Source organism: Knoellia subterranea KCTC 19937, assembly GCF_000768685.1.
GTDB lineage: Bacteria > Actinomycetota > Actinomycetes > Actinomycetales > Dermatophilaceae > Knoellia > Knoellia subterranea.
Genome location: NZ_AVPK01000008.1, coordinates 110,109 through 156,775 on the forward strand (window position 1 = coordinate 110,109; position 46,667 = coordinate 156,775).

At 70.2% G+C, this 46,667-nt stretch carries 43 protein-coding genes and 2 riboswitches (1 of these 45 only partly in view); of the genes, 24 read left to right on the forward strand and 19 right to left on the reverse strand.

Features of this window, described 5'->3' with window-relative positions; genetic code table 11:
- The 3 genes from ispG to N803_RS13680 form a co-directional block, all read left to right on the forward strand.
- Positions 1–1,073, forward strand: partial view of a flavodoxin-dependent (E)-4-hydroxy-3-methylbut-2-enyl-diphosphate synthase gene (gene ispG / locus N803_RS13670; protein WP_035906199.1) — the 3' portion only. The gene continues 88 nt to the left of window position 1, outside the view; the window shows 1,073 of its 1,161 coding nt (coding positions 89–1,161); the start codon falls outside the window, past its left edge; the stop codon is at positions 1,071–1,073.
- An 89-nt stretch (positions 1,074–1,162) separates the two neighbouring features.
- The gene (locus N803_RS13675; protein WP_035906201.1) at positions 1,163–2,008 is read left to right on the forward strand and encodes a GNAT family N-acetyltransferase; all 846 of its coding nucleotides are present in this window, start codon (positions 1,163–1,165) and stop codon (positions 2,006–2,008) included.
- Between the two features lie 94 nt (positions 2,009–2,102).
- Entirely contained in the window at positions 2,103–2,456 is a 354-nt protein-coding gene (locus N803_RS13680) for a YciI family protein (protein WP_035906202.1), read from the forward strand.
- A gap of 79 nt (positions 2,457–2,535) precedes the next feature.
- On the opposite strand, the gene N803_RS13685 is transcribed toward N803_RS13680, so the two are convergent.
- Positions 2,536–3,042, reverse strand: a complete 507-nt coding sequence (locus N803_RS13685) for a hypothetical protein (RefSeq protein WP_035906203.1) — start codon at positions 3,040–3,042, stop codon at positions 2,536–2,538.
- 142 nt (positions 3,043–3,184) lie between these two features.
- Here N803_RS13685 and N803_RS13690 point away from each other — a divergent pair, with 142 nt between their 5' ends.
- Positions 3,185–3,607: a DoxX family protein gene (locus N803_RS13690; RefSeq protein WP_035906204.1), complete on the forward strand. Its 423-nt coding sequence runs from the start codon at positions 3,185–3,187 to the stop codon at positions 3,605–3,607.
- 21 nt (positions 3,608–3,628) lie between these two features.
- Here N803_RS13690 and N803_RS13695 read toward each other — a convergent pair whose 3' ends face one another.
- The gene (locus N803_RS13695) at positions 3,629–4,282 is read right to left on the reverse strand and encodes a pyridoxamine 5'-phosphate oxidase family protein (protein ID WP_245617272.1); all 654 of its coding nucleotides are present in this window, start codon (positions 4,280–4,282) and stop codon (positions 3,629–3,631) included.
- Positions 4,279–4,809: an MGMT family protein gene (locus N803_RS19120; protein WP_084764523.1), complete on the reverse strand. Its 531-nt coding sequence runs from the start codon at positions 4,807–4,809 to the stop codon at positions 4,279–4,281. Before N803_RS19120 ends, N803_RS13695 begins: the two co-directional genes overlap by 4 nt.
- A gap of 35 nt (positions 4,810–4,844) precedes the next feature.
- Between N803_RS19120 and N803_RS13705 the strand changes: the two genes are divergently transcribed.
- From N803_RS13705 to N803_RS13735, 7 genes are all read left to right on the forward strand, one after another.
- Positions 4,845–6,125, forward strand: a complete 1,281-nt coding sequence (locus tag N803_RS13705; protein ID WP_052112294.1) for an MFS transporter — start codon at positions 4,845–4,847, stop codon at positions 6,123–6,125.
- A gap of 170 nt (positions 6,126–6,295) precedes the next feature.
- Positions 6,296–7,222, forward strand: coding sequence for a peptidoglycan-binding protein (locus N803_RS13710; protein WP_035906205.1), 927 nt, complete (start codon positions 6,296–6,298; stop codon positions 7,220–7,222).
- Between the two features lie 111 nt (positions 7,223–7,333).
- Positions 7,334–9,115, forward strand: a complete 1,782-nt coding sequence (locus N803_RS13715) for a proline--tRNA ligase (RefSeq protein ID WP_084764533.1) — start codon at positions 7,334–7,336, stop codon at positions 9,113–9,115.
- Entirely contained in the window at positions 9,112–9,897 is a 786-nt protein-coding gene (locus N803_RS13720; protein WP_245617273.1) for an HAD family hydrolase, read from the forward strand. Before N803_RS13715 ends, N803_RS13720 begins: the two co-directional genes overlap by 4 nt.
- Before the next feature lie 13 nt (positions 9,898–9,910).
- Positions 9,911–10,690 carry a sulfite exporter TauE/SafE family protein gene (locus N803_RS13725; RefSeq protein WP_035906209.1) on the forward strand — a complete coding sequence of 260 codons (780 nt, stop codon included), beginning with the start codon at positions 9,911–9,913 and terminating at the stop codon, positions 10,688–10,690.
- Positions 10,677–11,363 carry a nucleoside/nucleotide kinase family protein gene (locus N803_RS13730; RefSeq protein ID WP_084764525.1) on the forward strand — a complete coding sequence of 229 codons (687 nt, stop codon included), beginning with the start codon at positions 10,677–10,679 and terminating at the stop codon, positions 11,361–11,363. The genes N803_RS13725 and N803_RS13730 overlap by 14 nt, the downstream gene beginning before the upstream one ends.
- Positions 11,360–12,130, forward strand: coding sequence for a cobalt-precorrin-6A reductase (locus N803_RS13735; RefSeq protein WP_052112295.1), 771 nt, complete (start codon positions 11,360–11,362; stop codon positions 12,128–12,130). The genes N803_RS13730 and N803_RS13735 overlap by 4 nt, the downstream gene beginning before the upstream one ends.
- On the opposite strand, the gene cbiB is transcribed toward N803_RS13735, so the two are convergent.
- From cbiB to N803_RS13770, 7 genes are read right to left on the reverse strand one after another with little or no spacing between them, the layout of a single operon-like run.
- On the reverse strand, positions 12,078–13,094 hold the full coding sequence (gene cbiB, locus N803_RS13740) for an adenosylcobinamide-phosphate synthase CbiB (RefSeq protein ID WP_425402415.1): 1,017 nt from the start codon (positions 13,092–13,094) through the stop codon (positions 12,078–12,080). The two genes, N803_RS13735 and cbiB, sit on opposite strands and share 53 nt — an antisense overlap.
- Positions 13,094–13,633 carry a bifunctional adenosylcobinamide kinase/adenosylcobinamide-phosphate guanylyltransferase gene (gene cobU, locus N803_RS13745; protein WP_342666694.1) on the reverse strand — a complete coding sequence of 180 codons (540 nt, stop codon included), beginning with the start codon at positions 13,631–13,633 and terminating at the stop codon, positions 13,094–13,096. The genes cbiB and cobU overlap by 1 nt, the downstream gene beginning before the upstream one ends.
- Positions 13,634–13,635: 2 nt before the next feature.
- A complete protein-coding gene (locus N803_RS13750) occupies positions 13,636–14,403 on the reverse strand; it encodes an adenosylcobinamide-GDP ribazoletransferase (RefSeq protein ID WP_035906213.1) in 768 nt (255 codons plus the stop codon).
- Between the two features lie 15 nt (positions 14,404–14,418).
- Positions 14,419–15,426 carry a uroporphyrinogen-III C-methyltransferase gene (cobA, locus tag N803_RS13755; protein WP_035906217.1) on the reverse strand — a complete coding sequence of 336 codons (1,008 nt, stop codon included), beginning with the start codon at positions 15,424–15,426 and terminating at the stop codon, positions 14,419–14,421.
- Complete coding sequence (cobBC, locus tag N803_RS13760) at positions 15,423–17,915, reverse strand: bifunctional hydrogenobyrinic acid a,c-diamide synthase/histidinol phosphate aminotransferase CobBC (protein WP_035906220.1); 2,493 nt, start codon at positions 17,913–17,915, stop codon at positions 15,423–15,425. Before cobBC ends, cobA begins: the two co-directional genes overlap by 4 nt.
- Complete coding sequence (gene cobO, locus N803_RS13765) at positions 17,912–18,526, reverse strand: cob(I)yrinic acid a,c-diamide adenosyltransferase (protein ID WP_035906221.1); 615 nt, start codon at positions 18,524–18,526, stop codon at positions 17,912–17,914. Before cobO ends, cobBC begins: the two co-directional genes overlap by 4 nt.
- Positions 18,526–20,631, reverse strand: a complete 2,106-nt coding sequence (locus N803_RS13770; RefSeq protein WP_035906223.1) for a magnesium chelatase subunit D family protein — start codon at positions 20,629–20,631, stop codon at positions 18,526–18,528. Before N803_RS13770 ends, cobO begins: the two co-directional genes overlap by 1 nt.
- Before the next feature lie 85 nt (positions 20,632–20,716).
- Positions 20,717–20,783, reverse strand: a riboswitch (cobalamin riboswitch).
- A 68-nt stretch (positions 20,784–20,851) separates the two neighbouring features.
- Here N803_RS13770 and N803_RS13775 point away from each other — a divergent pair.
- From N803_RS13775 to N803_RS19050, 3 genes are all read left to right on the forward strand, one after another.
- Positions 20,852–22,105, forward strand: a complete 1,254-nt coding sequence (locus N803_RS13775) for a bifunctional cobalt-precorrin-7 (C(5))-methyltransferase/cobalt-precorrin-6B (C(15))-methyltransferase (protein ID WP_052112297.1) — start codon at positions 20,852–20,854, stop codon at positions 22,103–22,105.
- The gene (locus N803_RS13780) at positions 22,102–22,848 is read left to right on the forward strand and encodes a cobalt-precorrin-4/precorrin-4 C(11)-methyltransferase (protein WP_035906225.1); all 747 of its coding nucleotides are present in this window, start codon (positions 22,102–22,104) and stop codon (positions 22,846–22,848) included. Before N803_RS13775 ends, N803_RS13780 begins: the two co-directional genes overlap by 4 nt.
- 159 nt (positions 22,849–23,007) lie before the next feature.
- On the forward strand, positions 23,008–23,139 hold the full coding sequence (locus N803_RS19050; protein ID WP_281175013.1) for a hypothetical protein: 132 nt from the start codon (positions 23,008–23,010) through the stop codon (positions 23,137–23,139).
- Positions 23,140–23,157: 18 nt separating this feature from the next.
- Here N803_RS19050 and N803_RS13785 read toward each other — a convergent pair whose 3' ends face one another.
- Genes N803_RS13785 through N803_RS13795 form a run of 3 tightly spaced genes read right to left on the reverse strand, consistent with a single transcriptional unit; the run spans position 23,158 to position 26,608 of the window.
- Complete coding sequence (locus N803_RS13785; protein ID WP_084764526.1) at positions 23,158–24,795, reverse strand: precorrin-2 C(20)-methyltransferase; 1,638 nt, start codon at positions 24,793–24,795, stop codon at positions 23,158–23,160.
- Entirely contained in the window at positions 24,792–25,463 is a 672-nt protein-coding gene (locus N803_RS13790) for a precorrin-8X methylmutase (protein WP_035906227.1), read from the reverse strand. Before N803_RS13790 ends, N803_RS13785 begins: the two co-directional genes overlap by 4 nt.
- The gene (locus N803_RS13795) at positions 25,460–26,608 is read right to left on the reverse strand and encodes a cobalamin biosynthesis protein CobG (RefSeq protein WP_245617275.1); all 1,149 of its coding nucleotides are present in this window, start codon (positions 26,606–26,608) and stop codon (positions 25,460–25,462) included. The genes N803_RS13790 and N803_RS13795 overlap by 4 nt, the downstream gene beginning before the upstream one ends.
- A gap of 53 nt (positions 26,609–26,661) precedes the next feature.
- Positions 26,662–26,746: riboswitch (cobalamin riboswitch) on the forward strand.
- Between the two features lie 78 nt (positions 26,747–26,824).
- Here N803_RS13795 and cobN point away from each other — a divergent pair.
- Positions 26,825–30,478, forward strand: coding sequence for a cobaltochelatase subunit CobN (gene cobN / locus N803_RS13800; RefSeq protein WP_035906228.1), 3,654 nt, complete (start codon positions 26,825–26,827; stop codon positions 30,476–30,478).
- A 2-nt stretch (positions 30,479–30,480) separates the two neighbouring features.
- On the forward strand, positions 30,481–32,295 hold the full coding sequence (gene bluB, locus N803_RS13805; RefSeq protein ID WP_245617277.1) for a 5,6-dimethylbenzimidazole synthase: 1,815 nt from the start codon (positions 30,481–30,483) through the stop codon (positions 32,293–32,295).
- On the opposite strand, the gene cobF is transcribed toward bluB, so the two are convergent.
- Both cobF and N803_RS13815 read right to left on the reverse strand, forming a co-directional pair.
- On the reverse strand, positions 32,267–33,133 hold the full coding sequence (cobF, locus tag N803_RS13810) for a precorrin-6A synthase (deacetylating) (protein WP_084764528.1): 867 nt from the start codon (positions 33,131–33,133) through the stop codon (positions 32,267–32,269). The two genes, bluB and cobF, sit on opposite strands and share 29 nt — an antisense overlap.
- Positions 33,130–34,566, reverse strand: coding sequence for a cobyric acid synthase (locus N803_RS13815; protein ID WP_035906235.1), 1,437 nt, complete (start codon positions 34,564–34,566; stop codon positions 33,130–33,132). The genes cobF and N803_RS13815 overlap by 4 nt, the downstream gene beginning before the upstream one ends.
- A 33-nt stretch (positions 34,567–34,599) precedes the next feature.
- Between N803_RS13815 and N803_RS13820 the strand changes: the two genes are divergently transcribed.
- Together N803_RS13820 and N803_RS13825 are read left to right on the forward strand one after the other, a co-directional pair.
- Positions 34,600–35,163, forward strand: coding sequence for a histidine phosphatase family protein (locus N803_RS13820; RefSeq protein WP_035906238.1), 564 nt, complete (start codon positions 34,600–34,602; stop codon positions 35,161–35,163).
- Positions 35,164–35,208: 45 nt separating this feature from the next.
- Entirely contained in the window at positions 35,209–36,048 is an 840-nt protein-coding gene (locus tag N803_RS13825) for a PhzF family phenazine biosynthesis protein (protein ID WP_035906241.1), read from the forward strand.
- On the opposite strand, the gene N803_RS13830 is transcribed toward N803_RS13825, so the two are convergent.
- Positions 36,038–38,044, reverse strand: coding sequence for a thioredoxin domain-containing protein (locus N803_RS13830; protein WP_035906348.1), 2,007 nt, complete (start codon positions 38,042–38,044; stop codon positions 36,038–36,040). The genes N803_RS13825 and N803_RS13830 overlap by 11 nt on opposite strands.
- Positions 38,045–38,210: 166 nt before the next feature.
- Positions 38,211–39,572, reverse strand: coding sequence for a cation:dicarboxylate symporter family transporter (locus N803_RS13835; protein ID WP_035906244.1), 1,362 nt, complete (start codon positions 39,570–39,572; stop codon positions 38,211–38,213).
- Positions 39,573–39,700: 128 nt separating this feature from the next.
- Here N803_RS13835 and N803_RS13840 point away from each other — a divergent pair, with 128 nt between their 5' ends.
- Entirely contained in the window at positions 39,701–41,314 is a 1,614-nt protein-coding gene (locus tag N803_RS13840) for a sensor histidine kinase (RefSeq protein ID WP_245617279.1), read from the forward strand.
- Positions 41,314–41,997 carry a response regulator gene (locus N803_RS13845; RefSeq protein ID WP_035906247.1) on the forward strand — a complete coding sequence of 228 codons (684 nt, stop codon included), beginning with the start codon at positions 41,314–41,316 and terminating at the stop codon, positions 41,995–41,997. Before N803_RS13840 ends, N803_RS13845 begins: the two co-directional genes overlap by 1 nt.
- On the opposite strand, the gene N803_RS13850 is transcribed toward N803_RS13845, so the two are convergent.
- Together N803_RS13850 and N803_RS17630 are read right to left on the reverse strand one after the other, a co-directional pair.
- A complete protein-coding gene (locus tag N803_RS13850) occupies positions 41,994–42,866 on the reverse strand; it encodes an aminoglycoside phosphotransferase family protein (RefSeq protein WP_084764534.1) in 873 nt (290 codons plus the stop codon). The genes N803_RS13845 and N803_RS13850 overlap by 4 nt on opposite strands.
- A gap of 47 nt (positions 42,867–42,913) precedes the next feature.
- Complete coding sequence (locus N803_RS17630) at positions 42,914–43,939, reverse strand: hypothetical protein (protein ID WP_052112299.1); 1,026 nt, start codon at positions 43,937–43,939, stop codon at positions 42,914–42,916.
- Between the two features lie 100 nt (positions 43,940–44,039).
- On the opposite strand from N803_RS17630, the gene rimP reads away from it, so the two are divergent.
- From rimP to N803_RS13875, 4 genes are all read left to right on the forward strand, one after another.
- Positions 44,040–44,609: a ribosome maturation factor RimP gene (rimP, locus tag N803_RS13860; protein WP_035906249.1), complete on the forward strand. Its 570-nt coding sequence runs from the start codon at positions 44,040–44,042 to the stop codon at positions 44,607–44,609.
- A gap of 3 nt (positions 44,610–44,612) precedes the next feature.
- Positions 44,613–45,809, forward strand: a complete 1,197-nt coding sequence (nusA, locus tag N803_RS13865) for a transcription termination factor NusA (RefSeq protein WP_035906251.1) — start codon at positions 44,613–44,615, stop codon at positions 45,807–45,809.
- A 149-nt stretch (positions 45,810–45,958) separates the two neighbouring features.
- Entirely contained in the window at positions 45,959–46,189 is a 231-nt protein-coding gene (locus N803_RS18935) for a YlxR family protein (RefSeq protein WP_245617281.1), read from the forward strand.
- 121 nt (positions 46,190–46,310) lie between these two features.
- Positions 46,311–46,667: translation initiation factor IF-2 N-terminal domain-containing protein (locus tag N803_RS13875; RefSeq protein WP_211253522.1), on the forward strand; the 357-nt coding region annotated here is incomplete at its 3' end.

Here is a 46,667-nt window from a genome sequence, read left to right on the forward strand (position 1 = left end):
CCGTCGGCGGAGACGCCCCCATCTCGGTGCAGTCGATGTGCACGACCCCCACGACGGACATCAATGCGACCCTCCAGCAGATCGCCGAACTCACCGCCGCTGGCTGCGACATCGTGCGTGTCGCGTGCCCCAGCCGTGACGACGCCGAGGCCCTGCCGGCCATCGCGCAGAAGTCGCAGATCCCCGTGATCGCCGACATCCACTTCCAGCCGAACTACGTGTATGCCGCTATCGACGCCGGTTGTGCCGCCGTGCGCGTCAACCCCGGCAACATCCGCGCGTTCGACGACCAGGTCGGTGAGATCGCCAAGCGCGCCAAGGCCGCTGGCGTCTCGATCCGCATCGGCGTCAACGCCGGTTCCCTCGACAAGCGCCTGCTCGAGAAGTACGGCAAGCCCACCGCCGAGGCCCTCGTCGAGTCGGCCGTCTGGGAGGCGAGCCTCTTCGAGGAGCACGACTTCCACGACTTCAAGATCTCCGTGAAGCACAACGACCCGGTCGTCATGGTCAAGGCCTACGAGCTGCTCTCCGAGCGCGGCGACTGGCCCCTGCACCTCGGCGTCACCGAGGCCGGCCCGGCCTTCCAGGGCACGATCAAGTCGGCGACGGCCTTCGGCGCGCTGCTCTCCAAGGGCATCGGCGACACGATCCGCGTCTCCCTCTCGGCTCCGCCGGTCGAGGAGGTCAAGGTCGGCAACCAGATCCTCCAGTCGCTCAACCTCAAGCCGCGCAAGCTCGAGATCGTCTCCTGCCCGTCGTGCGGTCGCGCCCAGGTCGACGTCTACACCCTCGCCGAGCAGGTCACGGCCGGGCTCGAGGGCATGACCGTGCCGCTGCGTGTCGCCGTCATGGGCTGCGTCGTCAACGGGCCCGGCGAGGCCCGCGAGGCCGACCTCGGTGTCGCCTCGGGCAACGGCAAGGGCCAGATCTTCGTCAAGGGTGAGGTCATCAAGACCGTTCCCGAGAGTCAGATCGTCGAGACCCTCATTGAAGAGGCCATGCGCATCGCCGAGGAGATGGGCGAGCCCATCGACGAGGAGTCGGCAGGCGCCCCGAGCGTCACCGTCGGCTGAACGCATCGGCGAGCGGACGGCTTACACATCGTTCGTGAATTGATGCACGACGGCAGGTGAACGCCAGCGACGCCGCCTAGGCTGAACGCGTGCTCCGCACCCGCACCCCGGTGAGGTCGCTCACCAAGGCCGACGTCGACGACGCCCTCGAGCTCTGCTCGCGCAACGTCCCGGCGCACGTCTTCGTGGCCGCGCGGATCCTCGAGGCGTCCTCGACGGGAACGCTCGGTTCCGCGATGGTGGTGCGAGAGGACGGGCACCTGTCGTCGCTGTGCTGGGCCAGCGCGAACGTCGTCCCCGTCGAGACCACGGCCGAGGCCCGTCGCCTGTTCGCCGAACGCATCCGCCGGTGGCGAGGTCGCGTCGCGTCACTGCTCGGTCCCCGTGAAGAGGTCGTCGACCTGTGGGACGACGTCGAACCGCACTGGGGGCCGCCGCGAGCGATCCGTGCGCACCAGCCCTTGCTCGCGACGTCGACGCCACCCTCGGCCCTGGGCGTGGTCCCGGATCCGCGGGTCCGTCCCGCTCGGGCCGACGAGGTGGACCTGGTGCTGCCCGCCGCCGAGCACATGTTCACCGCCGAGATCGGGTACGCGCCCTATACGGGTTCGGCGCGCGGCTATAGGGGGTCGCTCGCGGCCCTGATCGCGCAAGGTCACACGTATGTCGTCGTCGAGGGCGGCGAGGTGATCTTCAAGACCGACATCGGGTCGCTCGCCCTGGGGTGCGCACAGTTGCAGGGCGTGTGGCTGGCACCGCGGCTGCGTGGACAGGGACTGGCTGCGCCGATGCTCGCCGGGGTCATGGAGCAGGTGATGGCCGGGCCGGCGCCCCTTGTGTCGCTCTATGTCAACGACTTCAATGCGGCGGCGCTCGCGACGTACCGGCGATTGGGGTTTGCGCCGGTGGGAGATTTCACGACTGTCCTGCTGTGACGCGCAGGCTCGGAGAAATCCCTTGGCCGGGTGTCGATGCGAGACCTGCTCGTTCGTCATGGGGTTGACCGTTCACAAAGGGAAGGACCACACCATGCAGTTCCTCATGCTTGTCTGCCGCGACCGTTCCGACTCCGCGCAGCCGCCGTCGCAGGCCGATCGGGAGGGGGCGCCGGACGTCGAGCAGTGGTGGCGGGCCGCGAACGACGCCGGGAAGTACGTCATGGGCGAGCGGCTCCGCCCCGTCGAGGAGGCTCGCAGCGTGCGCGTGCGCGGCGGAGAGGTGCTCGTGAGCCAGGGCCCCTTCACGGAGACGAGTGAGCTGATCGCCGGGTTCGACGTGCTCGAGTGCGACTCCATGGAGGAGGCCGTGCAGATCGCCTCGGGTCACTCGATGGCGCACGGCGGGGTGATCGAGGTCCGGCAGATGTGGCCCTTCGAGGACTGACGGCGCCCGCGTCACGGTCCTTGCACAGGCGTAACGGGTGACGCCTGTGCAAGGACCGTGACGTCGATGTCAGTGCGCGTCAGCAACCGCCGCAGTTGTAGTAGAGGATGTCCCAGTGGTTGCTCTCGCGGGCGTAGATGTTGCCCGCGCCGGACTTGTACTGCCGGGCGCCATCACCGCGCAGCCCGATGTAAGGGAACGTGCCGGTGATGTAGTTGCTGATGCAGGTGTAGGGCGAGATGTCGAGCTTGTAGCCATTCCAGTGGCTGTACGTGCCTGACGCGTGACCGGTCTCGGTGCCACCGGTGATGAGGATCGAGCATCCGCTGGCTCGCTTGAGGGTGATGATGCCGTCGATGGTCGCGCTGTTGACCTGGTCGAAGGACGTGCACGTGGACACGTTGCGGTTGCTGCACCCGCCGCTCGAGGTCCAGCTGATGCCTGCGGCGCTGAGCTTCGCGGTGGCCTGGGCGTGGGTGAGCTTGGTGACCGCGGACGCGGACGGTGCGGCGGTGAGGACCGCTGCGACGGAGACGGCCGCGACGGCGGATGTGCGCGCCGCGCGTGAAGAGAGGGCGTTCAGCATGATTCCTCCTGCATCGATGGATGAAGCCGGTGCCTTCGACGCTAGGTGGGCTCGGGCAAACGTCCGGTCAACACTGCCTCTGGACTTGGTCAAGGGATGTCGCCCGGGCGGCGCGTTGGCAGTCCTCTGACACGATGAGCCCATGCCGAAGACGACGAAGCTGACGAACCCGACTCCACCGCTCGACAAGGCCACGATCGGGCTCGCGACCCTCTTCCTCACGTCCGGGACGACCCACCTCGTGCGGCCCCAGGTTTTCGAGGGCATCGTCCCCAAGGTGCTGCCGAAGCGGCGCGAGCTCGTCTATGTCAGCGGTGTGGCCGAGATCGTGTGCGCCCTCGGACTGCTCCACCCGCGCACCCGCAAGGTCGCCGGTCTCGCCAGCGCAGCACTGCTTATCGGCGTGTTCCCGGCCAACGTCAAGATGAGCGCCGACAACGCGAAGCGCGCTCAGCGCAAGGACGACGTCGGGTCGAAGGCCTTCTTCGCCGGCACGGTTGCCCGCCTGCCGATGCAGTGGCCGATGATCCGCACGGCACTGCGCGCCAGCGGCCGTCTGCGCTGAGCCTCGACCTCAGTCCCGGCCTCAGTACAGCCCGGAGGAGTAGCTCGCGCCGTAGTACACCTCCAGCGCCGCGACACTGTCGAGGGGGCGCTCGGTGAGGTGCGCGATGTTGGCGCGTGACGGCACTGCCCCCGGCTGCCACGTGTCGGGGTGCCACAACTTGCTGCGCATGAACGCCTTGGCGCAGTGCCCGAAGATCTCGTCGATCTCGACCACCAGCGCGAGCACCGGCCGGTGTCCCTTGACGACCATGTCGTCGAACCAAGGCGCGTCGGACACGAGATGGGCGCGTCCGTTGATGCGCAGGGTGTCGCCGCGACCGGGCATGACGAACAGCAGCCCGACGTGCGGGTTGGCGAGCACGTTGCGGTAGCCGTCGGCCCGGCGGTTGCCCTTGCGCTCGGGGATGGCGATGGTGCGGTCGTCGATGACGTGGACGAACCCGGCAGGGTCACCCTTGGGTGAGGCATCGCACGACCCGTCGGGGGCGGACGTCGAGACGACGACGAAGGGTGTCGCCGCGATCCACTGCCGGTCGATGTCGAGGAGCTCGTGGCGCACCTTGTTGCGCACCGCGTCCGTCGGGTCGCCCAGGAGGGCGGTGATTTCCGAGTCGGTCGTGATGCGGTGGGCGTTCGCAGGGTGCGCGGCGGTCCCGGGTTGCACGTCGGTCACGGCTTCCACTCCAGGTCGGCGTCGGTCAGTGCGGAGTCGAGGATGCCGAGTGCCTTCGGGCCCATGCCGTGCAGCGCGGCGATGTCGGCGCGAGTCCACTCGGACAGCTCCTCGAGCGTCGTGATGCCGACGTGCTCCATCGCGTTCTGGGCCGGATTGCTCGTCTTCGGCAGCGGAGTCCCCATGGCTTCGAGAGTAGCCGCGATCCGTTGCCGGTATGCCGCGGCCAGGGCCTCGAGGTCCGCGCGGTAGTCCGCGATCCGGCAACCCAAACCGTTGCGCTTCACGAGGATTCCCTCGTCGGCCCAGTGGGGGCGTGCCTGCGTGAGCAGCGGTGGGGGAAGGTCTCCGGCGGCGTTCGTGATCCGCCACCAGGGCAGTCCCTCGCTGTGGTGACGCATGAACGCGCCCACCTGTCGCGGGCCGATCCCGACGATGGCGGCGAGGTCGCCGTAGGACACGACCCGCCCCCTCGGCACGAGCTCGACGAGGGTCAGCACCCGCTCGATCGTCAGCTCACTGGCCATGAGGGCGAGCCTGCCACGACACCTAGGATGAAGCGGTGGTGGGACCCGAGATCGTCGTGAGCACTCAGTCGCTCCCGAGCCTCTGGCGGGACGGCGACTTCCTGCGCTACTGGGGCTCCCGCGCGGTCACGATGATCGGCTCGTCCGTCACCGCGGTTGCCCTGCCCGTCCTCATCTACCACCTCACCGGTTCACCCGCCCTGACGTCCGGCCTCAGGGCGACGAGCACCCTGTCGATGGCGGCTTTCGGCCTCGTCGGCGGCGTCCTCGGCGACCGCTTCGACCGCCGCCGCATCATGATCACCGCCGACCTCGTCAGCGCGCTCGCCATCGCGAGTCTCGTCGCGGCTCACCTTGCCGGGGTCCTCACCGTTCCTCATGTGTATGCCGCCGACTTCGCCTCCGCGTCGGCGGCTGTCCTTTTCGACGGGTCCAGTGCCGGAGCACTGCCGACCCTCGTGGGTCGACCACGATTGCCGGAGGCCAACGCCCGCATCTGGGGCACGCAGGGAGTCCTCGACGTCGTCATGCCGGCACTCGCCGGGCTGGCGCTCGCGATCTGGTCGCCGGCCAGTCTCCTGGTCATCGATGTCCTGTCGTTCGTCGGGAGCGCCCTACTCGTGCGCGCCATCCGCGGTGCCCTCAACGAACGGCGTGCCAGGACCGTCAGGACGACCGCCCGGGACCTCTGGGCGGACCTCGTCGAAGGCGTCACCTTCCTCCGACGCCATCCGACCCTGTGGCCGCTCGCGATGGTGGCGGTCTTCGGGGCCGGGTCGGCGGCCGCCCTGCTCGGCCTCATCGTGCCGTGGGCCGACCGCGTCCTCGGTGTGGGCACGAGCGGGTGGAGGTTCGGGATGCTCTTCGGCAGTTGGGCGGCTGGTGCGTTCTTCGCGTCCTTCCTCATGCCGCGACTGAGCCGGCGGTATGGAGCGATCCGGCTCGCGCAGTGCCTCTTCCCGGCCATGACCGTGCTGTTGCTCGTCCTCAGCCGGCTTGATCGCTACGGCGGGGCGCTCGCGGTCTACCTCGCCCACGCCACCCTGCACGTCCTGGTCATCAGCGCCACCGTCACCTATCGCATGCAGATCGTTCCCGAACGCCTCCTGTCCCGAGTGAGCACTGCATCACGCACGCTCTCGTGGGGTGGCGGCGCGACGATCGGGGTTCTCGTCTCGGGCCAGCTCGCCTCGCACTTCGGCGTGAGGGCCGCCCTCCTCGCGGTGGCCGTCGCCAACGGCTGTGCCGCCCTGCTCGCCTGGGTGCCCGCCCTGCGGCGAGCGGCACCCACGGCGCGGTACGCGGAAACGGCGTGACCGGCATACCTGCCTGCATGGGCCATCCGAACCAGCCCGAACCGGTGGGTCCGGCTGGCCCGCCCGAGTGATGTGACCACGCTGCGCAGCGAGGACAGTTGAAGTGACGACGCGACGGGCAGGCCGTCGCAATGCCGGGTCGTCTGGTCTGGGGTGGAAGGAGACCAGACATGACACTCGCGCAGATCGCCGCAGGAACGAAGAACGTGTCGGTGCAGGACTACACCGGCGGGGTCCCGTTGGCCAAGGAGTTCCAGAACCGTCTCACCGTCCTCGGGTGCCTCGACCCGCCGGCGGACGGTTCCGTGGGTCCGGTGACCAAGCTCGTCGTCCCGACGTTCGCCAAGGTGCTCAACCTGCCCGCGGCCGACGGCATCACCCCCGCTGTCGCCAGGGCGATGCTGTCGCAGACCGCCGCGACGTTCCTGCCGTGGTCGTTCGGCAACGACTTCCCGAGCAAGCTCGTGCGGTTCATGTTGGACAAGGGCTTCTTCGTGGCGCGACTTCCGGGCTTCCTCACGATCGTCTACATCGAGGGTGCCGACGAGAACGGCCGTCCCAACCCGGACAAGTTCAACCAGTTCAACGACCGGCGGATCGTCCTGCGCCGAGAGCCGAACGGGCGGCCGGTGATCCTGCACAACGCCCTCGCGACGACCGAACCGGGGAAGTTCTTCACGGAGAATCCGCCCAAACCCGAGGGCGCCGCCCGCATCGCCTTCGGGCAGTACAAGGCGTGGCGGGTCGGCTTCCACAAGGCCAGCCAGTCGCCGCCGACGCGGCACGAGGCGTTGGTCCAGGTCGGAAACATCACGATTCACCGGGACAAGAACAAGGACGGGAAGCGCGTTGACGCGCAGGGCAGGGAGGACAAGAAGTTCACTGGTGACGGGTTCGGGATCAACCAGCACAACGGGCACGACAACCCCGTGGACAACGTCGGGAAAACCAGCGCGGGCTGTCTCGTCGGCCGGAGCGTGGCAGAGCACAAGGAGTTCATGGCTCTCGTCAAGACCGACCCACGGTTCAGGGCGACCAAGGGTTACGTCTATCTGACGACGGTCCTCAACGGGGACCACTTCGGCGCCTTCGCCTGACGTGAGTCGCGCGGCCGTGCGGACGACACGGAATCCGCGTGAACGGCATACCGGGTCGTCGTTATCCTTGGCGGGTTCCCACCCACGAAACCCTGGAGACCCACTGTGGCCATGCGCATGTCCTCGCTGTTCCTGCGAACCCTGCGCGACAACCCGGCGGACGCCGAGCTGCCCGGTCACCGGCTCCTCGTGCGCGCCGGCTACATCCGTCGCGCAGCCCCCGGCATCTACACGTGGCTGCCGCTCGGGCTCAAGGTGCTGCGCAAGGTCGAGGCGATCGTGCGTGAGGAGATGGACGCGATCGGCGCCCAGGAGCTGACGTTCCCCGCGCTGCTGCCGCGTGAGCCCTACGAGGCGAGCAACCGCTGGACCGAGTACGGCGACAACATCTTCCGCCTCAAGGACCGCAAGGACGCCGACTACCTGCTCGGGCCGACGCACGAGGAGATGTTCACCCTCGCGGTCAAGGACATGTACTCGTCCTACAAGGACCTGCCGCTCAGCCTCTACCAGATCCAGAACAAGTACCGCGACGAGGCGCGTCCGCGCGCCGGGCTCCTGCGCGGCCGCGAGTTCATCATGAAGGACTCGTACTCGTTCGACGTCTCCGACGAGGGTCTGGACGCGTCCTACCAGGCGCACCGCGAGGCCTACATCCGGATCTTCGACCGGCTCGGCTTCGAGTACGTCATCGTCTCCGCGATGTCCGGCGCGATGGGCGGCTCGGCGAGCGAGGAGTTCCTCGCCGTGAGCGAGATCGGCGAGGACACGTTCGTCCGCAACGACGCCGGGACGTATGCCGCGAACGTCGAGGCAGTCGTCGTGCCGACCGCTGACGCGGTCGATGCGTCGGGTATGCCGGCCGCCCACGTCGAGGACACGCCTGACACTCCGACGATCGAGACGTTGGTGTCGGTGCTCAATGCCTCGCATCCGAGGTCGGACGGGCGCGAGTGGACGGCCGCGGACACGCTGAAGAACGTCCTCGTCATGCTCGTCCACCCGGACGGCACCCGCGAGCCGCTCGCCATCGGCGTGCCCGGGGACCGCGAGGTCGACGCCAAGCGACTCGAGGCTCAGGTCGGCCCGGCCGAGGTGGAGGCCTTCGAGGAGAAGGACTTTGCGCGCTACCCGATGCTCGCCAAGGGCTACATCGGCCCGGGCGTCCTCGGCGAGGAAAAGTCGTCGGGAATCCGCTACCTCCTCGACCCGCGCATCGGTGCGGGTTCGGCGTGGGTGACAGGTGCCGACGAGACGGGCAAGCACGTGCTCGACCTCGTCCACGGGCGCGACTTCACCGCCGACGGCACGATCCAGGCGGCCGAGGTGCGTGAGGGCGACGCGAGCCCGGACGGCAACGGTGTCCTGCACACGGCTCGCGGCATCGAGATGGGCCACATCTTCCAGCTCGGCCGCAAGTTCGCCGAGGCGCTCGACCTCAAGGTGCTCGACGAGAACGGCAAGCTCGTCACCGTCACGATGGGGTCCTACGGCATCGGTGTCTCGCGCGCCGTCGCCGCGATCGCCGAGGGGAACCTCGACGACGCGGGCCTGATCTGGCCCCGCAACGTCACGCCGGCCGACGTCCACGTCGTTGCCACCGGCAAGAACCGTGAGCGCGACGGCGACGTCTTCGCCAAGGCCGACGAGCTCACGGAGGCGTTCGAGGCCGCGGGTCTCGACGTGATCTATGACGACCGCGAGAAGGTCAGCCCCGGCGTGAAGTTCAAGGACTCCGAGCTCATCGGCGTCCCCACGATCGTCGTCGTCGGCAAGTCCCTCGAGAACGGCATCGTCGAGATCAAGGACCGTCGCACTGGCGAGCGCCGAGAGGTGCCCGTCGACTCGGTGCTGGACGAGGTGCTGGCCGAGGTCCGCGGAGCCACCGCGTGACGTCGGGCGTGAGCGGCGCCCGCCCGCTCGACGCAGTCATCTTCGACTGGGGCGGCACGCTCACGCCCTGGCACGACGTCGACCTGCCCGAGCAGTGGCGCGTCTTCGCCCGTGAGGTGCACGGCGTCCCCGTCGACTCGCCCGACGTCAGCGAGGCCGACCTCGAGCACGCCCAAGAGCTCGCCGACAAGATCCTCGCCGCCGAGGACGCCGCGTGGAAGCGCGGTCGCGAGGACCACTCCAGCGCGACGCTCGAGCAGGTCCTCGACGCGGCTGGGGTGGACGCCGAGAACGACCGGCACCACCTGGCGCTCGCGGCGTACCAGGGGTTCTGGGAGCCGCACACGTTCACCGATCCGCAGGTGCGTCCGCTCTGGGAGGGGCTGCGCAAACGCGGTCTGCGTGTCGGCGTCCTGTCCAACACGATCTGGTCGCGGGAGTACCACCGCGAGATCTTCGAGCGTGACGGCGTTCTCGACCTCATCGACGGTGACGTCTACTCGTCCGAGATCGACCATGTGAAGCCGCACCCTGAGGCGTTTCGGGCGGCCTGCGCCGCCGTGGGTGTGGAGCCGGCCGCCGCCGTCTATGTCGGCGACCGAATGTTCGAGGACGTCCACGGACCGCAGCAGATCGGGATGCGCGCCATCTGGATCCCGCACAGCGACATCCCGACCAACCAGCGCGTGGAGGTCACGGCCGTCCCCGACGCCCGCGCCCACGAGCTGATCGACATCCTCGACATCGTCGACGGCTGGGGCGCAGCCGCCTCGCGCGACTGAGTCTGCTGCGGCCGTGCCGGATCCCGACCTGACGACCTTCGCGCTCATGGCGCTGGCGGGTTTCGTCGCGGGTTGGGTCGATGCGGTCGTCGGTGGTGGCGGGCTCGTGCAGCTTCCGGCGCTGTTGCTCGGTTTCCCCGGCGCGACGCCGGCGCAGCTGCTCGCCACGAACAAGTTCGGCTCGATCTGGGGCACGGTCACGAGCGCCGCCACGTACTGGCGGCGGGTCAAGCCCGACCTGCGTACCGCCCTGCCCATGGCCGGCGTGGCCTACATCGGCGCGATCGGTGGAGCGCTCATCGGGCTGCACATCCCGAAGCCGGCGTTCAACCCGATCATCCTCGTGATGCTCATCGGCGTCGGTGCCTACACGCTCTTCAAGCCCTCCCTCGGCACGTCGACGGCTCTCCGGTGGGACGGCACGCGGCACACAGTCGTCGCGATGCTTGTCGGGTTCGTCATCGGTGTCTATGACGGCGCGCTCGGGCCGGGGACGGGCTCGTTCATGGTGTTCGCGCTCGTCGGACTCATGGGCTATGCGTTCCTCGAGGCCAGCGCCAAGGCCAAGATCGCGAACTTCGCGACCAACCTGGGTGCGCTCACGGTCTTTGCGCCCGGGGGTCACGTCATGTGGAAGGTCGGCGCCGTCATGGCCGTCGCCAACCTGCTCGGTGGCTACGTCGGCGCTCGCACGGCCGTGTCGCTGGGGAGCAAGTTCGTGCGCATCGTCTTCATCTGCGTCGTCGTCGCCTTCACCATCCGGATCGGCGGGCAGGTCCTTGGCATCTGGTGAATCCCGCTCTGTCGAGGACCTGTTGGGGCGGTTGGAGTCCCTCGTCGCTCGGGTTGCTCCGCGTCGGGCCGTCCTCGGGATCGCCGGGCCACCGGGAGCCGGCAAGACGACCCTGGTGAGCCGACTGCTCACCGCCGTGACGGCATACGAGGGTCTCTCTGGACGGGTCGCGCACGTGCCGATGGACGGCTTCCACCTCACGAACGCGGAGCTCGACGCGTTGGGGCGACGTGACCGCAAGGGCGCGCCGGACACGTTCGATGCCATCGCGTATGCCGGTGTGCTGGCTTCCACTCGCGCGGTGCCTCGCGCGGTGGTCGCGGCACCGACGTTCGATCACGGGCTGGGTGAGCCGGTGGCGGCTGGTGCGGTGGTGCCGGTGGATGCGGATCTCGTGGTGACGGAGGGGAACTACCTGTTGCTGGGCTCGGGGGACTGGGCCGCCGTGCCGCCGCTGCTCGACGAGGTGTGGTGGTGTGCCCTGGACGGGGAGGTTCGCGTGTCGCGCCTCGTGGCGCGGCACGTGGAGACCGGGCGTGGCCTTGAGGACGCGACCGAGTGGGTGCTGCGGTCCGATGAGGCGAACGCGCAGGCTGTGGTCGATGCTGCCGGAGAGGCCCGGGCCGACGTGGTGTTCGTCGATGGATCCGTTGTGCGAGAGGGACGTTCGTGACTCGGGTGCTGTTGTTGGGGGGTACGGCGGAGGCTCGGGCACTGGCTGCGGCGTTGGTCGATGCCGGGGTGGAGGTCGTGTCGTCGCTGGCCGGGCGGGTGTCCCGCCCGCGACTGCCCGTGGGGGAGGTGCGAGTCGGCGGGTTCGGTGGGGTCGAGGGTCTGGCGGGTGAGATCGCCCGTGGTGGCTTCACGCATCTCGTCGATGCGACGCATCCGTTCGCGGTTGGGATGACGGCCAACGCGGGGGCCGCGGCGCGTTTCGCTGGCGTGCCGTGTCTGCGGCTGGCCCGGCCGGGGTGGGCCGGGCATCCGGACGCGGGTTCGTGGCACTGGGTGTCGGACTATGAAGCTGCGCGTGCCGTGGCGGAGTCGTTGAGGGCTCGGCGGCCGTTCGTCACAACAGGTCGGCAGACGTTGCAGCACTATGCGAGCTGGGCTGACCGGGACGCCGTGGTGCGGGTCGTGGAACCTCTGGACGCGGACGCACCCGCCCGGTGGACCGTGGTGTTGGACCGCGGACCCTACGACGTGGCCGGCGAGACGGCGCTGATGCACGAGCACGCGCTGGATGTCATGCTCACGAAGGACTCGGGCGGTGATTACACCGCGGCCAAGCTGACCGCAGCACGCGAGCTGGGTGTGCCGGTCGTCGTCGTGAAGCGCCCTGAGGTGCCCGTCGGTCTGGACGAGGTCGCCTCAGTGCCCGACGTCCTCACCTGGCTGAATGGCGGGAGCGGGTCAGGAGTCGGGCGGTGGCGAGGGTGACGAGGGCTGCCACCGAGAGGCGGCGTAGGTGCTTCGTGGTGCGGGCGATGTCGTTCACGGTCACGGGTGGGCCGTCGCCAAGGTGCCCGCGGTCCTCGTCGACGCCGTCGTAGTGGTTCGTGCCGCCGAGTCGGACCCCCAGGGCTGCCGCCCATGAAGCTTCAACCGGCCCCGCGTTGGGGCTGGGGTGGGCGGGGGCATCGCGTCGCACGGTGTCGATGACCGCGCTGGCACGGTGGCGGTCCGTTTGCCCAGCGAGGGCGGCGTTGAGCGCCACCGTGAGACGTGCGGGGATCCAGTTGGCCACGTCATCGAGCCGGGCCGCGGCCCAGCCGAACTCGCGGTAGCGCTCGTTGCGGTGGCCCCACATCGCGTCGAGGGTGTTGATCGCGCGGTAGCCGACGAGGCCCGGCACGCCCGCCACGGCTCCCCAGAACAGTGGCGCCACCACGGCGTCCGCGGAGTTCTCCGCGAGACTCTCGACACAGGCGCGCGCGATCTCGTCCGCGTCGAGGGCGCTCGGGTCACGGCCCACGAGGTTGCGGATGCGCTGGCGTGCACCAGCTACGTCGTCGGCGGTGAGCAGGTCGTCGATGGCTTCACCCTCGCGTTCGAGGGAGCGTCCACCGACCACGGCCCACGTGGCTGCGGCCGTCACCGCCACTCGGGCAGCGGTGGGGAATCGACGCTCGAGGAGACCGAGACCTGCGGCTGAAGCGACGAGCATTCCGACACCCACGGCGCCCCGGGTGCGGCTGGGCGCGTGGATCCGCTGCTCCAGAGCCGCGGCGAGCTGACCGAAACCGGCCACGGGATGGCCCCGTCGCGGGTCGCCGAACGCCCGGTCGGCCAGGAAGCCCAGCACGAGCCCGGCCGCGACCGGATCGAGTCGTCTCGAGGAGCCTGACAGGCGCCGTGAGACTGCAGTTTGCGTCGTGCTCTGGGACATCAGGGCAGGAGCCATCACGGCTGACTCAGGGGGAGGACGTGGCCGGCAACGACGAGGAGGACGCGGTCACTGGCCCGTGCGATGTCCTGGTTGAGCCGTCCGAGTTCGTCGGCGAAGATCCGCCCCGAGCGGTGCTCCGGGACGACGCCCCACCCGACCTCGTTCGTCACGGCCACGACGTCGTGGGGGCAACGAGCCCATGCCTCAACCACGGCGGAGGTGCGCTGGTGCAGGGCCTCCTGCCACGACTCCCGCGGGGCTTCCCACACGTCGAGCTCGTCGAGGGCGCTCGTGAGCCACGTACCGAGGCAGTCAATGAGGGCTGGCCCGGTCAGGGCTTCGAGGGCGTCGGCGAGGTCGCGGGTCTCCACCGTCGACCAAGACGTCGGGCGACGATCCCGGTGTGCGGCAATGCGGTTCGCCCAGTCCGGGTCGTCAATGGACGGTCCTGTCGCGACGTAGGTCGCTGATCCGTGCGGCGCCATCTCGGCCAAGAGTTTCTCGGCCACCATGGACTTCCCGGAGCGGACCCCGCCGGTCACGAGTGTCCGCACGGTCACCACCTCCCTGACGCGAGGACGACGAGCAGGACGGTGAAGGCCACTTCGGTCGACGCCCCCATGACGTCACCCGTGACGCCACCGAAGACGCGACGGCAGGTTCGCAGGAGCAGCCCCACGGCCACGCCTGCCAGCACGACTACGACAGCCCCGCTCCAAGGAGACAGCCCCGATGCGGCGGCGACCAAAGTCAGTAGTGCCGCGACGACGACACCCCCGAGACCAGCCACCCAGATCGGGACGGAACCAGCGACGACGGCGCCGAGGCCGCTGGGGCGGGCGGACGGCATACCGGATCGGCAGGTGAGCAGGAGGGCTGCGCGCGAGGCGACCACGACGGCTGCGGTGAGCAACCAGCCCCACGGGCGAGCCACGACCGCCGACAGTGCGGCGACCTGGACGAGGAGGATGAGCACGACGGCAGCCACACCCATCGGGCCGACGTCACTGCGACGCATGATCTCGAGGGCCCGTTCGCGGGTCCACCCGCCACCGATCCCGTCGACCGTGTCGGCGAGCCCGTCGAGGTGCATCGCACGGGTTCCACCAGCAAGCACCGCGACCGTGAGAGCCGCGACGACGAGCGGCGGCAACACAGCCAGGTCACCGAGCGCGACGACGACCGCGGCCGCCATCGCCACCGGCAACGCCGCCACGGGGGAAAGCGACATGGCCCAGCGCGCGTGCCCGGGAGTGGGGTCGGCGATCTGGCCAACCGGTACGACGGTCAGCGTCCCCACTGCCAGGCGCAGCCCAGAAGCCATGTCGGACAATGGAACTCAGTCCTCGAGCGCTGCGACGACCGGACCGATGACGGTGATGGCCGGCGCGGTGATGTCCTGCTCGGCAGCGGCGTCGGCGATCTGAGACAAAGAGGCCCGTGCCATCCGCTGGCTCGGCATCGCGCCGTCGGCGATGGACGCAGCGGGCGTGTCTGGATCGAGGCCGTGCTCGATGAGGACATCGGCGATCTCGGCGATCGCGGCCACGCCCATGAGCACGACGATCGTCAGGCCGCTCTGCGCCAGCGCCGCCCAGTTGGCGTCGTTGCGCTCATCCCGGGGGCCGACGTGGCCGGACACGACGACGAAGCCCTGCGTGAGCCCGCGGTGGGTGAGGGGGATGCCGGCGAGCGCGGGTACGGCCACCGCGGACGTCACTCCCGGAATGACCTCGACGGGTATGCCGTGTGCCCGGCACGCCAGCCACTCCTCGCCTCCGCGGCCGAAGACGTAGTTGTCGCCGCCCTTGAGGCGGACGACGTACTTGCCGGCGAGGGCGTGCTCGACGAGGAGGTCGTTGATCGCCTCCTGTGGCGTGAAGGCACCCCGCGGGATCTTGCCCACGTGGATGACCTCGGCGTCGGGTCGTGCCTGCGAGAGTGCGGACAGGGGAGCGAGCCGGTCGCAGACGAGGACGTCCGCGTGTTGGATCGCGCGCAGGCCCGCGACAGTGAGGAGGTCGACGGAGCCTGGGCCGCCGCCGACGAGGCTGACCCGGCCCTGGGGCGTGTCGGCTGTGGCTGCTGTGTTGTCGGGGGAGGTCGTCATGGGGTCGCGCAGGACGACGTCGAAGTCGGTGATGTGGACCTCGTCGATGACCGTGGCGAGCTGCCGTCCCTCGAGGTCCGCCATGACAGCACGGGTCTCGGGGGTCGTGGACCCCATGGGAGTGATCGTGACGTGGGCGCCCTGGTCGGTGAGGGCATGCACGGTCTCGGCGACGCGGGGTCCCGGCCACGTGATCAGGACGCGCGCACCGTGCGGCACGGGAAGGGTGAGGCTCATGCGATGCGCTCCTTCGAGGTGGCGACGGTGGCGAGCTCGCGGAGCATTCCGTCGATGGTGTGGGGGTCACGGACCGCGATGCGTACCCACGTCGGGCCGAGCCCGGGGAAGGTGTCACCGCGACGCAGGGCGTACCCGCGCTCTCTCATGGTCTCGCGCACACCCGCGCCAACCTCGACGAGGACGAACGATGTGGCGGAGTCGACAGGGGCCAGGCCGAGATGCCGCAGACCGCGGAGCAGGTGCGCCCGCCACAGTTCGGTCTCGGCAACGGCGGCCTCCGCTTCGCGCTGGGCAGCCGGTGTCGTCGTCGCCTCCATGACCGTGGCCGCGAGAGTGCTGACCGACCAGTGCGGTTGGTGACGCGCGAGGCCGGCGACGACGTCGGGTGCACCGATGACGTAGCCCGCCCGCAGACCCGCGAGACCCCAGGTCTTCGTCAATGACCGTAGGACGAGCACGCCGTCCATGTACGACGCGATGAGCGAATCCGACTCTCCCGCAACGGTATCCATGAAGGCCTCGTCGACGACGAGCAGACGGCCCGGCTGGCGCAGCTGCTCGAGCGCCGCGCGGGGGTGGAGCACACCCGTGGGGTTGGTCGGGTTCCCGATGATGACCAGGTCCGCATCCTCGGGAACGTCAGCGGGCGAGAGGACGAACCCCTTGTCGGCGCGCAGCTCGACCCGTTCGGGCACGATGCCTGCCCGACGCAGCGCCGCTTCGGGTTCGGTGAACTGCGGGTGCACGACGACGGGCCGCTTGGCCTGCGTCATCCGGGCGAGCAGGACGAACGCCTCCGCCGCGCCGCTCGTGGGCAGCACCATGTCCTCGCCGACCGCGTGTCGGCGGGCGAGCGCTCGGCGCGCGTTGCGGACATCGGGGTATGCCGCGAGGTCGCCAATTCTGTCGCGGAGCCTTTGTGCCAGCCAGGTGGGAGGAGTGGTGAGGCGGACGTTGACGGCGAGGTCGACCAGCCCGGGATCGGTCTCCGCGTCGCCATGGTGCTCAAGGGGATCGCTGACGTGGCCAGCGTCATGATGATCCGGAAACCCTGCGCTTGGGGAGATGGTGGGCAGGGCTGTGCGAGAGCGGGTTTCGCCACTGTGCACGGCCTCGGCGAAGCGGGTCGCCAGGCCGGGGTGACCCGCCCAGTGGGTGTGCAGGTAGCTCGCGTGCAGGGTCGGTGATCCGGTTCCTGCGGGGTCGAGGGACCAGCCTTCGGGCGAGCCGTCGAGCAGCCAGGCAGCGCGTTCGCCCTGGCCGGGTGTGGTGCCGGTGCGGTGGAATTCGTGGCCGTGGACCCGTGTTCCGGCTGGTCCGAGCAGGGTGTCCTCGGGAGCGATCGCGGTGACATAGCGCAGAGTCAGGCGCGGGTTCATCGCGGCGGTCGTCGGCACGGCCCCGACGAGCGGAGAGCCGTCGACCGCCTCGGTCAGATAGAGCAGTCCGGCACATTCCGCGACGGTGGGCACGCCCGAGAGCACTGCGTCGCGAACGTCCGCGAGCAGTCTGGTGTTCGTCGACAGGGCGGTCGCGTGGACCTCGGGGAACCCGCCACCGAGGTAGAGACCGTCGGTCCCGGCCGGCAGCGCCGTGTCAAGAGCGGGGTCGAAGGTCACCGGTTCGCAGCCGAGGGCACGCAGCATCTCCTCGGTCTCTGCATACCGGAAGGTGAACGCACGTCCACCGGCGATCGCAACCCGGCGGGCCGGCATACCCTCAAGCGCCGCAGGCGACAGCAGAGCCGACGACGAAGCGGGTGGTGACCACGGCTCCACGTCGAGATCCGGTGCGCCAGAGGCGATCTCGACGAGGGCGTCGAGGTCGACGTACTCCGCAGTCTGCTCGGCCAACCGGTCGAGGGCAGCGGCGGCCTCGGGGCGCTCGGCTGCGGGCACGAGGCCCAGATGGCGGGACGGCGCGGACACGCCAGCGTCACGGGGCAGCACGCCAAGGACCGGCACTCCGAGCTGCTCGACGCTGCGCCGCACCTCATCCGCGTGACGCACCGACCCGGCCTTGTTGAGGATGACGCCGACGACGTGGACGTTGGGGTCGAACATCCGCAGCCCGTGGACCGTCGCAGCCACCGTGCGCGACGCCGAGGAAATGTCGATGACAACAACCACGGGCGAGCTCGTGAGGGTGGCGACGTGGGCCGTCGACGCCCACCCGTCCGTGCCGAGTCGGCCGTCGAACAGTCCCATGACGCCCTCGATGACGGTGAGATCGGCGGGCGTTGGCGTCACGGCACCGTGCGCGAGGAGGGGTGCCACGAGCGACTCGCCCTGGAGCCACGGGTCGAGGTTGCGACCCGGGCGTCCCGTCGCCAGCGCGTGGTAGCCCGGGTCGATGTAGTCCGGACCCACCTTGGCCGCGGCCACCGCCCGACCCGCCCGCGTGAGCGCAGCCATGACCCCGACGGCCACCGTCGTTTTGCCCTGGCCCGACGCCGCCGCAGCGATGACGAGCCGGGGGACGCTCACCACTCGATGCCCTTCTGACCCTTCTGGCCCTGGTCGAAGGGGTGCTTGACCTTCGTCATCTCGGTGACGACGTCGGCGATCTCGATGAGCGCCGGGTGCGGGTCGCGCCCGGTGATGACGACGTGCTGGTGGCCGGTGCGGGCGGACAGCACGGCAACGACCTCGTCGACGTCGACCCAACCCCACTTGAGGACATAGGTGAATTCGTCGAGCACATAGAGCCCGTGCGTCTCCGCCTCAAGGCGTCGGCGGATCTCCGCCCAGCCCTCACGCGCCGCCGCGGCGTGGTCCTCCTCGGACCCCGCCTTGCGCGACCACGACCAGCCCGAACCCATCTTGTGCCACTCGATCGGGCCGCCCTCGCCGGTCTCCTCGTGGAGCCGACCCAGCGCCTCGAGGGCCGACTGCTCGCCGATGCGCCACTTCGCCGACTTCACGAACTGGAAGACGCCGATCGACCAGCCCTGGACCCATCCGCGCAGTGCGAGGCCGAACGCCGCCGTCGACTTCCCCTTGCCCGTGCCGCCGTGGATGAGCAGCAGCGGCCGGTTGCGGCGCTGGCGCGTCGTGAGGCCGTCGGCGGCGGTGACGGGGACCTGTCCCTGGGCCATCAGGCCACCTTCCTTGAACGCCACACGTCGCGCGCCGTCGTCACCGACTCGACGATGGCGCCCGCGGCAACCTCGCCGAGCGGCACGTGCGTCGCGCCCATCCGGCTGGCGAGCTCGGCCGCCAGCCCCAACCTGAATCGCCCTGTCTCGCAATCGATCACGACCGCTTGGTGTCCCGTGCGACCCCACGCGTCGGCGACTGCGCGTGCCCGTTCGAGGGCGTCGCTGCCGGACGTCGCACGACCGTCCGTGACGACGACGAGCAGTGGTCGACGCTTCGGGTCGCGCAGCTTCTCGATGGCCAGGACCTTGGTGGCGGTGAGAAGTCCCTCGGCCAGCGGCGTCCGTCCACCGTGGGGGAGCGTGGCCAACGAGCGCGCTGCCGCGTCGACGGACGAGGTCGGGTGCAGCGCCACCTCGGCGCCGGTCCCGCGGAACGTCACGAGCCCCACTCGGTCTCGTCGCTGGTAGGCATCGAGCAGCAGCGACAGCACCGCAGTCTTGACCTCCTCCATCCGCTTGCGCGCCCCCATCGAGCCGGACGCGTCGACGGCGAGGAGCACAAGATTCGACTCCTGCCCCTGAGTGACCGCGGTGCGGAGGTCAGCCGGCTGGATGGACAGGCGTCCGTATGCCGTCCCGCGCGTTCCGCGGTGCCGTGCGGCTTCCGTGATGGTCGCGAGGAGGTGGACCCGGCCACGCGTACCCGTCGTGGCGCCGATCGTGTGCCCGGTCGAGGTCAGTGCCCGGCTGCGCCGCCCTGCTTCGCCGGTGCCCAGACCGGTGAGAGTGAGGGCGCGCGCTCGAAAGGGTGCGCCCGCCGCTGCGACGCCGACGGGGACTGCGGCGGGCTCGTCCGGGCTGCTGGTGGAGTCGCCATCACCCGGCTCGGGTGCCTCCGGTGTGGGCGTCTCGCTCAGGTCCGCGTCCTGCTGACTGTCGTTCTGCTGACTCTCGTTGCGACTGTTCTTGTCCGGGCCGCCGCTCGGACCGCCATCGGGTCCGTCTTTGTCGGGACCGTCGCTCGGCCCCTTGCCCTGGGGTCCCTTGTCGCTCGGGTCGGTGGGCTCGCTCGGGTCAGTGGGGTCAGTGGGCTCGGGTACCTCGTCGAGCAGCCGCTCGAGCAGGTCCTCGTCGAGCCCCGGGGCATCGAACGGGTTGCGCCGACGCCGGTGCGGCAGGGCGAAGATCGCGGCGGCCCGGACGTCCTCGCGGGCGACGGACGTCCGGCCGTGCCAGGCCGCGTGGGCCATCGCTGCGCGCGCCGTGACGATGTCGGCCCGCATCCCGTCGACCTCGAAGCCAGCACACACCCGGGCGATCGTCGAGAGCGCCCAGTCGCTCAACTCGACTGACTCCACCGCGGAACGCGCGGAGGCGACGCGGTCCGCGAGGTCGCGCTGCGCGGCGGCATACGCATCCGAGAAGGCGACCGGATCGGCGTCGAACGCGAGTCGGCGACGGACGACCTCGGCACGCAGCTGCGGGTCGCGCGACGCGGCGACCTCGACGGTGAGGCCGAAGCGGTCGAGGAGCTGGGGGCGGAGCTCGCCCTCCTCGGGGTTCATCGTGCCGACGAGGACGAGTCGTGCCGCGTGCGAGACCGACACCCCGTCGCGCTCGACGGTGTTGCGCCCCATCGCGGCTGCGTCGAGGAGGAGGTCGACGAGGTGGTCGTGGAGGAGGTTGACCTCGTCGACGTAGAGGATGCCGCGGTGCGCGTCGGCGAGCAGCCCGGGCTGGAACGCCGCTTCGCCGGACCCGAGGGCTTTGCCCAGGTCGAGTGAGCCGATGACGCGGTCCTCGGTGGCGCCGACGGGGAGTTCGACGAGGCGAGCGGGGTGCTCAGTCGTCGCCGACTCGGGGGCGTGCGGACCATCGGGGCAGGTCGGGTCGGGACGCGCGGGGTCGCAGCCGAACCGGCACCCCTCGACGACGTCATGGGCCGGCAGCAGCTCGACGAGACCGCGCACGATCGTCGACTTGGCGGTGCCCTTCTCTCCGCGCACGAGGACGCCACCGATGCCCGGCGACACGGTCGTGAGGATGAGGGCGAGGGAGAGGTCGTCCGAGCCGACGACGGCGGTGAAGGGGTAGTGCGTCACGCGGGGCTTCTCCTTGGGGCGAGTGACCACGCTCGCCCGAGTCCGGCCCGCACCCGAGGCGTCGGGCACGAGAGCCCCCGGCGACGTCCTGGCTCTCCCGAACGCGTCGGGATCACAGTGGCGGGACCGCTCCGGACTTGCACCGGTATTCCTCGCGGGGGACCGGCGCCATCATGACACGCGCCGCCCGGGTGCCGCCGCGGTGTCTACAGTGAGCGCCGTGATCGACGTCGTCGGAGTACCTGCCGAGGGGCTCGAGGCCCTTGCGCCGGCCGAGCGGGGGCTCGTCGACGCCGCCCGGGTGCTGGTGGGGTCGCCCCGTCTGCTCGACCTCGTGCCTGTTCGCGAGGGCCAGGAGCGACGGTCGTGGCCCTCGCCCATGCTGCCCGGGCTTGAGTCCTTCCTTGCCCAGGTGGGCTCGGATGGCGTGGTCGTGCTGGCGACGGGTGACCCGCTCGTGTCGGGTGTCGGGACGACGCTCTTGCGGGTGCTCGGCGCTGGCTCCGTACGTGTCCACCCGGCGGTGTCGTCGGTCGCCCTGGCTCACGCTCGGATGGGGTGGCCGAGTGAGGTCACCTCGGTCGTGTCGCTCGTTTCCCGACCCGTGTATGCCGTCCGCCCCCGTCTCGCTCCCGGCGCCCGTCTCGTGGTGCTCTCGGCTGGGTCGAAGACCCCGGTCGAGCTGGCCCGCGTGCTCGTCGAGTTCGGGCTGGGTGACGCCCGGCTCACGGTCCTGGGCCACCTGGGCACGACGGAGGAGAGCCGATTCGACTGTGCCGCAGCGGAACTCGCGGCCGGAAAGGTTCCGGGACCGGACGGCATACCGACGCTCAATGTCGTTGCCGTGGAGGTGCCTGCGACAGCTGCGCTCTGGGGCACGACCCCCGGACTGCCGGACGATGCGTTCGCCCACGACGGCCAGATCACGAAGCGCGAGATCCGGGCCTTTGCTTTGGCGGCGCTGCGGCCCATGCCGGGCCAGCGGTTGTGGGACCTCGGGGCCGGCTCGGGGTCGGTCTCGGTCGAGTGGTGCCTCGCGGCCGATCGCGCCGCTGCCGTGGCCGTCGAGCGCGACGCGGCACGGGCGGCTCGGGTCGGGGAGAACGCTGCGGCGTATGGCGTTCCCGTTACCGTCGAGACGGGCTCGTCGATGGATGTCGTCGACGAACTCCCCACTCCTGACGCCGTATTCATCGGGGGCGGTGCCAGCGCCGACCTCATCGACGCGGCGTGGTCACGCCTCCCCGTGGGCGGCCGCCTCGTCGTCCACTGCGTCACGCTCGACACCGAGGCGGTCGTGGTCGCGGCGCACGGACGCCATGGCGGAGAGCTGCGTCGCGTCAGCGTCGAACGCGCCGAACCCCTCGGTCGGATGCTGTCGTGGCAGCCGGCCCGACCCATCGTCCAGTGGTCCGTAACCAAGGCCGCATCCATGCCGGCCACGGCGGAAGACCAAAACGCAGGAGCGTCATGACCGTCCACTTCATCGGCGCCGGGCCCGGCGCCGCCGACCTGCTCACACTGCGGGCGGTCCGGCTGCTGCAGGAGTCCCCGGTGTGCCTCTACGCCGGGACCTATCTCGACGCCGAGGTGCTCTCGCACTGCCCCGAAGGCGCCGAACTCATCGACACGCAGGACATCGACCTCGACGCGATCACGGCCCACCTCGTCGCAGCGCACCAAGCCGGGAAGGACGTCGCGCGGCTGTGCTCGGGCGACCCGTCCGTCTACTCCGCGATCGCCGAGCAGACCCGCCGCCTCGACCGGGCCTGGGTGCCCTGGGACGTGACTCCGGGGGTGCCCGCCTACGCCGCCACCGCTGCGCTACTCGGGCGTGAGCTCACCGTGCCCGAAGTCGCCCAGACGGTCGTCCTCACCCGGGCCCACCGGGACTCGACTGCGATGCCGCCGGGGGAGGAGCTGGCGACCTACGCGGCGACGAATGCGACACTCGTCCTGCACTTGGCCATCCGGCATACGCGGCGGTTGGCTGCTGAGCTCGCCGAGCACTACGGCGCGAATTGCCCTGTCGCAGTGGGCTCCCAGGTCTCGCAACCCGGCGAACTCATCCTGCGCGGCACCCTCGCCGACATCGCTGACCAGGTCGAGGCGCACGAGCTGCGTCAGGCCGCAGTCATCATCGTCGGCTGGGCGCTCGAGGCCGAGGACTTTGTCGAAAGTCACCTCTACGGGGCACGCATCCGCAACCGCGGCTGAGCGAGGATGCGGGCATGCCTGCACCCATCCCCGCCACGCTCGAACGCTCCATCGACATCGCGGCCTCGCCTGCTGAGGGCGCGGTGGAGCTACGAACTGGAGCCGACGTCGGCAGGGACACGGCTCACTGAGCGGCGTCATGGTGGCGAGGGGATGCCCGTGGTGGCTCTGACGTTCACGCGGCTCTTCCTCGGTGGGGGGAGTGGACACTCGGACGAGCTCGACGACCACATCGGCCAGAGCCTCGCCCGGATCAAGGTGATCGCGGAGCGAGGGACGCTCGCCGGCTGAGCGGACGTGCGCCGGGTGTCAGTCGACCCAGCGCGGCGTCCACACGCGACCCGTCGGCGTGACGCGCGTGCTCGTCGCCCCGATGACGACGAGGCAGCTCATGTCGACGGATGCCGGGTCGAGTTCGCCGAGCGTCGTGACGTGCAGGTCCTCTCCGTCGCGACCGACGTTGCGAGCGACCACAACGACCCGGTCGGGCTTGGCCACTTCGCGAACCGCGTCGAGCGCCTCACCGAGCTGGTGCGGACGGCTCCGCGAACGCGGGTTGTAGAGCGCGACAGCAAGATCCGCGCGCACGGCCGACGTCAGCCGTTCGAGGAGGACGTCCCACGGCTTGAGCCGGTCCGAGAGCGAGATCAGGGCGTGGTCGGCGCCGAGCAGAGCACCCGCGCGGGCGCTGGCGGCGTGCGCGGCGGTGATGCCCGGGACCACCTCGATCTCCACGCCGTCGAAGCGCGGATCCTCGGCCGCCTCGAACACCGCCGCCGCCATCCCGAACACGCCCGCGTCGCCACCGGAGACGACCGCCACGTCGTCACCAGCCAGAGCCAGCTCGAGCGCGTGCTGCCCACGGTCCACCTCGACGGTGTTGCCGCTCGCATGACGGGTCAGCCCAGGCCGCTGGGGGACGCGTGCGACGTAGGGCGCGTAACCAATGACGTGTTGCACGGTCCCGAGAACCTCGGCAGCTTCTGGGCTGAGCCACCGGTCCGGACCCGGACCGAGTCCGACGACATGAACCGTTCCCGTCGCGGATTGCGCTGCGACAGAACCGAGTTCGTATGCCGTCCGTTCGCCTTCGCCTTCGGCTCCGGCGTGCTCGTGGCGACGGACGCGACCGACCAGGCTCTCGGCTCGGGCCATCGTCGTGGAGCCGAGTCCGGCCCGCCCGGCAGCGTCGGCGCGCTTGTCCTCGCCGGGCACGATGACGATCGACATGTAGGGCACGGTGTCCGCGTCGACGTCGCGGACGGGGACGACGCGCTGCCCTGCCCGACTTGCATGCTCGACATAGACCGCGCGGTCGAGGAGCCCTGCCTGGTGGAGTGCCTCGCGGACGCCGGCGAAGGTACGGCCCAGCTTCATGATCACCGCGGCGTCGGTGTCGGCGAGGCGGCGGGCGAGCTCGGGGACGGGCAGCGTGCCGGGAAGCACCGTCACGGTGTCCTCGTGGCGGGAGAGGCCTGAGCCCACGGCGGCGGAGGCGGACGACATGGCGGTGATGCCGGGTACGACCTCGGTGGGGAAGTCGTCGCGCAAGGCGTCGTGGACATACATGAACGAGCCGTAGAAGAGCGGGTCGCCCTCAGCGAGGCAGACGACGCTGCGTCCTGCGTCAAGGTGAGCCCGGAACCGTTCCGCGCACTCGTCGTAGAAGTCGGCCAGGGCCCCGTAGTAGCCACCGGGGTGGTCGGTCGTCCCCGTCGTCACGGGGTAGACAAGGGCCTCCTCGATGACACCCTCGCGCAGGTGGCCGGCTGCGATCGAGCGGGCGGTGGACTCCCGGTGGGCGGCGCGGTGGTAGGCGACGACGTTGGCCGAGGCGATGAGTGCGGCTGCCCGCAACGTGATGAGTCCGGGGTCGCCCGGCCCGACACCGACGCCATAGAGGTGGCCCGGCCGTGCGGCCATCGAGTCAGTGGCGCTGTCGCTCATGCGAGTTCGTCTTCATGGGCGAGGGCGTTGAGCGCGGCAGCTGCCATGGCGGATCCGCCACGACGGCCGTGCACGACGAGCCACGGGATCTGTTCCCCGTCGGCGAGACGGTGCTCCGCGAGAGCGACCTTGGACTCGGCGGACCCGACGAAGCCGACCGGCATGCCGACGATCGCAGCGGGGCGCGGGCCGCCGTCGAGGATGAGTTCGAGCAGGTGGAAGAGCGCGGTCGGGGCGTTGCCGATGGCGACCACGGCACCCTCGAGTCGGTCACCCCAGAGGGAGACGGCGGCGGCCGCACGGGTGGTGTCCCACTGCATGGCGAGTCCCGGTACCCGCTCGTCGCGCAGGGTGCAGAGGACCTCGTTGTCGGCGGGGAGACGTCGCCGGGTCACGCCGGAGGCGAGCATCTGAGAGTCGGTGATGATCGGGGCACCGTTGGACAGGGCCGAGCGGGCAGCCGCGACGACCTCGGGGTGCGCGGCGATCTCCGAGGTGATGGCGACGTCGCCGGCGGCGTGGATGATGCGCGTCGCGACGGTATGGAGGCCGGTGGGGAGCCCTCTGAGGTCGCTCTCATCCCGGATCATCGCGAACGAGCGGCGATAGATCTCCTGGCCGTCGGTGACGTAGTCGTAGCGACGGGTCGGGGCAGCGAGCTCGCTCACGTCTCTCCTCCGATGGGGACTTGGGTCAGGGATGTGACCACGTGGTCGACGGTCGGCGGTGCAACGAGGACGTGGTCGGACACCCCTGTGCCACACCGCCGTTCACACCCGACGACATGCACGTCCTGTGTGGAAGGAAGCCGTCGGGCGGCCACCAGCTCGGCCGCGGATCGCGCCAGGTCGAGGGTGGGGACCGTCGTACGTCGGCACGAAGGCGCGCCGACACAGGCAGAGAGTCTGGACCATGGGCCGGCGGCCTCGATCACCAGTCCCGCATCGCGGAGCACGTCCACCCGTGCGGCACCGTCCCGCACCACGACCGAGCGCCACGCCGTGACGACGGCCGGGGCGTCCGGACCGGCGACCTCGGCGAAGGCCGCGACGTGCTGCCGCGTGAGCATCCCCAACGGCACCCCGGCCACGACGTCCGGCCCCACAACACCCGGCCGCAACGGCCGACGTATTGCCCTGTTGGGACGCTTCGGCGCTTCGCGCGGCGTGTCCCAGGAGGGCAACAAGTCGGGGAGCAGAGTGGGTGGGAGGTCGCGGACGTTCCACGCGCCCTCGGGGGCGATCTCGACGAACCGCCGGGCCGCGTCGATCATCGCGGGCACGGCGTCACCGAGGGCTACCTCGGAAGCCAGCCCACCGGCATACACAACTCCGGAATCGGCCGAAAACTGTTGGTACGCAATGTCCCAGCGCTCCGACAGCACCGAACCCGAGGCATCCGAGAAGGCAAAAAGGAAGCGCCCCGGCAGCCGAGCCAGCACCGGATCGGCAACGAGGGCGGCGTCGAACGCCGCCACCATGCCGTCGAGTTCGCGAGCCAGGGGGGCAGCCACGACGTTGCGCACCCGCTCGTGCGTCGCCGACGGCAGCAGCCCCGTTGCCTCGATTGCCTCGACGAAGGCTGGAGGCAAGGGCGACGGCAACGCCCGCACCTGGAGGTTCCCCCGCGACGTCATTTGCACGACCGGCGCGCCGAAGCGCTCCGCGATCGCGACCACCTCGGACAGCACGGACGGCGCGACCCGGCCACCCGGCATACGGAGGCGCACGAGCGCACCGTCGTCGGCGAGGAACGGCCGGAGCAGCCCCGGGCAGCGGTCTGCCGGCGCTCGGGTGGTCGAGGGATCGGACACGGCGGTCACAGTAGCGGGGCGACCGGATACGCTGCCCCCGGCTGCGAGTCGACGGAACCCGGTGCAAGTCCGGGACGGTCCCGCCACTGTGAGCCCCGCCGCTGTTCGCGAGAGCAGGGAGCGAGGTGAGTCAGGAACGTCGTCGCAGCCGGCCCGGCGAACGTCCGGGTCCCAGCCATCACGGGGCGAGGACACCCCGGAAGGAGCCCACGGGCCATGCCGCGCATTGCACTCCTGTCGACTTCGGACACCGACCTCGTCTGCGCCCGGGCAAGCGGCGCCGACTGGGCCTGGGCCAATCCGGCCCGCCCCGCGCACACCTCGGTGGCCAGCGCGATCGAGGGCGCCGAGATCGTCGTGGCGCGCATCCTCGGCTCGCCGCAGGACCTCCCGGCCGAGCTCGCCGACGTGCGTGAGCGGGGCATCCCGCTCGTCGTTCTCGGTGGCGAACAGGCCCCGAACGCCGCCCTCATGGCCGAGTCGACCGCGCCGGCGGGTGTGGTCCACGAGGCGCACCGCTACCTCGCGCAGGGCGGTGCCGACAACGTGCGCGAGCTGCACGCGTTCCTCTCGGACACGCTGCTCATGAGTGGCGACACGTTTGAGCCGCCGGCCGAGCTGCCGCGCTGGGGGACTCTCGAGCGGGCGGTGGTGGAGGCCGACCCTGAGAACGAAAGCCCTCGGCCCCGCGTCGCAATCCTCTTCTACCGGGCGCAGTTCGCCGCCGGGAACACCGACTTCGCGCACGCCCTCGCCGACGCCGTCGACACCGCTGGGGGAGTGGGCGTGCCGGTGTGGGCGACCTCCCTGCGCGACGCTCCCGAGGACCTCCTCGGGCACCTCGGCACCTACGACGCGATCGTCACGACCGTGCTCGCGGCCGGCGGCACGCGCCCCGCGACGGCTTCCGCCGGTGAGGACGACGACGCCTGGAACGTCGCCGCCCTCGCGGCCCTCGACGTCCCGATCCTCCAGGGCCTCTGCCTCACGTGGAGCCGCGACGAGTGGGACGAGTCCGACGACGGCATGTCGCCGCTCGACGTCGCCACCCAGGTCGCCGTGCCGGAGTTCGACGGCCGGATCATCACCGTCGCGTTCTCGTTCAAGGAGACCGACTCCGACGGCCTGCCGCACTACGTCGCCGACCCCGAGCGGTGCGCCCGCGTCGCCGGGATCGCCGTCGGGCACGCCCGGTTGCGCCACACCCCGCCGGCCCAGCGACGCATCGCGATCGTCCTGTCGGCCTACCCGACGAAGCACTTCCGCATCGGCAACGCCGTCGGCCTCGACACACCGGTGTCGACGATCCGGCTGCTGCGCGCGATGCGCGAGGCGGGATACGACCTCGGAGAGCCGGGCGGAATCCCAGGCCTCGACGGCGTCGAGCCGCGTGACGGCGAGGCCCTCGACACGACGGCTGGCAACGCCCTCATCCACGCACTCATCGAGGCCGGCGGGCAGGACCCCGAGTGGCTCACCGACGGTCAGCTCACGGAGCACCACGTCCGCATTCCAAGCAGCCGGTATGCCGGGTGGTTCGCTTCGCTCCCCGCTCACCTTCGCGACGGGATGACGGAGGCGTGGGGCGAGGCGCCGGGTTCGCTGTTCGTCGACGACTCTGCTCTGGCGAGTGGCGGCGAAGCCGAAATCGTCTCTGCCGCACTGCAATCGGGCAATGTCGTGCTCCTTGTGCAGCCGCCGCGTGGGTTCGGCGAGAACCCCATCGCGATCTACCACGACCCAGATCTCGCGCCGACCCACCACTACATCGCGACGTATCGGTGGATCGAGGAGGAGTTCGGCGCCCACGCCATCGTGCACATGGGCAAGCACGGCAACCTCGAGTGGCTGCCGGGCAAGAACCTCTCCCTGTCGTCGGCATGCGGGTCGGACGCAGCGCTCGGATCCGTGCCGCTGATCTATCCGTTCCTCGTCAACGACCCGGGTGAGGGGACGCAGGCCAAGCGGCGGGCGCACGCGACGATCGTCGACCACCTCGTGCCGCCGATGGCACGTGCCGAGTCGTACGGCGACATTGCCCGACTCGAGCAGTTGCTCGACGAGTACGGCAACGTCTCGGTGATGGACCCGGCCAAGGCACCGGCCCTCCAGGGCGAGATCTGGACACTGCTCCAGGCCGCGAAGATGGACCAGGACCTCGGGCTGTCCGAGCGACCCGACGAGGAGGGCTTCGACGCCCTCGTCGGCGAGATCGACTACCACCTGTGCGCGATCAAGGACGTCCAGATCCGGGACGGACTGCACGTCCTCGGTGAGGCGCCCGAGGGGGAGGGGCTCGACAACCTCGTGCTCGCGATCCTGCGCGCCGGTCAGGTGTTCGGTGGAGCGCGCGACGGTGTGCCCGGGTTGCGCACCGCGTTGGGGCTCAGCGACACCGGGGCGTCGACGGCGGAGACCGACGCGGCGGAGACTGTGGCCAAGCGGCTCGTGTCGGCCGTGTCGGCCGCCAGGTGGGACGCCGGAGCCGTGCCGGGCATCGTCGCGGCCGAGTTGGGGACAGAGAACCGTGGGGTCGAGGCGTCGCTGCGCTTTGCCTGCGACGAGGTCGTCCCACGACTGGCCGGCACGACGGGCGAGATCCCGATGGTGCTGCACGCCCTCGACGGGGGGTACGTCCCGGCAGGCCCGTCGGGTTCGCCCCTGCGTGGGCTCGTCAACGTCCTGCCCACCGGCCGCAACTTCTATTCGGTCGATCCCAAGGCGATCCCGTCCCGGCTCGCGTACGAGACCGGTTCCGCGATGGCCGAGTCGCTGCTCCAGCGCTATCTCGACGATGAGGGCGAACTGCCCCGTTCGGTCGGGCTGTCGGCGTGGGGGACGTCGGCGATGCGCACGTCCGGCGACGACATCGGTGAGGTGCTCGCGCTGCTCGGCGTGACTCCCGTCTGGGACGAGCAGTCGCGTCGCGTCGTCGGGTTGGAGCCGATCCCCCTGGCCGAACTGGGCCGCCCTCGCATCGATGTCACGGTGCGTATCTCGGGCTTCTTCCGGGACGCGTTCCCGCACGTCATCAACCTGCTCGACGATGCCGTTGCGCTCGTCGTGGGCCTCGACGAGCCGCTTGAGCAGAACTTCCCGAAGGCACACGCCCTCGCAGACCTCGACGTCCACGGCGACGAACGACGTTCTCGCACAAGGGTGTTCGGCTCCAAGCCTGGCTCCTACGGTGCCGGCATCCTCCAGGTCGTCGAGTCGGGAACCTGGCGCGACGACAAAGACCTGGCGGAGGTCTACACCCAGTGGGGCGGGTTCGCCTACGGCCGCGACCTCGACGGCGCTCCGGCGCGGGACGACATGGAGCGCAACTACACCCGCATCCAGGTCGCCGCCAAGAACGTCGACAACGTCGAGTCCGACATCCTCGACTCCGACGACTTCTTCCAATACCACGGCGGAATGGTCGCGACGGTGAGGGCGCTCACGGGCGCCAGCCCAGCGGCATACGTCGGAGATTCGACGACCACAGCGAATGTGAAGACGCGCACGCTCCAGGAGGAGACGAACCGCATCTTCCGCGCCCGCGTCGTCAACCCGCGTTGGGTCGCGGCGATGCAGCGGCACGGCTACAAGGGTGCGTTCGAGCTCGCGGCGACGGTGGACTACCTCTTCGGGTTCGACGCGACGGCGGGCGTGGTGCACGACTGGATGTATGAGCGGATCGCCCAGGACTACGTCCTCGACAAGACGAACCAGGACTTCATGCGGCAGGCCAACCCGTGGGCGCTGCGCGGGATTGTCGAGAAGTTGTCCGAGGCGGCCGATCGTGGCCTCTGGGGGGAGCCCGACCCCGAGGTGATGGACGCGATGCGTCAGGTCTACCTCGACGTCGAAGGCGACCTCGAGGAGTGAGCGTGGAGGAGCGTTCGGCGGGCATGTGGCCGCGGCCCACACCGCTCGTGGGTGACACGACGAGCGCGCGGGAACGGGCGGACGATCCGAGCGGTTGGGCCTTTGGCGACGACGTCATCGAGGCGCTCGACGCGGTGATCGCCGGGCGTCGTGACATCCGGCGCTTCCGTCCGGATCCCGTGCCCTCCGACCTGCTTACCGAGGTCCTCACGGCCGGCCACCGGGCCCCGTCCGTCGGGCATTCGCAGCCGTGGCGGTTCATCGTCGTGCGCGACCCGTCCGTGCGCGATCGCGCCGCACACCTCGCCGACCGAGCACGACTCGATCAGGCAGCGCTCCTCACGAACGACCGCGCCGCCCGCATGCTCGACCTCAAGCTCGAGGGCCTGCGCGAGGCTCCCGTCGGTGTCGTCGTCGTGTGCGACCGCCGGACTCCAGCGGCAGGCGTGCTTGGGAGGGCGACGTTCCCCGACGCGGACCTCTGGTCCTGCGCCACCGCGATCGAGAACATGTGGCTCGCCGCTCGTGCCCGCGGCCTCGGCATGGGCTGGGTGACCCTCTTCGACCCGGACGAGTTGTCGTCCCTGCTCGGTCTGCCCGAGGACGTCGTGCCGATGGGGTGGATGTGCCTGGGTTGGCCGGACGAGCGCCCGCCGACGCCCGGCCTCGAGCGGGCAGCCTGGTCCAAGCGGCTTCCGCTCGAGGACGTCGTCATGGAGGATCGGTGGTTCGAGAACGTCGACGCATGGGCTCCCACGGCACCGGTCTCGCACCTCGGCGCTGCCCACGTCGGCGACGGCACCCACGCCGGACATGTCGCTCAGGCACTTCCCGCCGAGTCGCTCGTGGCCGCGACGGACACCGCCGACGGACTGCTGTCGCCGGCCGAGTCGCTCGGTGTGCTCGACCGTGTCGTGAGCCGGGTCGAAGCGCTGGGTCGCGGAGTCATGCCGCTCACCGGCACGCTCGTCCTCGTGGGCGCAGCCCATCCCGTCGCGGCGCTCGGGGTGAGTGCGTTCGAGGAGCGCGTGACGCGGGACGTCCTCGAAGCTGCGGTCGCGGGATCGGCCATGGGTGCCGTCGCGGCGCGTTCGGCCGGACTCGGACTCGTCGTCATCGACGCAGGCGTGCCGGGGGAGAAGCCGGTGGGTGGTGCTCTGCCGGCGCGGCCGCTGGACCTACGCGGTGATCTCTCGACCACGGACGCCCTGACTCGCGCCGACGTCGACCGTCTCCTCGCGACCGGTCGCCGCCTGGGCGAAGGTGCCGCGCGCACCGGGCTGGTCGCGTTGGGTGAGGTCGGCATCGGCAACACCACCGTGGCGGCCGCTCTGGCCTGCGCGGTCACGGGCCTCTCGCCGCTCGACGCTGTTGGAGTCGGAGCTGGGGCCGACTCCGACATCGTCGAGCGCAAGCGCACCGTCGTCGAGCAGGCCTTGGCGCGCATCGGTCCGCGCGCCACGGCCTGGCGCGCTGACCCCGCCGATCTGCTGGCCGCGGTTGGCGGTGCCGAGATCGCACTCCTCACCGGTGTCGTCCTGGGTGCGGCCAGCGGTGGTGCGCCGGTGGTCCTTGACGGTCTCGCGGGTTCGCTGCCGGGAGTGCTTGCGGTGTCCATCGAGCCAAGCGTTCAGTCCCACCTCATCGCGGGTCAGCGCAGCCGAGAGCGGGCCCACGCCGAGGTACTTCGCCTCCTCGGTCTCGAGCCGCTCCTGTCGCTGCGACTGCGCGCCGGCGAGGGTGTGGGCGCCGCGCTCGCCGCCTCACTCGTCCTGCAGGGTCTGAAGATCAGGCGGGGTGTGGCGCGGACGCAGTAGTCAGGGCGTAGGTGTCCATGATCCAGCCGTGCTCCTCGCGCAATTGGGCCCGCAGATCGATGAGCTCGTCGATGACGTCGGCCAGTCGCCCGGAACGCAGAACCTGTTGCGGAAGACCGAGATACGCACCCCAGTGGATGACGAGATCCGGTGCTCGCTCGACGAGCTCACGGCACTTCAGCGACCCGTCAAGCATGACGACGACGGTCCCGAGCTCGGGTGCCCACTCGTCGAGCAGTCGCCGCCCGGTCGTCACGTGCACCGGCTGCCCGATGCCGTTGAGGACGATGCCGTGCTCGGCGGCGAGAACCTGGATCGCCGACAGCCCCGCGACCACGCGCACATCGAGCGGCAGCCGCTCCGCGACGGCATCGACGATCCGGATCGTGCTGTCGTAGAACGCCGGGTCGCCCCACACGAGGAACCCGACCGTCTCACCCTCGGGAAGGCTCGCGATGATCTCGGCATAGCGGTCCGCTCGCGCTGCGTGCCACGCGTCAACACCCGCCCGGTATGCCGTCCTGTCCCGCTCCGCGTCCGGCCCGCGTTCCGGGTCGGTCACCGGGACGATGCGGTAGCTGCCCTCGTCGAGGAACTCCTCACAGATAGCACGACGCACGGCGACGAGCTCGTCCTTGACCTCACCCTTGTCGGCCACGAGGAAGACGTCGCACTCACGTAGTGCCGAGATGGCCTGACCGGTGACGTGGGCGGGGGAGCCGGTGCCGATGCCGATGACGCGGACTCGGCGTGAATCACACACGGGCACAGCGCCATTCGCGTCTGATCCGGCGTTCGTTCCAGCCGCGTCGTTCGTCTCTGTAGCAGTGCTCGTCATCGCGCCATCTCCAGAAGTGACTCGTGGTCCACGTGTTCCTCGACGGCGTCGGCGAGGGCGTCGATCATTGCCTCGCGGCGAGCGGTGAAGCCGGGTGCGGACAGGTCGGGAGTCCACGTCGAGCCCGCCGCAGCCGCCACCTCGAAGAGCCACGCCCGGCGGAAGTCGTCGCACTCGAGCGTGCCGTGCCAGATCGTCCCCCAGACGGACCCGGACGCGGTCCCACCGGGGAAGGTCCGATCGTCGTCGACGACACCGTGATGGATCTCGTACCCCTCGACCTCGTGACCCCGCCACGTGTCCGACGGGCGCGCCAGCACCTTCTCGGCGTGGAACGTGACGGTGGTCGGGAGCAGCCCCAGTCCCTCCACGCGACCCGCGGTCGAGCTCTCGACCGGGTCGTCGATCCACTGCGCCAACATCTCGTAGCCCCCGCAGATCCCGAGCACGGGCCGCCCCTGGGAGGCCCGCCACTCCACTACCTCGGCCAGACCGGTGGACCGCAGCCACTCGAGGTCGCTCACGGTCGCGCGCGAGCCAGGCAGGACGAGAAGGTCAGCTTCACGGCATACATCGACATCGGTCGTCACCCGAACGTCCACGCCTGGTTCAGCGGCCAGGGCGTCCACGTCGGTGGCGTTCGACGTACGAGGGAAGCGCACGACCGCAACCGACAGCCGGTCCGGCCGAGCGTCGGTCGAGGGCCGCCAGCGACCCACCGACAGGGCGTCCTCGGAGTCGAGCCAGACGCCCTCGAGCCAGGGGAGAACGCCCACGCTCGGCATCCCCGTCCGCTCCGTCACGACGTCGAGACCGGGAGCCAGGACGGACGCGTCGCCCCGGAACTTGTTGATGACGTAGGCGCGCAACAGTGCGCGATCCGAATCCGACACGAGCCCCCACGTGCCATACAAAGCGGCCAGCGCTCCACCACGGTCGATGTCGGCGACGAGGAGCGCAGGCAGCGAAAAACGCTGTGCCAGACCAAGATTCACGTAGTCACCCGCCCGCAGGTTGATCTCGGCTGGCGACCCTGCACCCTCGGCTACGACGACATCCACCGATTCGGCGAGCTCCTCAAAGGCGGCAAACGCCGCCTCCGCCAGATGCCGGCGCCCCGTCGCGTACTCACCCGCCACGAGCTGCCCCGCTGGCTGCCCCCGCAGCACGACGAACGCCTGCCGGTCACTGCCCGGCTTGAGCAGAACCGGGTTGTGCACCGACGACGGTTCGACCGCGGCAGCCACGGCCTGGAGCCACTGCGCCCGCCCGATCTCGGAGCCGTCGCGGCAGACCATCGAGTTGTTCGACATGTTCTGCGCCTTGAACGGCGCGACCCGAACCCCCTGGCGCGACCACAGTCGGCACAGCGCGGTCACGACGAGTGACTTCCCCGCATCGGAGCTCGTCCCCGTCACCAACAGTCCCGCCACGAGCCGAATCGTACGCAGCCCTACAGTTGCCGCGTGCGCCCCGTCCAGCTCCACCTCGTCCGCCACGGCCAGTCGACGTGGAACGTCGAGGGCCGCCTCCAGGGCCAGACCGCGCACCCCGACCTCACCGACCTCGGCCACGAACAGGCGCGGACCGCGGCCGCCACCCTCGCCGCCCGCATCGACGGCTCCGTCGAGGTCCTCACGAGCGACCTCCAACGGGCCCGCTCCACCGCTGACCGCATCGCCTCGACCCTCGGTGTCGAGGCGACCAACGACCCGGACCTGCGCGAACAGGCCCTCGGCCATCTCGAAGGCCGCCTCACCGCTGACCTGCAGCCCGAGCCCACACCCGATGGCCAGCACGTCAGCGAGGTCGCCTGGGGTGGGGGAGAGAGTCTCAGGGACGTCCACGAACGCCTCGCCGCGCCGATCCAGCGAGCCCGCGACACGGCATACGAACACGTCGTTTGGGTCACCCACGGCGACACGATGCGCGTCGCCCTTGCGCGCCTCGCCGGCCGCACCCACCGCGAGGTCGCCTGGGACCCGATCCCCAACGGCGCCATCGTCACGGTCGAGCTCGACAGGCCTTAGCCAGCCGTCACGGCGCAGCGAACGAGAACGTGCTGGGATGGGCGCATGCTGCCCTTCAGTCAGGTCGATGTCTTCTCCGCGCAGCCGTGGCGCGGCAACCCGCTCGCCGTCGTCCACGACGCCGATGGCCTGACCGACGAGCAGATGGCCGACTTCGCGCGGTGGACCAACCTGTCCGAGACGACGTTCCTGTGCACGCCAACCGACCCCGGGGCCGACTACCGGGTGCGCATCTGGACGATCGGCGGCGAGCTGCCCTTCGCTGGGCACCCGACGATCGGCAGCGCCCACGCGTGGCTCGAGGCCGGAGGGGTGGCGCAGGGTGCCGATGTCGTGCAGGAGTGCGGGGCGGGGCTCGTGACGGTGCGTCGCGCCGAACGCCTCGGGTTTGCGGCACCTCCGCTCATGCGTTCGGGCGACGTCGACGCAGACCTGCGCGGGCGTGTCGTCACGGCGCTTGGTGTGGCGGACGACGCGATCGAGGGCATGGCGTGGGTCGACAACGGACCGGGCTGGATCGGCGTCGATCTCGGCTCCGCGCAGGCCGTGCTCGACGTCGTCCCGGACATCGCGGCCTTCACCGACCTCAAGGTCACGATCCTCGGACGGTGGAGCACCGAGCGAGCCGCCGAACTGGGTGCCGATGTCGAGGTGCGCGCGTTCTATGCCGACGGGCGGGACTTCGGCGAGGACCCGGTCACGGGCAGCGCGAACGCCGGCCTCGCGCAGTGGCTCATCGCCGCCGGTGCGCTGCCGCCGACCTACGTGGCGCGGCAGGGAACCGTTATCGGGCGGGACGGGCGTGTCCACATCGAGGCCGCGGACGGTGAGGTGTGGGTGACCGGTGACGCCGTGACGCGGGTCAGCGGAACCGTCACCCTCTGAGAGATTCCCGGCTCAGCGATTGGCGCAGATCCTCGAGATCGGTCACCGGAGCGTCGCAGACGAAACCACGGCAGACGTATGCCGTCGGGGCGCCTCCCACGAGCGGCCTCGCCTCGAGCAGTGGCTGGCCGGGTGCATCGGGTTCGCCATGGGCGACGACGAGACCGGGGGAGGTGCTGGTGCGCGCGACATGGAGCATCTCCTCGGCCGCTGAGCCGCTTCCGGTCACAGCGACCTGAAGTGGCCCGGCCAGCGCGGCTTCCACCCCGGCAAGGCTCCACCCGGCGAAACGGGGATCGCGCGCGGCGAGTGAACCGACGCCTGCGAGGGCAGCATCCGCGGCGTCGCGGTGACGTGCGGAACCGGTGAGGGCGGCATACGTCAGCCAGGCGCCCGCGAGCGAGGACGTGCCGGAGGGCTCGGCGTTGTCAGCGACGCTGCGTGGCCGGGTGAAGAGCTGCTCGGCGTCGTCGGCGGTGTCATGGATCGTGCCGTCCTCGTCGCGGAAGTGGTCGAGCGCGACGTCGAGGATGTCCCCGGCAACTGAGAGCCAGTGGGCGTCGCCCGTGGCCTGGTGGAGCGCGAGCAGACCCTCGGCGAGGTTGCCGTGGTCGTCCGCCACTCCGGCAGCCGCTCCAACTGCTCCGTCGCGTGAGGCGCGTCGGAGACGTCCATCGATGAGGTGCGTGGTCGTGACGAACTCTGCGCAGCGCCGGGCGGCCTCGATGAAGTCCGGCCGCTCCAGCAGAACGCCGGCATCGGCGAGCCCGGCGATGGCCAGACCGTTCCACGACGTCACGACCTTGTCGTCGCGGGCCGGTTGTGGGCGGGCGTCGCGGGCCGTGAGGAGCCGCTCCCGGGTCGCCGCCCACCACGAGTCGTCGTCCGGATCCTCGCGCAGCTGCAGGGTCGAGGAGCCGTGCTCGAACGTCCCGTGCTCGGTCACCGACAACAGGTCAGCGGCTCGTCGACCGTCGACTTCACCGAGCACGTCGACGAGCTGGTCGGGGGTCCATGCATACGTCGCACCCTCGATGCTGTGGCCGTCGACGATCGTGTCGGCGTCGAGGGCAGACGCGAAACCACCCTCGTCCGTGCCGAGGTCGCGGATTATGAATTCCGCTGTCTCACAGGCGATTCGATGCCACAACGGTTCCTGGGTGGCGCGCCACAGATGGGTGTAGACCCGCAGCAGCTGGGCGTTGTCGTAGAGCATCTTCTCGAAGTGGGGGACGACCCAGTCGGCATCGACGGCGTACCGGGCGAAGCCCCCGCCGAGCTGGTCGTACATGCCACCCCGGGCCATGGCCTCGCACGACCCGCGCGCCATGGCCAGTGCGTCCGAGTCGCCGGTCGCGGCGTGGTGGCGCAGGAGGAACTCGAGAACCATGGAGGGCGGGAACTTCGGAGCGCCGCCGAAGCCACCGCGGGCAATGTCATAATTCTGCCGCAGCGTCCGGACCGCAGCCGCCGTGGCATCAGCCGTGATGGGAGCGACTGGGCCGACGGCCGTCATCATTTCGCGCAATCGTGACGCGATGTGAGCCCCGGACTCGATGACGTCGGACCGCTGCTCGCTCCACACGCGGGTGACGTTCGCGAGCAATGACAGGAACTGCTCGCGCGGGAAGTAGGTCCCCGCGAAGAAGGGGTCGCCGTCCGGCGTGAGAACGCAGGTCATGGGCCAGCCGCCGTGCCCGGTGAGCGCCGTCGTGGCGTTCATGTAGACCGCGTCGACGTCGGGCCGTTCCTCCCGATCCACTTTCACCGCAACGAAATTCGCGTTCACGGCCTCGGCCACGCCGACGTCCTCGAACGACTCGTGAGCCATGACGTGACACCAGTGGCACGCCGCGTACCCCACCGACAGCAGGATTGGCACATCCCGACGGCGCGCCTCCGCGAACGCGTCCTCGCCCCACTCCCACCAGTCCACCGGGTTCTCGGCGTGCTGCAGGAGGTAGGGGGACGTCGAGTTCGCGAGCCGGTTGGCCATGCCTTCACCGTATGCCGTCCGGTACGGCATACCCCGTTCCTCCGGACATGCAATGCCCGGCACCGATCCACCCAACCCAGCCACGCGCGTGCTCAGCACCACACACTCGAGTTGGCCGGCGGACAGCACTGCATGTCCGCCGGCCCACTCGCGTCACCTGCGAGCGTCAGTGACCCACGGTCACCGACTGCGGATCCCCGACCAGGTCCTCGTCGCCGTGGTCCTCGTCGAGCATGGTCGACTCGTCGAACGGTTCGTCACCCGCCAGCACCCGGTCGAGCTTGCCCCGGTCGAGCTCACCCACCCAGTGGCCGATGAGCACGGTGGCGATGGAGTTACCGGCGAAGTTCGTCAGCGCGCGGGCCTCGCTCATCATCCGGTCGATGCCGACGATGAAGCCGACGCCGTCGACGAGGTCGGGGCGGTGCGACTGCAGGCCACCGGCGAGCGTCGCGAGCCCGGCACCAGTGACGCCGGCGGCACCCTTCGAGGCGATGATCATGAAGACGAGCAGCGAGATCTGCTGGCCGATCGAGAACGGCTTGTCCATGGCCTCGGCGATGAAGAGCGAGGCCATCGTCAAGTAGATCGCGGTGCCGTCGAGGTTGAACGAATATCCCGTCGGGACAGTGATGCCCACGACCGGACGCGAGACGCCGGCGTGCTCCATCTTGGCGATGAGGCGCGGCAGAGCGGACTCCGACGAGGAGGTCGACAGGATGAGTAGGAACTCGCGCGACAGGTACTTCAGCAGCGCGAAGACGTTGATCCCCGTGACCAACTTGAGGACCGCGCCGAGGACGACGAACACGAAGAGGAAGCACGTCGCATAGAACGCGACCATGATGAGCGCAAGCGACTTGAGTGCCTCCCAGCCGGTGGCGCCGACGACGGCGGCCATCGCTCCGAACGCACCGATGGGCGCGAGGAACATGATCATCGACATGAGGCGGAAGACGAGCCGCTCCACGTGCTTGATGCCGTTCAGGATCGGCTCACCGGCACGCCCCATCTTCTGCAGCGCGAAGCCGACGAGCAGCGCGATGAGCAGCGCCTGCAGCACCGAACCCGACGTGAGCGCCGAGACGAGCGTGTCGGGGATGAGGCCGAGGATGAAGTCGACGGTCGTGGTGTGCTCCTCGCCGACCTGCTTCTGACCGGCCGACGCGAGCTCGTCGGTGAGGTGCAGTCCGGCGCCCGGCTTGACGATGTTGCCGACGACGAGGCCGATGGCGAGAGCCACAGTGGACATCGTGAGGAAGTAGCCGAGGGCGAGGCCGCCGACCTTGCCGACCTGGGCGGCGCGGCGCACGGAGCCGATGCCGAGGACGATCGTGCAGAAGATGATCGGGCTGATCATCATCTTGATGAGGTTGACGAAGGCCGTTCCGAGCCACTTGAGCTTGACCCCGAACTCCGGGGCGATGATGCCCACGGCGATTCCGAGGGCCATGGCGATGATGACGGCGATATAGAGCCAATGCGTGCGGTCCCGGCGTACGGGCCGTTCGACGACGGTGTCGGTCACGGGAATCTCCTGGGTCGCGACCCGGTGGTCCGGGTCTGGTGAGCGACCCCGAGTCTGTTCGCCTCAGTGACTAGGGTCACGTTTGTGTTCATTGAGTTCGTCGCCCTTCGCGTATGCCGGTGGGCTGCGTGAGCGCGCGCCTCTCGCCTGCGCGGTGGAGCGTTGCGAAGCAGACCTTCGTCCTCCAGGTGGGGGTGGCGCTGCTCGTCGTCGCGGTCGGCCTCGTCGCTGCGTACGCCCAGGCACGGCGCGCGCAGACCCAGGAGGCGACGAGCCGGGCGATGTCCGTCGCACGGACCGTGGCGGCGACTCCGGACGTTGTCGACGCCCTGACCGCGGGCACGGAGAGCCCGGAGGTGCAGGCCTTCGCCGAGGACGTCCGCCGCGACACGCACACGGACTTCGTCGTCGTGATGACGACGGAGGGGGTGCGCCTCTCGCACCCGGACCCGGCGCAGGTGGGGCAGCGCTTCATCGGACACATCGAGGCTGCGGTGCGCGGCGGCGAGGTCGTCGAGGACTACACCGGGACGCTCGGCCCGTCGCGACGCGTGGTCGTGCCGGTCCGGACGGAGCAGGGCATCGTCGTCGGGCTCGTCTCCGTCGGCATCGTCCGGACGGCCCTGTCGCAGGCCGTGCGTGCCCAGCTGCCGAGCCTGCTCGTCGCGGGAGCCGCGGCAGCCCTCCTCTCCGGTCTGGGGACTGCGCTCGTGTCCCGACGGATCCGCCGGCAGACCTTGGGGATGGGGGAGCGGCAATTGAGGGAGATGTACGAGTACTACGACGCGGTCCTCCACGCCGTCACCGAAGGGCTTCTCCTCGTGGACCAGGGCGGGCGGCTCCAGCTCGCCAACGACGAGGCTGTTCGACTGCTCGGCTTGCCCGACGACGTTGCCGGGACTCCTCTGGCCGATCTGGGACTCAGTCCGGCTCTCACGGCTGCCCTGTCCGACGGGGAGCGGCGTGAGGACGAGCTGCATGTCACCGAGGCCCGCGTCCTCGTGCTCGGGACCGCTCCCGCGATGTGGGAGGGGCGACGCCTGGGGACGGTGGCGACGCTGCGCGACCGCACGGATCTCGAGCACCTCACGGGGGAACTTGATTCGGCGCGGGGTGTCACCGAGGCCCTGCGCTCGCAGGCGCATGAGTCGGCCAACCGGATCCACACGATCGTCTCCCTCATCGAGCTGGGCCACGTCGACCGGGCGCTCGCCTTCGCCACGGACGAGCTCGCCGTGACGCAGCAGCTCACCGACACGGTCGTGGCTGCCGACGCCGAACCCGCCCTCGCCGCACTCCTCGTCGGCAAGAGCGCCCAGGCGAGTGAGCAGGGGATTGACCTCCGTATCGCGCCCGGAGCGCACTGGCCGACCGACGCCGTCCCAGTGCGTGACGTCGTGACGATCGTCGGCAACCTCATCGACAACGCCTTCGACGCGGTCGCGACCGCCGGCCCCGGCTCCGAGCGGCGGGTCGACGTCGACGCGCGCCTCGACACGGACGGCAGGACTCTCGTCCTCGAGGTCGCCGACTCCGGTCCGGGTCTGCCCGAAGCCACCGTCGAGTCGGTGGTCGAACGCGGATTCACCACCAAGGGGGAGGGGCGGGCAGGCCGACGGGGCATCGGCCTCGCCCTCGTCGCGCAGACCATCGACCGGCTCGGCGGATCGCTCGACGTCACGGGGCCACCGGGTGCTCGGTTCGTCGTCACCCTCCCCGTCGACGGATCGGGAGGTCAGTGATGTCCGAACCGCTGAGAGTTCTGGTCGTCGAGGACGAGCCGGTCGCCGCCGAGGCACACGCCACCTATGTCCAGCGGGTCTCCGGCTTCACCGTCGCAGCCGTCGCCAACACGGGTCAGCAGGCCCTGCGGTCATTGCAGGCGCACCCCATCGACGTCGTCCTGCTCGACATGAACCTGCCCGACCTGCACGGCCTGGAGGTGGTCCGGGCGATGCGCGCCGCCGGGCACACGGCCGACGTCATTGCGGTGAGCTCGGCCCGAGACCTCGACATCATGCGGTCGGCGGTGTCGCTCGGCGTCGTGCAGTACGTCCTCAAACCCTTCGCCTTCGCCACCCTCCGCGATCGCCTCGCGGCCTACCTCGACTATCGCGCGACCCACCGGTCCACCGGCGAGGTGGGCAGTCAGGCCGAGGTGGACGAGGTCTTCGCCGCGGTCCGTCCAACCCGCCCCGCGGCCCTGCCCAAGGGCATGTCCGAGGAGCTCCTCGGTCGGGTCGTGTCGGCGCTTCGCGACGCAGACGGGCCCCGCTCCGCCAGCGAACTGGCTGGCGAGCTCGGCGTGAGTCGCGTGACCGCGCGGCGCTACCTCGAGCACCTTCACGACAGCGGTTATGCCACGCGCCGTTCGCGCTACGCCGGCGCAGGTCGCCCCGAGGTGGAGTACGGCTGGCGCTCCTAGTCCTCGAGAGCCTTGAACAGCGTGAGGTTCTTCGAGAGCTCGGCGTCGTCGCCGTCCACGGCGGCCCAGAGGATCTCGATGCCGCAGCGGACGATGCACCAGAGGCGGCCCACCTCTTCGTCGAGACCTGCTGCTTCGCACGTCACTTCGAGCCGACGGCGGACCGACCAGCGCATCGCCGAACCGGTGCCCATCTCGTCAAACCTGTTGCGCAACAACGGATGCAGCTCATAGCCGGCGGGCCCCGCAAGCGGCTTCGGGTCGATGGCGAGCCACGGATCACGATCAGCGGCGAGGACGTTCTCGAAGTGCAGGTCGGTGTGCAGCAGGACGCGTGGTCCGGGCTCCGCGAGGAGGTCGCGCGCCAGGCCGGTCACTCGGGTGACGACGCGTCGCGGCACGTCCGTGCGTTGGCGCAGCTTGGTCAGATACGGATCGAGGTATGCCGGGAGCGTCCTGATCGTCGGCGGTGCCGGAATGTGGAGATCGCGATACAGCGACCCGACGGCGGCGCAGGCCTCGTCGATGTCGACCCTCTGGAGGTCCCGTGACGAGTCGAGACGCTCGAGGAGCAGGGCCCCTCGAGAAGGATCGGCGGCGACGAGCCGGACGGCCCCGTGCCCGTCCCACGCTCGCAGGGCGAGGTGCTCCTGCGCGGACTCGACGTGGGGCCACCCGACCTTGAGCACGAACTGCGCACCGTCGAGGTCGTCACGGCGGACCACGGGGTGCACGACGGCCGTCCAGCCGGTCATCGGCGGACCGTCCAGGACGAGGTCCCACTCGAGCAACGCCTCGCGCGTGAGGCGGTCCGCGTCCCGAGTCCAGTCGGCCCCGCTGGGCCCACCCTCGGCCGGGAGCCGACTCATCCAGGTGAGCCAGTCCCGTGGAGCGAGTGGCTCGGTGGGCGGCGAGGTCACTTCAGTCCCGGGAACGCCGTCAACGCCACCCCTCGCCGGTGGGCGACGGCGGCAACCGTGCCGAGCCATCGGGGGACATCGGAGAAAGCCGCCTCGGGTGACCCGTCGGCGAGAGTCGCCAGTTCGCCGCCCCAGGCGGCGAGGAGGTCGCCAGCCGACTCGGCCGCGAGCCGTCGGGCTTCCTCGTCGGTGGTGACCGCGTGGGGGAGAGGCAGGCCCAGCTCGGGCTCCGGTGCCCTGTCGCCCGCGGTGCCGACCAGTTCTCGGGTGACCGTGGCGAGCGCCGCGAGGTCGCGAAGCATGGCGGCCCGCTGATCCTTGGTCGAGCGGGCAGCAGCGATCTGGGTGAAGTACGTCGCCCGCCGGATCGCCGTGATGAGAGTGGCGACGGGTGTGACATCGGTCCAGGCCGACCCGGCTGAATCGGACGAGCTCTCGTCGGTCGGCGGGGGCGCGGGGTGGCCCGCGAGGTCGAGGCCAGCATGCGCCTGCGCGAGGATCCCCAGGAGCATGGGGCGCAGCTCCTCTTCGGCGTCATCGAGCCCCGCGCCGGCCTCGATGACCACTGACTCAAGTGCGTCGAGGGTGGTCGAGGGCGCGCTGTTCGAGCCGGACGGACTGGGCGTCGCCACGGGCGTTCCCGTGGGGGTCGTGGTCGGCGTCCCCGTGGCGGTCGCGGTGGGCGATGGAGTCAGGTCGGCCTCCGGAACGCCGCGGCTCCGGAGCGCGTCGTGAAGCACGGTCGCCTGCTGCTCGTGCAGCGGCTGGACCAGACCCGCCAGCGAGGACGGCGGTGAGACGGCTGAATCGGCGGCCGACCGGACGGCTGCGAGGAGGGCGAGCATCGCGTCCTCGCCCGCGAGGGGAGTCCGAGTGGGGAGGAGGGGGACGCGCGGCGCGTCGTCCTCGAGCCGGATGCCGCAACCACTGAGCGAGACGACAGCAGTTCCGATCAGTCCGAGACCGCCGGCCACGACGAGACGTCGGGACGGCGTCGATCCCCCCGGGCTGACGTCGCGCATGTCGGCATCCTCGCACGCGTGGAAGTGCTGCCCCGTGCCCGGCTAGAGTGTGGTTCCCGCAGCGTGACGTGCGGATCGAGAACTACAGAGAGGGAGACCGATGGCCTCGGGCACCGGAGTGCAGGAGCTGATCGACAGCGCGCTGCGCGGATCAGGAGTCGTCCTCGAGGAGGTCGTCGTCACCCCGGCGGGCCGCCGCAGGGTCGTCAAGGTCGTCGTCGATCGGGAGCTCACCTCCGAGGGCGACATCACCCAGACCCAGTCCTCCCTCTCCCTCGACGAGATCGCCGAGGCGACGCGCACCCTGAGCGACGCGCTCGATGAGTCCGACGTCCTCGGCGAGCAGCCCTACACCCTCGAGGTCACGTCGCCCGGGGTGTCCCGTCCGCTGACGGCCCCCGGCCACTTCCGCCGCAACGTCGGCCGTCTGGTCGAACTCACGCCACGGGACGGCGAGCGCGTCACGGGCCGCATCACGCGGGCCAGCGTGGACGACCTCACGCTGACGATCCCCGCCGTGAAGAAGAACCCGGCCCGCGACGAGTCCTTCGCCTACGCCGCCATCGACCACGCCGACGTCCAGGTCGAGTTCTCCCGCAAGGACGACGCGGAGACCGACCTCGACCCCACTGCTGCCGACGCCGACGCGTCGACCGACAAGGAGAACTGACCCATGGATATCGACCTCGCCGTCCTCCGGGGTGTCGAGCGGGAGCGCGACATCTCGCTCGACGTGCTCATCCCCGCCATCGAGCAGGCGCTGCTCCTCGCCTACCACCGCACCGAGGGCGCCTACCGCAGCGCCCGCGCAGAGCTGGACCGCAAGACCGGGCACGTGACGATCTGGGCCCGCGAGGAGTTCGAGGTCCCGGTGGAGGAGGAGCCGGTCGAGGACGCCGAGACGGCTCCCGCGTCCCCGTCCTCCGATGACGCCAACAGCGACGCGGACGCTGAGGGCGACGCCGCGAGCGGCGAGGAGACCGACGCCGACGAGGTCGAGGCCCCCGCTGAGCCGGCGCGCCCCCGCATGCGTCGCGAGTACGGCCCCGAGTTCGACGACACCCCGACCGACTTCGGTCGCGTCGCGGCCGCGACGGCACGTCAGGTGATCGTCCAGCGCCTCCGTGACATCGAGGACGACGCGATCATGGGCGACTTCAAGGGCCGCGAGGGCGACATCGTCGCCGGGATCATCCAGCAGAGCCCCGACCCGCGGCACGTCACCGTCGACTTCGGCTCGGTCGAGGGCATCCTGCCCCTCGCCGAGCAGGTGCCGGGTGAGAAGTACGTCCACGGCCAGCGCATCCGCACCTACGTGGTCAGCGTGAAGCGCGGCCTGCGCGGTCCGCAGATCGGGCTGTCGCGTACGCACCCGAACCTCGTTCGCAAGCTCTTCGCCCTCGAGGTTCCGGAGATCGCCGACGGCAGCGTCGAGATCGCGGCGCTGGCCCGTGAGTCGGGGCACCGCACCAAGATCGCGGTGCACACGAAGGTCGCGGGGCTCAACGCCAAGGGCGCGTGCATCGGCCCGATGGGCGCGCGTGTGCGTGCCGTCATGGCCGAGCTGCACGGCGAGAAGATCGACATCGTCGACTACAGCGACGACCCTGCAACCTTCATCGCGGCGGCGCTGAGCCCGTCCCGGGTCCAGTCCGTCGAGATCGTCGACCGGCAGCTGCGCGCGGCGCGGGTCGTCGTGCCCGACTACCAGCTCTCGCTCGCCATCGGCCGCGAGGGCCAGAACGCCCGCCTTGCCGCCAAGCTCACCGGGTGGCGCATCGACATCCGTTCCGACAACCCCGGAGCGGGCGGTTCGGCGGGTGCCGAAGAGGCCCCGGCACCGTCCGGTGACGCGTCGGACCCCCGCTAGGCGCTAGAGTGGAGGGGACCGACCGGACTGGACTCCGGGCCCAGACCTCTCACGCCGAGGCGAGCACACGGCATACACCGTCTTTGACGGAGCCGGTGCGCACCTGTGTGGGATGCAGGGCGACGGATAGCCGGTCGGCACTCCTGCGAGTGGTCGCCGGAGGGCAAGGGGACCTCGTTCCCGACCTTCGGCGGTGTCTCCCGGGGCGCGGCGCCTGGCTGCACCCCACCGGAGACTGTTTCGACCTCGCCGTCCGGCGACGGGCGTTCGGGCGTGCGCTGCGAGTCAGCACACCGCTCGACACCAGCGCCGTGGCGGAGTGGATCGCCACCCACGAGCAGGCAACCGTCCGTACCAAGGGAAACCGACAGAACCTCTGACAAGAGAGTGGTTTGACGCTGATGAGCACCCGATGAGTACTCAGCAATGAGCTCCCCCCAGTACTAACGGTCCGCGCGTTCTCTGCTTCGTCAGGTCGCACGGACCAGAAGAAGGAGAAACGTGGCAAAGGTTCGAGTGAGTGCACTCGCCAAGGAAGTTGGAGTGACCAGCAAGGTCCTCCTCGAGCGCCTCAACGAGATGGGCGAGTACGTCAAGTCGGCGTCCTCGACCATTGAGGCGCCCGTCGTTCGTCGCTACCAGGAGAAGTTCCCGGTCGACACCCCCGCGCCCGCGGAGGCCAAGCCGGCGGCCAAGAAGGCCCCCGCCAAGGCTGCCCCCGCTCCGGCTGCCCCTTCGGCACCGGGTGAGAAGGCCGCAACGCCGGGACCCAAGGCCCCGGCCGCCAAGGCTGCTCCGGCTCCGGCCGCCCCGGCTCCCGCCGCCCCGGCCCCGGCTGCTCCCGCAGCCAAGGCCACC

Coding starts and splice junctions, on each gene's coding strand:
- N803_RS13850 (WP_084764534.1), bottom strand. CDS start 42,866: ATGAGTCGGCTCCCGGCCGAGGGTGGGCCCAGCGGGGCCGACTGGACT.
- nusA (WP_035906251.1), top strand. CDS start 44,613: ATGGATATCGACCTCGCCGTCCTCCGGGGTGTCGAGCGGGAGCGCGAC.
- N803_RS13825 (WP_035906241.1), top strand. CDS start 35,209: ATGCTGCCCTTCAGTCAGGTCGATGTCTTCTCCGCGCAGCCGTGGCGC.
- cobN (WP_035906228.1), top strand. CDS start 26,825: ATGCCGCGCATTGCACTCCTGTCGACTTCGGACACCGACCTCGTCTGC.
- cobF (WP_084764528.1), bottom strand. CDS start 33,133: ATGACGAGCACTGCTACAGAGACGAACGACGCGGCTGGAACGAACGCC.
- N803_RS17630 (WP_052112299.1), bottom strand. CDS start 43,939: ATGCGCGACGTCAGCCCGGGGGGATCGACGCCGTCCCGACGTCTCGTC.
- N803_RS13785 (WP_084764526.1), bottom strand. CDS start 24,795: ATGAGCGACAGCGCCACTGACTCGATGGCCGCACGGCCGGGCCACCTC.
- N803_RS13750 (WP_035906213.1), bottom strand. CDS start 14,403: ATGGCTTCTGGGCTGCGCCTGGCAGTGGGGACGCTGACCGTCGTACCG.
- cobO (WP_035906221.1), bottom strand. CDS start 18,526: ATGGCCCAGGGACAGGTCCCCGTCACCGCCGCCGACGGCCTCACGACG.
- N803_RS13710 (WP_035906205.1), top strand. CDS start 6,296: ATGACACTCGCGCAGATCGCCGCAGGAACGAAGAACGTGTCGGTGCAG.
- N803_RS13680 (WP_035906202.1), top strand. CDS start 2,103: ATGCAGTTCCTCATGCTTGTCTGCCGCGACCGTTCCGACTCCGCGCAG.
- N803_RS13685 (WP_035906203.1), bottom strand. CDS start 3,042: ATGCTGAACGCCCTCTCTTCACGCGCGGCGCGCACATCCGCCGTCGCG.
- N803_RS13690 (WP_035906204.1), top strand. CDS start 3,185: ATGCCGAAGACGACGAAGCTGACGAACCCGACTCCACCGCTCGACAAG.
- cobA (WP_035906217.1), bottom strand. CDS start 15,426: ATGAGCCTCACCCTTCCCGTGCCGCACGGTGCGCGCGTCCTGATCACG.
- N803_RS13830 (WP_035906348.1), bottom strand. CDS start 38,044: ATGGCCAACCGGCTCGCGAACTCGACGTCCCCCTACCTCCTGCAGCAC.
- N803_RS13780 (WP_035906225.1), top strand. CDS start 22,102: ATGACCGTCCACTTCATCGGCGCCGGGCCCGGCGCCGCCGACCTGCTC.
- rimP (WP_035906249.1), top strand. CDS start 44,040: ATGGCCTCGGGCACCGGAGTGCAGGAGCTGATCGACAGCGCGCTGCGC.
- N803_RS13845 (WP_035906247.1), top strand. CDS start 41,314: ATGTCCGAACCGCTGAGAGTTCTGGTCGTCGAGGACGAGCCGGTCGCC.
- N803_RS19120 (WP_084764523.1), bottom strand. CDS start 4,809: ATGGCCAGTGAGCTGACGATCGAGCGGGTGCTGACCCTCGTCGAGCTC.
- N803_RS13715 (WP_084764533.1), top strand. CDS start 7,334: ATGCGCATGTCCTCGCTGTTCCTGCGAACCCTGCGCGACAACCCGGCG.
- cbiB (WP_425402415.1), bottom strand. CDS start 13,094: ATGGCTCCTGCCCTGATGTCCCAGAGCACGACGCAAACTGCAGTCTCA.